The organism is Paracoccus yeei ATCC BAA-599 (assembly GCF_000622145.1).
GTDB classification, from domain to species: Bacteria; Pseudomonadota; Alphaproteobacteria; order Rhodobacterales; family Rhodobacteraceae; genus Paracoccus; species Paracoccus yeei.
The window spans coordinates 1-51,688 of sequence record NZ_KK211403.1; the positions used below are offsets into that span (position 1 = coordinate 1).

At 67.3% G+C, this 51,688-nt stretch carries 48 protein-coding genes, 1 tRNA gene and 1 riboswitch; of the genes, 17 read left to right on the forward strand and 32 right to left on the reverse strand.

Annotated features, from left to right (window positions below; genetic code table 11):
• Positions 1-192: 192 nt before the first annotated feature.
• Positions 193-1,662: an MATE family efflux transporter gene (locus BU28_RS23915; protein WP_036763785.1), complete on the forward strand. Its 1,470-nt coding sequence runs from the start codon at positions 193-195 to the stop codon at positions 1,660-1,662.
• A 56-nt stretch (positions 1,663-1,718) separates the two neighbouring features.
• Entirely contained in the window at positions 1,719-2,966 is a 1,248-nt protein-coding gene (locus BU28_RS0119535; protein ID WP_028720914.1) for an Hsp70 family protein, read from the forward strand.
• Here BU28_RS0119535 and BU28_RS0119540 read toward each other — a convergent pair.
• On the reverse strand, positions 2,948-3,595 hold the full coding sequence (locus BU28_RS0119540; protein ID WP_028720915.1) for a TenA family protein: 648 nt from the start codon (positions 3,593-3,595) through the stop codon (positions 2,948-2,950). The two genes, BU28_RS0119535 and BU28_RS0119540, sit on opposite strands and share 19 nt — an antisense overlap.
• Positions 3,596-3,669: 74 nt before the next feature.
• A riboswitch (TPP riboswitch) is annotated at positions 3,670-3,793 on the reverse strand.
• 116 nt (positions 3,794-3,909) lie between these two features.
• On the opposite strand from BU28_RS0119540, the gene BU28_RS23920 reads away from it, so the two are divergent.
• The 4 genes from BU28_RS23920 (at position 3,910) to BU28_RS23925 (ending at position 11,960) form a co-directional block, all read left to right on the forward strand.
• The gene (locus tag BU28_RS23920; protein WP_080620381.1) at positions 3,910-5,082 is read left to right on the forward strand and encodes an AI-2E family transporter; all 1,173 of its coding nucleotides are present in this window, start codon (positions 3,910-3,912) and stop codon (positions 5,080-5,082) included.
• A 154-nt stretch (positions 5,083-5,236) separates the two neighbouring features.
• Positions 5,237-8,563: a transglutaminase family protein gene (locus BU28_RS0119550; RefSeq protein WP_028720916.1), complete on the forward strand. Its 3,327-nt coding sequence runs from the start codon at positions 5,237-5,239 to the stop codon at positions 8,561-8,563.
• Positions 8,564-8,571: 8 nt separating this feature from the next.
• A complete protein-coding gene (locus tag BU28_RS0119555; protein ID WP_028720917.1) occupies positions 8,572-10,977 on the forward strand; it encodes a circularly permuted type 2 ATP-grasp protein in 2,406 nt (801 codons plus the stop codon).
• On the forward strand, positions 10,974-11,960 hold the full coding sequence (locus tag BU28_RS23925; protein ID WP_233145066.1) for a transglutaminase family protein: 987 nt from the start codon (positions 10,974-10,976) through the stop codon (positions 11,958-11,960). The genes BU28_RS0119555 and BU28_RS23925 overlap by 4 nt, the downstream gene beginning before the upstream one ends.
• A 50-nt stretch (positions 11,961-12,010) precedes the next feature.
• Here the strand turns inward: BU28_RS23925 and hflC are convergent, their stop codons facing one another.
• The 4 genes from hflC to rpiA form a co-directional block, all read right to left on the reverse strand.
• The gene (gene hflC / locus BU28_RS0119565) at positions 12,011-13,108 is read right to left on the reverse strand and encodes a protease modulator HflC (protein ID WP_028720918.1); all 1,098 of its coding nucleotides are present in this window, start codon (positions 13,106-13,108) and stop codon (positions 12,011-12,013) included.
• Positions 13,108-14,313 carry an FtsH protease activity modulator HflK gene (gene hflK, locus BU28_RS0119570; RefSeq protein ID WP_028720919.1) on the reverse strand — a complete coding sequence of 402 codons (1,206 nt, stop codon included), beginning with the start codon at positions 14,311-14,313 and terminating at the stop codon, positions 13,108-13,110. Before hflK ends, hflC begins: the two co-directional genes overlap by 1 nt.
• 68 nt (positions 14,314-14,381) lie before the next feature.
• On the reverse strand, positions 14,382-15,782 hold the full coding sequence (gene gorA, locus BU28_RS0119575) for a glutathione-disulfide reductase (protein WP_028720920.1): 1,401 nt from the start codon (positions 15,780-15,782) through the stop codon (positions 14,382-14,384).
• Entirely contained in the window at positions 15,779-16,501 is a 723-nt protein-coding gene (rpiA, locus tag BU28_RS0119580; protein WP_028720921.1) for a ribose-5-phosphate isomerase RpiA, read from the reverse strand. The genes gorA and rpiA overlap by 4 nt, the downstream gene beginning before the upstream one ends.
• Before the next feature lie 138 nt (positions 16,502-16,639).
• Here rpiA and BU28_RS0119585 point away from each other — a divergent pair, with 138 nt between their 5' ends.
• The 3 genes from BU28_RS0119585 to BU28_RS0119595 are packed head-to-tail and all read left to right on the forward strand — an operon-like array spanning position 16,640 to position 18,748.
• Positions 16,640-17,782: a bifunctional 2-C-methyl-D-erythritol 4-phosphate cytidylyltransferase/2-C-methyl-D-erythritol 2,4-cyclodiphosphate synthase gene (locus tag BU28_RS0119585; protein WP_028720922.1), complete on the forward strand. Its 1,143-nt coding sequence runs from the start codon at positions 16,640-16,642 to the stop codon at positions 17,780-17,782.
• Position 17,783: 1 nt separating this feature from the next.
• A complete protein-coding gene (locus BU28_RS0119590; RefSeq protein ID WP_028720923.1) occupies positions 17,784-18,281 on the forward strand; it encodes a phosphatidylglycerophosphatase A family protein in 498 nt (165 codons plus the stop codon).
• Positions 18,278-18,748 (forward strand): CinA family protein, encoded by a 471-nt coding sequence (locus BU28_RS0119595; RefSeq protein ID WP_028720924.1) that lies wholly within the window; start codon positions 18,278-18,280, stop codon positions 18,746-18,748. The genes BU28_RS0119590 and BU28_RS0119595 overlap by 4 nt, the downstream gene beginning before the upstream one ends.
• Here BU28_RS0119595 and BU28_RS0119600 read toward each other — a convergent pair.
• The 10 genes from BU28_RS0119600 to BU28_RS0119645 all read right to left on the reverse strand — a co-directional run bounded on the left by BU28_RS0119600 (position 18,745) and on the right by BU28_RS0119645 (position 27,029).
• Positions 18,745-19,776, reverse strand: a complete 1,032-nt coding sequence (locus BU28_RS0119600) for a threonine aldolase family protein (protein WP_028720925.1) — start codon at positions 19,774-19,776, stop codon at positions 18,745-18,747. The genes BU28_RS0119595 and BU28_RS0119600 overlap by 4 nt on opposite strands.
• A complete protein-coding gene (locus BU28_RS0119605) occupies positions 19,773-20,213 on the reverse strand; it encodes a YcgN family cysteine cluster protein (RefSeq protein WP_028720926.1) in 441 nt (146 codons plus the stop codon). Before BU28_RS0119605 ends, BU28_RS0119600 begins: the two co-directional genes overlap by 4 nt.
• Positions 20,213-21,142, reverse strand: a complete 930-nt coding sequence (locus BU28_RS0119610; protein ID WP_028720927.1) for a bifunctional riboflavin kinase/FAD synthetase — start codon at positions 21,140-21,142, stop codon at positions 20,213-20,215. Before BU28_RS0119610 ends, BU28_RS0119605 begins: the two co-directional genes overlap by 1 nt.
• A gap of 32 nt (positions 21,143-21,174) precedes the next feature.
• Positions 21,175-21,618: a MaoC family dehydratase gene (locus BU28_RS0119615; RefSeq protein ID WP_028720928.1), complete on the reverse strand. Its 444-nt coding sequence runs from the start codon at positions 21,616-21,618 to the stop codon at positions 21,175-21,177.
• 99 nt (positions 21,619-21,717) lie between these two features.
• Complete coding sequence (locus BU28_RS0119620; RefSeq protein ID WP_028720929.1) at positions 21,718-22,587, reverse strand: TIGR01459 family HAD-type hydrolase; 870 nt, start codon at positions 22,585-22,587, stop codon at positions 21,718-21,720.
• Between the two features lie 16 nt (positions 22,588-22,603).
• Complete coding sequence (locus tag BU28_RS0119625; RefSeq protein ID WP_028720930.1) at positions 22,604-23,524, reverse strand: manganese-dependent inorganic pyrophosphatase; 921 nt, start codon at positions 23,522-23,524, stop codon at positions 22,604-22,606.
• Between the two features lie 64 nt (positions 23,525-23,588).
• The gene (locus tag BU28_RS0119630) at positions 23,589-24,233 is read right to left on the reverse strand and encodes a DUF1345 domain-containing protein (protein ID WP_028720931.1); all 645 of its coding nucleotides are present in this window, start codon (positions 24,231-24,233) and stop codon (positions 23,589-23,591) included.
• Positions 24,234-24,273: 40 nt separating this feature from the next.
• Positions 24,274-24,618: a DUF4440 domain-containing protein gene (locus BU28_RS0119635; RefSeq protein ID WP_028720932.1), complete on the reverse strand. Its 345-nt coding sequence runs from the start codon at positions 24,616-24,618 to the stop codon at positions 24,274-24,276.
• On the reverse strand, positions 24,608-25,663 hold the full coding sequence (locus BU28_RS23930) for a TraB/GumN family protein (RefSeq protein ID WP_051578337.1): 1,056 nt from the start codon (positions 25,661-25,663) through the stop codon (positions 24,608-24,610). The genes BU28_RS0119635 and BU28_RS23930 overlap by 11 nt, the downstream gene beginning before the upstream one ends.
• A gap of 49 nt (positions 25,664-25,712) precedes the next feature.
• Positions 25,713-27,029, reverse strand: a complete 1,317-nt coding sequence (locus BU28_RS0119645; protein WP_028720933.1) for a glycosyltransferase family 4 protein — start codon at positions 27,027-27,029, stop codon at positions 25,713-25,715.
• A gap of 187 nt (positions 27,030-27,216) precedes the next feature.
• Here BU28_RS0119645 and groES point away from each other — a divergent pair, with 187 nt between their 5' ends.
• Together groES and groL are read left to right on the forward strand one after the other, a co-directional pair.
• Positions 27,217-27,504, forward strand: coding sequence for a co-chaperone GroES (gene groES / locus BU28_RS0119650; RefSeq protein ID WP_028720934.1), 288 nt, complete (start codon positions 27,217-27,219; stop codon positions 27,502-27,504).
• A gap of 38 nt (positions 27,505-27,542) precedes the next feature.
• Positions 27,543-29,180, forward strand: coding sequence for a chaperonin GroEL (gene groL / locus BU28_RS0119655; RefSeq protein ID WP_028720935.1), 1,638 nt, complete (start codon positions 27,543-27,545; stop codon positions 29,178-29,180).
• 105 nt (positions 29,181-29,285) lie between these two features.
• Here the strand turns inward: groL and dnaE are convergent, their stop codons facing one another.
• Positions 29,286-32,756 (reverse strand): DNA polymerase III subunit alpha, encoded by a 3,471-nt coding sequence (gene dnaE, locus BU28_RS0119660; RefSeq protein WP_028720936.1) that lies wholly within the window; start codon positions 32,754-32,756, stop codon positions 29,286-29,288.
• A gap of 93 nt (positions 32,757-32,849) precedes the next feature.
• Here dnaE and BU28_RS0119665 point away from each other — a divergent pair, with 93 nt between their 5' ends.
• Genes BU28_RS0119665 through BU28_RS0119680 form a run of 4 tightly spaced genes read left to right on the forward strand, consistent with a single transcriptional unit; the run spans position 32,850 to position 37,390 of the window.
• The gene (locus BU28_RS0119665; protein ID WP_028720937.1) at positions 32,850-34,349 is read left to right on the forward strand and encodes an ABC transporter ATP-binding protein; all 1,500 of its coding nucleotides are present in this window, start codon (positions 32,850-32,852) and stop codon (positions 34,347-34,349) included.
• On the forward strand, positions 34,336-35,409 hold the full coding sequence (locus BU28_RS0119670; protein WP_028720938.1) for an ABC transporter permease: 1,074 nt from the start codon (positions 34,336-34,338) through the stop codon (positions 35,407-35,409). Before BU28_RS0119665 ends, BU28_RS0119670 begins: the two co-directional genes overlap by 14 nt.
• Positions 35,406-36,293, forward strand: a complete 888-nt coding sequence (locus tag BU28_RS0119675) for an ABC transporter permease (RefSeq protein WP_028720939.1) — start codon at positions 35,406-35,408, stop codon at positions 36,291-36,293. Before BU28_RS0119670 ends, BU28_RS0119675 begins: the two co-directional genes overlap by 4 nt.
• A gap of 20 nt (positions 36,294-36,313) precedes the next feature.
• Entirely contained in the window at positions 36,314-37,390 is a 1,077-nt protein-coding gene (locus BU28_RS0119680) for a BMP family ABC transporter substrate-binding protein (RefSeq protein ID WP_028720940.1), read from the forward strand.
• Positions 37,391-37,451: 61 nt separating this feature from the next.
• Here BU28_RS0119680 and dps read toward each other — a convergent pair whose 3' ends face one another.
• From dps to BU28_RS0119705, 5 genes are all read right to left on the reverse strand, one after another.
• On the reverse strand, positions 37,452-37,970 hold the full coding sequence (dps, locus tag BU28_RS0119685; RefSeq protein WP_269845848.1) for a DNA starvation/stationary phase protection protein Dps: 519 nt from the start codon (positions 37,968-37,970) through the stop codon (positions 37,452-37,454).
• Between the two features lie 97 nt (positions 37,971-38,067).
• Positions 38,068-38,301 (reverse strand): acyl carrier protein, encoded by a 234-nt coding sequence (locus BU28_RS0119690; RefSeq protein WP_028720942.1) that lies wholly within the window; start codon positions 38,299-38,301, stop codon positions 38,068-38,070.
• Between the two features lie 137 nt (positions 38,302-38,438).
• Complete coding sequence (fabG, locus tag BU28_RS0119695; protein WP_028720943.1) at positions 38,439-39,176, reverse strand: 3-oxoacyl-[acyl-carrier-protein] reductase; 738 nt, start codon at positions 39,174-39,176, stop codon at positions 38,439-38,441.
• A gap of 63 nt (positions 39,177-39,239) precedes the next feature.
• The gene (gene fabD / locus BU28_RS0119700; RefSeq protein ID WP_028720944.1) at positions 39,240-40,166 is read right to left on the reverse strand and encodes an ACP S-malonyltransferase; all 927 of its coding nucleotides are present in this window, start codon (positions 40,164-40,166) and stop codon (positions 39,240-39,242) included.
• A 72-nt stretch (positions 40,167-40,238) separates the two neighbouring features.
• Complete coding sequence (locus BU28_RS0119705) at positions 40,239-41,582, reverse strand: ATP-binding protein (protein WP_028720945.1); 1,344 nt, start codon at positions 41,580-41,582, stop codon at positions 40,239-40,241.
• Positions 41,583-41,627: 45 nt separating this feature from the next.
• Here BU28_RS0119705 and BU28_RS0119710 point away from each other — a divergent pair, with 45 nt between their 5' ends.
• Both BU28_RS0119710 and BU28_RS0119715 read left to right on the forward strand, forming a co-directional pair.
• Positions 41,628-42,494 carry an MBL fold metallo-hydrolase gene (locus tag BU28_RS0119710; protein WP_028720946.1) on the forward strand — a complete coding sequence of 289 codons (867 nt, stop codon included), beginning with the start codon at positions 41,628-41,630 and terminating at the stop codon, positions 42,492-42,494.
• Between the two features lie 97 nt (positions 42,495-42,591).
• Positions 42,592-42,666: transfer RNA gene (locus BU28_RS0119715), tRNA-Asn, on the forward strand.
• 111 nt (positions 42,667-42,777) lie between these two features.
• Here BU28_RS0119715 and BU28_RS25770 read toward each other — a convergent pair.
• The 11 genes from BU28_RS25770 to BU28_RS0119760 all read right to left on the reverse strand — a co-directional run.
• Positions 42,778-43,170: a TraR/DksA C4-type zinc finger protein gene (locus BU28_RS25770; protein ID WP_143809779.1), complete on the reverse strand. Its 393-nt coding sequence runs from the start codon at positions 43,168-43,170 to the stop codon at positions 42,778-42,780.
• A 92-nt stretch (positions 43,171-43,262) separates the two neighbouring features.
• The gene (locus BU28_RS0119720; RefSeq protein WP_028720947.1) at positions 43,263-43,760 is read right to left on the reverse strand and encodes a hypothetical protein; all 498 of its coding nucleotides are present in this window, start codon (positions 43,758-43,760) and stop codon (positions 43,263-43,265) included.
• A 3-nt stretch (positions 43,761-43,763) separates the two neighbouring features.
• Entirely contained in the window at positions 43,764-44,834 is a 1,071-nt protein-coding gene (locus BU28_RS0119725) for a hypothetical protein (RefSeq protein ID WP_028720948.1), read from the reverse strand.
• Position 44,835: 1 nt separating this feature from the next.
• Positions 44,836-45,384: an HK97 family phage prohead protease gene (locus BU28_RS0119730; protein WP_028720949.1), complete on the reverse strand. Its 549-nt coding sequence runs from the start codon at positions 45,382-45,384 to the stop codon at positions 44,836-44,838.
• Entirely contained in the window at positions 45,384-46,619 is a 1,236-nt protein-coding gene (locus tag BU28_RS0119735; RefSeq protein WP_028720950.1) for a phage major capsid protein, read from the reverse strand. The genes BU28_RS0119730 and BU28_RS0119735 overlap by 1 nt, the downstream gene beginning before the upstream one ends.
• Before the next feature lie 8 nt (positions 46,620-46,627).
• Entirely contained in the window at positions 46,628-46,966 is a 339-nt protein-coding gene (locus BU28_RS0119740; RefSeq protein WP_028720951.1) for an HNH endonuclease, read from the reverse strand.
• Positions 46,957-47,088 (reverse strand): hypothetical protein, encoded by a 132-nt coding sequence (locus BU28_RS26685; RefSeq protein WP_269845850.1) that lies wholly within the window; start codon positions 47,086-47,088, stop codon positions 46,957-46,959. The genes BU28_RS0119740 and BU28_RS26685 overlap by 10 nt, the downstream gene beginning before the upstream one ends.
• A gap of 148 nt (positions 47,089-47,236) precedes the next feature.
• On the reverse strand, positions 47,237-47,962 hold the full coding sequence (istB, locus tag BU28_RS0119750) for an IS21-like element helper ATPase IstB (RefSeq protein WP_028720952.1): 726 nt from the start codon (positions 47,960-47,962) through the stop codon (positions 47,237-47,239).
• Positions 47,962-49,461, reverse strand: a complete 1,500-nt coding sequence (istA, locus tag BU28_RS0119755) for an IS21 family transposase (RefSeq protein WP_028720953.1) — start codon at positions 49,459-49,461, stop codon at positions 47,962-47,964. Before istA ends, istB begins: the two co-directional genes overlap by 1 nt.
• A gap of 384 nt (positions 49,462-49,845) precedes the next feature.
• Positions 49,846-50,775, reverse strand: coding sequence for a hypothetical protein (locus tag BU28_RS25775; RefSeq protein ID WP_143809778.1), 930 nt, complete (start codon positions 50,773-50,775; stop codon positions 49,846-49,848).
• 283 nt (positions 50,776-51,058) lie between these two features.
• Positions 51,059-51,688 (reverse strand): transposase (locus tag BU28_RS0119760; protein ID WP_428829415.1); only part of this gene is annotated, 630 nt, incomplete at its 5' end.

A 51,688-nucleotide genomic window follows, 5' to 3' on the forward strand; every position in this document is an offset into this window, starting at 1 on the left:
CGCTCCGCGCATGATCACTCCCACTGTCTTCCTGCCAGTGATGAATCATGTTCTGCAAACCGCGTCGAGAAACGACTATTTCAGCAGCCTGCTAGGGCCCGGGTTTCGCAAAGCCTTGCGGTTTCGCCCTTGCCCTTGCGCGCTGGCCGCGCATCCTGACGCCCGGGCCGCGGCCGCAGAGAGACGAGGCAGATGAGACAGGGCACCGATCTGACCAGCGGACCGATCTATGCGACGCTGCTTGCCTTCGCGCTGCCCACGCTGGGATCGTCGGTGCTGCAATCGGCCAACGGCTCGATCGACGCGGTCTGGGTCGGGCGCCTTCTGGGCGAGAACGCGCTGGCCGCGACGACGAACGGCAACCTGATCATGTTCCTGCTGACGGCCTTCGTCTTCGGCTTCGGCATGGCCTCGACCATCCTGATCGGGCAGGCCGTGGGCCGGCGCGACATCGCCGCCGCGCGCGAGGTGGTCGGCACCGCCGTGGGCACCTTCGCGCCGCTCGCCATCCTCATCTCGGTCGCGGGCTGGTTTCTGGCGCCGCAGGTGCTGGCGCTGCTGGGCACGGGACCCGAGATCACGCCGCTGGCCCGCGACTTCCTGCGGGTGACCTTCTTCGCCATGCCGGCAATCCTGCTGCAGACCATGCTGATGATGGCGCTGCGCGGCACGGGGGATGCGGTGACGCCCTTGATCTTCATGGGCTTGGCCGTCATTCTTGATGTGGTTTTGAACCCCGTCTTCATCCTTGGGATGGGGCCTGCCCCGCGCATGGGGATCGGAGGTTCGGCCTTTGCGATGGCGGTCGCGAACTATGTCAGCCTGATCGCGATGGTCGGATACCTGTATCTGCGGCGCAATCCGCTGCGGCTGGCCGGGCCGGACCTGCGGCTGCTGATCCCGGCGCCCCCCGTGCTGCGGCTGATGCTGTCCAAGGGCCTGCCCATGGGCTTGCAGATGGTGGTGGTGTCCTCGGCCATGCTGACGATGATCTCGCTGGTCAATCGCGAAGGGGTGGACACGACCGCGGCCTTCGGCGCGACGCAGCAGCTGTGGACCTATGTGCAGATGCCGGCCATGGCCCTGGGCGCGGCGGTCAGCGCGATGGCCGCGCAGAACATCGGCGCCGGCCGCTGGGACCGGGTGTCGCAGATCACCCGGGCGGGCATTGTCTTCAACTTTCTGCTGACCGGCGGGCTGGTCCTTGTCCTGCTGATCGCGGATCGGGCCGCGCTGGGGCTGTTCCTGGGCGCCGAAAGCCCCGCCATCGCCATCGGCCAGCACATCGGCCGGCTGGCGACCTGGGCCTTCGTGGCCTTCGGGGTCAGCATGGTGCTGTTCGGCACCATCCGGGCCAACGGCCAGGTGCTCTGGCCGCTGATCATCCTGACCGTATCGCTGTACCCGGTCCGGCTGGGCGTCGCCCTGGGCCTGCGCGACAGGCTGGGGGTCGATGCGCTGTGGCTCAGCTTTCCCGCGGCGATGGTCGCGACCATGCTGATGGCGACGGTGCTTTACCTGCACGGCGGCTGGCGCAAGCTGCATGTCATGGCGGATCTGGACGGCCACACCGCCGAGGCCGCGTCCGTCACGACCGAGGCGGGCCCGCCCACCAGCCCGCGCAACCCCGCCCTGCCCCCGGCGCGTGACCCGGCGGAATAGCTTGCCCAGCGGCGCGATTGCCGCTATCAGCCCGGGCTTTTCCGAAAGGGGTTGCCATGCAGGACGACATCCTGGCCATCGACTTCGGCACGTCGAACAGCGCCGCCGCCGTGATCGAGAACGGCCGCATCCGCCGCCTTCCCATCGAGGAAGGGGCCGAGACCCTGCCGACCGCCGTGTTCTTCCCGCGCCGGGGCGCCATGCGGATCGGGACCGCCGCCGCCGAGGCGCTGATCGCGGGCGACGAGGGCCGCTACATGCGCGCGCTGAAAAGCGTGCTGGGCACCCCCCTGCTGCACGAATCGCGGCTGATCGGCGGGGAAAGGCGTACGGTTGCCGGCATCATCGCCGATTTCCTGACCGTGCTGAAGGCCCGGGCCGAGGCGGCGACGGGCCGCCGCTTCACCCGTGCCCTGTCGGGCCGGCCGGTGCATTTCCATTCCAACGACCCGGCGCGCGACGCGCAGGCGCAGGCCGATCTGCGGGCCTGCTATCTGGCGGCGGGCTTTGCCGAGGTCGATTTCCTGCCCGAACCCGAGGCCGCGGCTCTGGCCGCCCATGGGCTGGGCCTTGCCGGCGCGCCCGGGCTGGTCGTGGACATCGGCGGCGGCACCTCGGACTTTTCGGTGTTCCGGCATGAGGGCACGGGGCCGCGCATCCTTGCCAGCCATGGCATAAGGCTGGGCGGGACGGATTTCGACCATGCCGTGTCGATGACCCATGCCATGCCCGCGCTGGGCCATGGCGGTTCGCTGCGCCGGCAGATGGGTCCGGGGCTGCTGCCGGTGCCGAACGGGGTCTATTCGGACCTTGCGACCTGGGCGCGCATCCCGTTCCTTTACACGCCCGAGACGCGGCGCATGGCGGCCGACATGGTCCGGGTGGCCCAGGACCGCCCCGCGATGGAGCGGCTTGTCACCGTGCTCGAGGACGAGCTGGGCCATGAGCTGGCCTTTGCGGTCGAGCGCGGCAAGATCGCGGCGAACGGCGGCGGCGACGCCTGGATCGCCATGGGTTTCATCGAGCCCGGCCTGCGCCGCCCGGTCACCCCGGACAGCATGGGCGCCGCCCTTGCCGCCCATGCCGGGGACCTGTCCCGGGCCGCGCGCCAGACCCTGGACCTGGCGGGCATCGCGCCCGCGCAGGTCGGCAGCGTGATCCTGGTCGGCGGCTCCAGCCTGATGGGGCTGGTGGCCGAGGCCATGCGGGCGCTGTGCCCGCAGGCCCGGCTGGACCGTTCGGATGCCTTCACCGCCGTGGTCGACGGGCTCGCGCTGGCGACCGCTCAGGACGCGCTGGTATAGGCCGCGTCGAAGAAGGCGCGCTCCAAGGCGACGGCGCGGGTGAAGAAATCCCGCGCCTGGGCTTCGGCCCCCGGTCCCACGCGGTCCAGCTCGTCCCGCAGAAAGGCCACGAAGTCGCGAAAGAACGGGTTGTCGTGCAGGGTGATCCATTCGGCATGGACGAAGGTCCCGGGCAGGGGCCGGGGGGCGCGCGACGCCCAGTCGAGATACAGCCATTCCGCCACGGTCAGCACCGCCAGGATCGCCGCATAGGACCGCGTCGCCGCCGCCTCGCGCATGATCGCCTGGAACCCGGCCGTCGGCGCGCTGTCGGGGATCGCGGCCCGCGCCGCATCCGAAATGCCCAGCGCCGCGAAGCTGCGCAGGAAATAGTCGTTCTCGTCACCCGAGACCATGCCGGCAAAGCGGCCAAGGCGCAGCCGCGCCTGGAAACCGTCGGCCGAGGCGATGGCGCCCCCCAGCAGCGTCAGGAACGCGTCCAGGAAACGGTGATCCTGCACCAGATAGGCGCCCATCACCGCGTCCGGGATGGTGCCGTCGCACAGCTCGCGCACGAAGCGGTGCTGCACGGCGGCCGACCATTCGGGCTCGCTGGCGCGGCGCAGGGTTTCGGTGAAGCGTTCGGTCATAGGTCGCCCTTTCCCTTGGCGGGCGAGACCTTGGTTCGTCATCGTTCGGCCTCGCAGGTGAGGCCGGCGTCAGGCAGGCGCATCTCTCCCATCCCTTCGCCGGCATGATCCGGATCAGGTTCTAAGGGTCATCGCGCCGCCCGTTTCGGGACGCCAGCGAACTCTCAGCCCCTTGCCGGGACTCCCCTTGGTGGCGAACGGTATAGCGCGGCGTCATCGCCGTGTCACCCTGCCCTGGACTGATAAGCACCGATTCCCCGCTTGCAGCCCGGGGCGATCTGCGTTGATGTAGGCTGCATATCTGGGCGAGGACGATGAAGACCAACGAGGCAGCAGCAGGCCCCGACAATCCCGCCAGGCGGACGGTGCAGGCAACCGGGTTGCGTGCCCACCGCCCACCGCTTCTGACCAATGTCTCGGCGGCGCGCTGGCTGCTGCTGGCGATCGTGCTGGCCTCGGTCTATTTCTTCCACGGCTTCCTGGTGCCGGTGCTGGCGGCCACGGTCATCGCGCTTGCCAGCTGGCCCCTGCGCCGCCGGGGGGTCGAGCGGATGGGGCGCACGATCACCGCCTCGGTGATGGTGCTGGTGCTGGTCTGCTTTCTGGTCGTGCCCATCGCCATGGCGCTGGTCTATGCCTTCCGCGAACTCAGGGACTGGATCAGCTGGGCGTTCCTGGTGAATGCCGCCGGCGCGCCCACGCCCGGCTGGATGGTCGAGCTGCCCCAGATCGGACCCTGGCTGGACGAACAGTGGCGCACCTATATCGGCCACCCGGGCGGCATCAGCGAAATCGTGCAGGCGGTGTCGGGGTCGAACATCGGCACCATCTGGCGCGGCACGCTGACGGCGGGGTCGCTGGCCTTCCACCTGTTCCTGACGCTGCTGTTCCTGCTGATCACGCTGTTCGTCCTGTATCGCGATGGCGACCGGATCGTGGCGCAACTGGACCGCGTCGGCACCCGCATCCTGCCCGAACGCTGGGATCGGCTGTCGCGCGTGGTGCCGGCCACCATCAGTTCGACCGTGACCGGCATGACTCTGATCGCCATCGGAGAGGGCGTGATCCTGGGCACCGCCTACTGGATCGCGGGCGTGCCATCTCCGGTGACGCTGGGGGTCATCACGGGCTTCATGGCGCTGATACCCGGGGGGGCGCCGCTGTGCTTTACGCTGGTGTCGATCTATCTGGCGGCCAGCGGGGCGCCGGTGGCGGGGCTGGCGCTGGTCACCTGGGGCGCGTGCGAACTGTTCGTGGTGGACAAGACGATCCGCCCGATGCTGGTCGGCGGCCCGGTCAAGCTGCCCTTCCTGCCCACGTTCTTCGGCCTGGTGGGCGGGGTCAAGACGATGGGCCTGGTCGGCCTGTTCGTCGGCCCGGTGCTGATGGCGCTGCTGGTGTCGATCTGGCGCGAATGGCAGCGCGAGATCGCCGAAGACGAATTGCGCGCCGCCGGCCTGCCGGTGGTGCAGGACCTGCCGCGCTGATCTGCCCGTCTGCCGGGCAGCAACCGGCGCTTCGGTGCCGCCACGGCAGGCAATCCTTCGCAGCGTTCCGAAGCCGGGCGCAAAACGGCAGGCGACATTTGCTGTCGCGGCAGGCACTGTTACCCAGTGACAAAGGCAACAAGGCAGAGGGGCCATGTCGATCAAAGCCGGTATCTATCACCTGACCCACTACACCTACGACAGGCCCGTGATCCTGGGGCCGCAGGTGATCCGGCTGCGCCCGGCGCCCTGGTCGCGCACGCGGGTGATTTCCCACTCGCTCAAGGTCAGCCCGGGCGGGCATTTCGTGAACCACCAGCTGGACCCGTTCGGCAACTGGCTGGCGCGTTTCGTGTTCCCCGAGCCGGTGCGCGAGCTGAAGATCGAGGTCGACCTGGTCGCCGACATGACCGTTTACAACCCCTTTGACTTCTTCACCGAGGAAAGCGCCGAGCAATGGCCCTTTGACTACCCCGAGGAGCTGCTTGAAGAACTGGTGATCTATCGCCGGCCCGAGCCCGCCGGACCCTTGCTGCAGGGCCTGCTGGACGCCATTCCGCGCGACAGCCGGCGCACGACCGACTTCATCGTCTGGCTGAACAGCCAGATCTCGCAACGGGTGAACTATACCATCCGCATGGAGCCCGGCGTCCAGACGCCCGAGGAAACCCTGGCCGCCGCCAGCGGGTCCTGCCGTGACAGCAGTTGGCTGCTGGTGCAGGCGCTGCGCCATCTGGGCTTTGCCGCGCGCTTCGTCTCGGGCTATCTGATCCAGCTGAAGCCCGACCTGCAGGCGCTGGACGGGCCTTCGGGGACCGACCACGACTTCACCGACCTGCACGCCTGGGCCGAGGTCTATATTCCCGGCGCGGGCTGGATCGGGCTGGACCCGACCTCGGGGCTGCTGACCGGGGAAAGCCATATTCCGCTGGCCGCGACGCCGCATTACCGCAACGCGGCGCCGATCTCGGGCGGGTTCTACGGCACGGCGGAAACCGCCTTCGACTTCGACATGCGCATCCGCCGGGTGGCCGAGCATCCGCGCATCACCAAACCCTTTTCCGACGAGGCGTGGCAGGACCTGAACGCGCTGGGACTCAAGGTCGATCAGGCGCTGGCCGAAGGCGACGTGCGCCTGACCATGGGGGGCGAGCCCACCTTCGTCTCGATCGACGATTTCGAAAGCGCGGAATGGAACACCGACGCGGTGGGCCCGCAGAAGCGCGCCCTGGCCGACCAGCTGATCCGCCGGCTGCGCACGCGCTTTGCGCCGGGCGGCTTCCTGCATTACGGCCAGGGCAAGTGGTATCCCGGCGAAAGCCTGCCGCGCTGGACCTTTTCGCTGTATTGGCGCCGCGACGGCCAGCCGATCTGGCAGAACCCCGACCTGATCGCGGCCGAGGGCGTGGACCAGCAGGCCACGCCCCTGCAATCCCAGGAACTGCTGCGCGAGATCGCGGCCGAGCTGGACGTGCCGCAGGACAATATCCTGCCCGCCTATGAAGACCCCGCCGAATGGCTGCTGCGCGAGGCGAACCTGCCCGAGAACGTCAGCCCCGAGAACAGCAAGCTCAAGGACCCCGAGGAGCGTCACCGCATCGCCCAGGTCTTCAACCGCGGCCTGAACCAGCCGGTGGGCTTCGTCCTGCCGGTCCAGCCCTGGCAGGCGCGGGCCGGCGGGCGAAAGTGGTTTTCGGAACGCTGGCGGTTGCGGCGCGGCAAGGTCTATCTGACACCCGGCGACAGCGCCGCGGGCTATCGCCTGCCGCTGAGCAGTCTGCCGCATCTGACGCCCGCCGAATACCCCTATGTCAACCCGATGGACCCGACCGTTCCCCGGCCGGATCTGCCTCCGCCCACGGCGGCCCACCCCGCGCGCCGGACCCAGCCCATGGCCAGCTTCATCGCCAGCCCGCCCCAGCAGGCCATGCCCGGCCAAACCGCGGCCGAGATCGAGGGCCATGTCCGCACCGCCCTGACGGTCGAGCCGCGCGATGGCCGGCTGTGCGTCTTCATGCCGCCGGTCACCATGCTCGAGGATTACCTGGACCTGCTGCACGCGGCCGAGGCGGCCGCCCTGCGCCTGGGGCTGCGGATCCACATCGAAGGCTATCCGCCGCCGCAGGACCCGCGCCTGAACGTGATCCGCGTCGCCCCCGATCCCGGCGTGATCGAGGTCAACATCCACCCCGCCCACGGCTGGCAGGATTGCGTCGACATCACCACCGCCGTCTATGACGAGGCGCGCCAGTCCCGTCTGGGCGCCGACAAGTTCATGATCGACGGCAAGCATACCGGCACCGGCGGCGGCAACCATGTCGTGGTCGGCGGCCATACGACGATGGACAGCCCCTTCCTGCGACGGCCCGACCTGCTGGCCAGCCTGATCCTGCACTGGAATCGGCACCCGTCGCTCAGCTATCTGTTCTCGGGCCTGTTCATCGGCCCGACCAGCCAGGCCCCGCGCATCGACGAGGCGCGCCACGATGCGCTTTACGAACTGGAGATCGCGCTGGCCCAGATCCCGACGCCCGGCGCGGGGATGCCGCCGCAGCCCTGGCTGGTCGACCGCCTGCTGCGCAACATGCTGACCGACGTGACCGGCAACACGCATCGCGCCGAAATCTGCATCGACAAGCTTTACTCCCCCGACGGCCCCACCGGCCGCCTGGGCCTGGTCGAATTCCGCGGCTTCGAGATGCCGCCCGACCCGCGCATGAGCCTGGCCCAGCAACTGCTGATCCGGGCCCTGATCGCGCGGTTCTGGGCCAGCCCTGCGCAGGGGCCGCTGACCCGCTGGGGCACGGCGCTGCACGACCGCTTCATGCTGCCGCACTATGTCTGGCAGGATTTCCGCGACGTGCTGCGCGACCTGGCCCAGCACGGCTTTCCGCTGCGCGAGGAATGGTTCAAGGCGCAGCTGGAGTTCCGCTTTCCCTTCTGCGGCGAGGTCGAATACGAAGGCACCCACCTTGAAATCCGGCAGGCGCTGGAACCCTGGCACGTGCTGGGCGAAACCGGCGCCATCGGCGGCACGGTGCGCTATACCGACAGTTCGACCGAACGGCTGCAGGCCAGGCTGACCACGGCGGACCCCGGGCGCTATCTGGTGCTGTGCAACGGCCGGCCCATGCCCATGCGCGACGTGGGCGGGGGCGAGTCGGTCGCCGGCGTGCGCTACAAGGCCTGGCAGCCGGCCTCGGCCATCCATCCGGTGCTGCGGGTCGACGCGCCGCTGACATTCGACATCTTCGACAGTTGGTCGAACATGTCGCTGGGCGGCTGCACCTATCACGTCGCCCATCCCGGCGGGCGCAACTACGACACCTTCCCCGTGAACAGCAACGAGGCCGAAGCCCGCAGGCTGGCGCGCTTCCAGCCCTCGGGCCATACGCCGGGCTACGGTTTCCAGCCACAGGCCGAGCGTTTTTCGCCCGAGTTTCCCATGACGCTTGACCTGCGCCGGCCCCAGGGCCTCTAGTCGGGGGCATGGAACCTGCGACATCAGCCAGCGTGGCGCCGCCGCGGCCCGAGGGTCTTGACCTGGGGCTGGCCGACTATCGTCCGCCGCCCGGCGTCCCGGACGAGCTGATGCGCCCGGACGGGCGGTTGCGGCCGCTGTGGGGCCCGCTGTTGCGCCACCTGCGGCGCTTTTCGCCCGAAGGCATGGCCCGCGCCCTGACCCGCGCCGACCAGTATCTGCGCGACTCGGGGGTGTTCTATCGCCAGTACGACACCGGCACCTCGACCGAGCGGCCCTGGCCGCTGAGCCACATCCCGGTTCTGATCGCCGAGCGCGACTGGACCGAGGTCAGCGCCGCCCTGATCCAGCGCGCCGACCTGCTTGAGGCGGTAATGGCCGATCTTTACGGGCAGAACCGGCTGGTCGCCTCGGGCCATCTGCCGCCGCGGCTGGTCGCGGCGAACCCGCAATGGCTGCGCCCGATGGTGGGCGTGCGCCCACGCGGCGGGCATTACCTGCATTTCGTGGCCTTCGACATCGGGCGCGGCCCGGATGGCAAATGGTGGGTCCTGTCGGACCGGACGCAGGCACCGTCGGGCGCAGGCTATGCGCTGGAAAACCGTGTGGCGACCTCGCGCGCGTTCAGCGACGTGTTCGACAATCAGAACGTCCACCGGCTGGCGGGGTTCTTTCGCGACTTTCGCGACGCGCTGATGGACGAACGCAGCGACCGCGACGCCCGCATCGCGATCCTGACCCCGGGACCGCTGAACGAAACCTACTACGAACACGCCTGGATCGCGCGCTACCTGGGCTTTACGATGGTGCAGGGCGACGACCTGGTGGTCGCGCAAGGCCGGCTGATGGTGCGCACCGTGTCGGGACTGCGGCCCATCGACATCCTGTGGCGGCGGATGGACGGCGACTATACCGACCCGCTGGAGCTGAACCCCGCTTCGCGCATCGGCACGCCGGGGATGGTTTCGGCCCTGCGCCACGGCGGCGTGACGATGGTGAACGCGCTGGGCTCGGGCGTGCTTGAAACCCGGGCGATGATGGCGTTCCTGCCCAAGCTCGCGCCGCTTCTGACCGGAGCGCCGCTGGCGATGCCGAACATCGCGACCTGGTGGCTGGGGGGCGCGGCGGAACGCGCCGTGGTCCTGGAGGACCCCAAGCGCCTCGCGCTCAGCCAGGCGCTTGCCACCGCCCTGCCCTTTGAAAGCGGGTCGGCGACGCTTGCCTCAAGCCTGCCGCGCGCGGAACTGGAACGCCTGCTTGCCGCCGAAGGGCCCGAGCTTGTCGCGCAGGAAACCGTCACCCTGTCCACCACGCCCGCCCTGGTCGAGGGGCGGATCGTGCCGCGCCCGCTTGGCCTGCGGGTGTTTCTGGCGCGCACCCGGCAGGGCTGGCAGGTCATGCCCGGCGGCTTTGCCCGCGTCGGCGTCTCGGCCGAGCCCACGGCGCTGGCCATGCAGCGCGGCGGGGCGGCGGCCGATGTCTGGATCGTCAGCCCCACGGATGTGCCCGCCGTCACCATGGCGCCGCCCCGGAAGGGGCCGTTCCGCCGCTCGGCCCCCGGCGCGCTGCCGTCGCGGGCGGCCGACAACCTGTTCTGGATGGGGCGCTATGTCGAACGGACCGAAGGCATCGTCCGGCTTTTGCGCGCGCGCCACATCCGCCTGGCCGAAAGCGGACGCGGCGCCCTGCCCCTGCAAGAGGTGATCGACGCCCTTCTGGCAAGCTATGGCATCGACCCTGCCCGGCCGCTGCCGACGGGGCTGATCGACACGCTGGCCGCCGCCGTCGGAAGCGCCGGGCAGGTCCGCGACCGCTTTTCGCCCGATGGCTGGTCGGCGCTGACCGACCTTGAAAAAAGCGCGCGGCGCATGGCCGGCAAGGTGTCCGCCGGGGACGACGCGGCGCGGGCGCTGTCGGCGCTGCTGCGCAAGCTGGCGGGATTTTCGGGGCTGGTGCACGAAAACATGTACCGCTTTCTGGGCTGGCGCTTCCTGACACTCGGCCGGATGCACGAACGCGCCTCGGGCATGACGGCCGTGGTCGCGGCGCTGGCCGACGACACCGCCCCGCCCGGCGCGCTGGACCTGTGCGTCGAACTGGGCGACAGCGTGCTGACCCACCGCCGCCGTTTCAGCGTCTCGACCTCGCGCGAGACCGTGATCGATCTGCTGATGCTGGACCCGCTGAACCCGCGGTCGCTGCGCCATCAGGTCGACCACATGATGGCGCAGATCGAGCAACTGCCCGGTGCCGCCCGCCACGGCGAATATTCCGAACTGGGCCGCGCCATGCTGCGCCTGCAGACCGATGTCGCGACCCACACGCCCGAAACCCTGACGACCCTGGCGCTGAACGACTTGCGCATCGCCATCGCCGACCTCTCCGACCTTCTGACCGAGGCGTATCTGCGGTGACGATCTATTCCATGCAGGTGGCGTTCCGCTATGAATTCGACCGCCCGGCGGGCGCGGGACGGCAGCTGTTCCGCATCCTGCCGGCCGTCATTCCCGGCATCCAGACGCTGCTGCGCGCCGAGGTCAGCATCGAGCCCGACCCCGACGAGACGGCCGAGTTCCGCGATTTCTACGGCACGCGGGTGATCGAACTGGTCATGCCTCCGGGCCTGAGCGAACTGGAGCTGGTGCTGGATGCCGAGGTCGAGCGCATCGGCCACGACCCCGGCCTGGACATTTCCGCCACCCTGTCCCACCTGCCGGCCGAAATCGCCCATTACAAGACGCTGGATGCGGCCTCGCCGCATCATTTCCTGGCCCCGACCGAGCGGATCCCGCCGATGCCCGCCGTCGCGGCCTTCGCGCGGCAGGCGACCGCCAAGGCCGCTACCGCCCGCGAGGCGCTCGAGATGCTGGGCCTTGCGCTGCATCGGCACATAACCTTCGACGGCAAGGCCACCGACGTGAACACGCCCCCGGCCCAGGCCTTCGAGATGCGGCGCGGGGTCTGCCAGGACTTTGCCCAGATCATGGTCGGGGCGCTGCGCAGCCTGGGCCTGCCGGCGGCCTATGTCGGGGGCTATCTGCGCACCCTGCCGCCGCCCGGCCAGCCGCGGCTTGTGGGGGCGGATGCAACCCATGCCTGGGTGCGCGCCTGGTGCGGAACGGAAACCGGATGGATCGACTATGATCCGACCAACGCCTGCTTCGCGCTGGGCGATCACATCGACATCGGTTTCGGCCGCGACTATGACGAGGTGGCCCCGGTCGCCGGCATGCTGCGGCTGGAGGGGCGGCAGGCCAGCAGCCATTCCGTCGACATCGAGGAATCCCCCGTGCAGGACCCGCGCGCCCTGTGGTCGCCGCTGGGCCCGCCGGGCGTGGGTCCCGAGCTTGGAACTAGGCCCCGCCCCGTCATGCCCCCACCTGCCGGCGAAGGCTGAACGAAAAGGGCGGGACCGCCGCCCCGCCCCCTTTCTTTTGTCACCCCGGCTTAGTTCGCGGGCGTCGTCGGAACCACGCTTTGTTCCTGCGGTGGGCTCGACAGCACTTCGGGCATCGGGGTCAGGGTGACGCCCGCCGCCTCGCCCAGGGGCTCGCCCTCGCGGTTCGTCTCCGACGGCGGCACGTCGGCCTCGGTCGCCGCCGGCACCACGGCGGGTGCGGGCGCGACGACCGACAGCGCGGCCGCAGCCGCCGCCGGCACCGGGTTGGCGCGCTCGGCCCCGTCGCTTTTCAGATAATCGAAGAACTCGCCCTCGGGCTGGATCACCAGCGAGCTGTTTTCCCCGCGCAGCGCCCGTTCATAGGACGTCATCGACCGGGTGAAGGCAAAGAACTCGGGGTCGCGGCCGAACGCTGCGGCATAGATCGCGTTGCGGCGGGCATCGGCCTCACCGCGCACGATCTCGGCCTTCTTGCGGGCTTCCGAGGTCAGTTCCACCACGGTCCGGTCGGCTGCGGCGCGCACGCGCTGCGCCGCTTCGCCGCCGCGGGCGATCTCGTCGGCGGCCTCGCGCTCGCGTTCGGCGCGCATCCGGGCATAGGTGGCGTTCAGGTTCTGCTCGGGCAGGTCGGTCCGGGTCAGGCGCACGTCGATGACGCGCACACCCAAATCCTCGGCGTTCTGCCGGGCCAGGTCGCGGATCTGGTTCATCAGCGGCGTGCGGTCGTCCGACAGCACCGTCGTCGAGGGCACCGAGCCCAGCACCTGCCGGATCGCGTTCGTCACGATGTCGGCCAGCCGCTGCTGGGCGAACTGCACGCCCCCTGCGGCGGTGGCGCGGCGGAACTGCACCACGTCCGTGATCTGCCAGCGGGCGAAGGCATCGACCACCAGGCGACGGTCGTCCAGCGGCGTCACCTCCATCGGCGGGGTCGGGATGCCAAGGATGCGCGCGTCATAGCGCACCACCTGGTCGATGAAGGGCACCTTCAGGCCCAGGCCGGGGTTTTCGCGCACGTCCACCACTTCACCGAAGCGCAGGACCAGCGCCTTCTGGCGCACGTCGACGATATAGACCGAGGCCATGACCAGCACCGCCACCACGATCAGGAAGGGCAGCAGCAGCATCGAGATCGCACGGTTCATCACTGGTTCCCCCCGTTCGGCGTATTGGTTGCGGCGGGTTGGCCGGGACGCAGGCGGTCAAGCGGCAGATAGGGCACGACGCCCTGCCCGGCCTGACCGTCGATTAGCACCTTGTTCGCCTGCCCCAGGACTTTCTCCATCGTTTCCAGATACATGCGGCGGCGTGTCACATCGGGGGCCTTGATATATTCGTCATGGACCGAGATGAAGCGCGCGGCCTCGCCCTCGGCGGTGTTCACGGCGTCGGCGCGATAGGCCTCGGCGCGTTCGATCAGGGCGGCGGCCTCGCCTCGGGCATTGGCCAGGACGCGGTTGGCATAGGCGTCGGCCTCTTTTTCCAGCCGGTCGCGTTCCTGCTGGGCGGCCTGCACCTCGCGGAAGCTGTCGATCACCTCGCGCGGGGGGTCGGCGCGGTCCAGGTTCACCCGCACCACGTTGATCCCCGACTCATAGGCGTCCAGCGTCGATTGCGCGGCCAGCTTCAGGTCCTCGGCGATGGTGCCGCGGTCGCGGTTCAGGATCGGCGCCAGCTCCGAGCGCGCCACGATGTCGCGCATGGCGGATTCGGCCACTGCGCGGATCGTGTCCTCGGGGTCGGCCAGGTTGAACAGGTATTTCTCGGGGTCCGAGATGTTCCAGACGACCTGATAGGCCATGTCCACGATGTTCTGGTCGCGGGTCAGCATCAGGCCCGAATCCATCGGACCGGCGCGGCCGGTGCCGATTTCCGTCGTGCGTTCCCCCGAAACCGAGACGACCTCGGCCCGGACGACCGGCCAGGGGGCAAAGTTCAGGCCCTCGTCCGCGGTGGCGAAGGGGCGGCCGAACAGCAGTTCGACGGCGCGTTCCTCGGGGTTGACGGTATAGAAGGACATGAAGGCCCAGACCGCGACGGCGCCAAGGCCCACCAGCCCCCAGGACCCCCGGCTCATCTGGAAGCCCGAGGGACGGCGCGGGCCGCCCGGACCGCCGCGCGGGCCGCCCGGTCCCTTGCCGCCCATCAGCACGCGCAGCTTGTCCTGGCCCTTGCGCACCAGATCCTCGATCTCGGGCCGCTGGTCGCCCCGGCGCGGGCCCTGCGGCCCCGGGTTGCGATCCCCCTGATTGCCGCCGGCACTGCCCCAGGGCCGCTGGCCCCCCTGCGGCGGCTCCTTGCCGCCCTTGCCGTCATCTCCTCCGCCGCCCCAGGGGCCTTGTCCCGCCATGCGTGTCTCTCGCCTCGTCTGCAGTTTATGGTTCGCTCAGGGTGTAACTGGTGCGAAAGCACCGAAAATCAAGCCGCGCCAACGGTTTTGTCAGAACCGCCCATGCCGATGTGACGCGCGGGCCGGCGCATCGTCACCAATTCCTCGGCCAGGGTCGGATGCACCGCGATGGCCGCGTCGAATTGCGCCTTGGTCGCGCCCATGCCCAGGGGAATGGCGACCAGCTGGATCATCTCGCCCGCCTCGGGGCCGAAGATGTGGCAGCCGACGACCCTGCCGCCCCCGGCCTCGACGATCAGCTTCATCACGGCGCGCGCGTCCGAGCCGGCAAACAGCGACCGCATGGGCCGGAAGCTTGCGACATAGACGTCGTGCGGACCGCGCTGGCCGGCCTCTTCCTCGGTCAGGCCGATGCTGGCGACCTCGTGCGGGCGGGTATAGACGGCAGCGCCGAAAAGGCTGTGATCCACCTTGCGCGGCCGTGCGCCAAAGACGGTGTCGGCAAAGCAATGTCCCTCGCGGATGGCGACCGGCGTCAGGTTCACCCGGTCCGTCACGTCGCCCACCGCAAAGATCGACGGGACCGAGCTTTGCGACCATTCGTCGACCAGCACCTGTCCCCGAGGGCCAAGCGCCACGCCCAGTTCATCAAGCCCGAGCCCTGCCGTGTTCGGCACGCGGCCGGTGGCGAACATGACGTGATCGAAATCATCCGTGTCGCCGCCGCGAAAGGTCACGCGCACGGCCCCGTCCCGCCGGTCGAGGCGCGCGGGATCGGTCTCGAGCCGCAGATCGACGCCGATCATGCGCAGTTGCTCGGTCGCAAAGCGGCGCATCTCGGCGTCGAAGCCGCGCAGCATCGCATCGCCGCGATAGGCGACGGTCACCCGCGACCCCAGGCCCGCCAGGATGGTCGCATATTCGCAGGCGATGAAGCCGCCGCCGACGACCAGCACCCGGCCCGGCAGGTCCTCCATCAGGAACAGATCGTCCGAGATCAGGCCCAGTTCCTCGCCCGGAATGCCGGGGCGCTGCGGCCGCCCGCCGACCGCGATCAGGATGTGCTTGGCCGTCAGGCGCTGGCCGTTCGACAATTCGACCGTATGGGCGTCGGCCAGCCGGGCCCGCGCCTTGTGGATGTCCACATTGGCCGCGACCAGCCCGCCAGTATAGGCCCCTTCCAGCCGGGTCAGTTCGCCGTCCAGCTTGTGGCGGAAGGCCTGCCAGTCGAACAGCCCCGCCGTCGCCTGGGTCCAGCCAAAGCCGCGCGCCTCGGCCGCCAGCGCCTCGGCCTGGCTGGCAAAGATCATCAGCTTTTTCGGCACGCAGCCGCGGATGACGCAGGTGCCGCCCATGCGGCTTTCCTCGGCCAGGGCGACGCGGGCGCCGTATTCGCCCGCCGCGATCCGGGCCGCGCGCACCCCGCCCGAGCCGCCGCCGATGACGAACAGGTCATAGTCGAAGGTCATTCCAGGTCCTCGCGCAGCAGTTCCGTGGCCGTCCCGTCGGGGCAGCCGATGATCGCCAGGCTGCAGATGTTCAGGAACAGCCCGTGTTCGACGACGCCCGCGATGCCCGAAAGCGTGCGCGCCAGGCGCTGCGCGTCGGCGATCTGGCCAAGCGCCAGGTCCAGGATCAGGTTGCCCTCGTCCGTGATTAGGGGACGGCCCTCGCGTTCGCGCAGGATGATGGGGCAGTCCTCGATCTCAAGCTCGGCCAGGGCGCGGACGATGCGGGTGCGGGTCGTCGTCCAGCCAAAGGGAATCACCTCGACCGGCAGCTTGAAGGCCCCCAGCCGGTCCACGACCTTGCCCGGATCGGCCACCACCACCATGCGGTCGGACGCGGTCGCGACGATCTTTTCACGCAGATGCGCCGCGCCGCCGCCCTTGATCAGGTTCAGGTCGGGGTCAACCTCGTCCGCGCCGTCGACGGTCAGGTCCAGCCAGCCCAGGTCGTCCAGCTCCAGCACGACCAGCCCCAGGCCGCGCGCCTGTTCGGCCGTCGCCTTCGAGGTGGCGGCGCAGCGCAGGTCCAGCCCCTCGGCATGGACGCGCTCGGCCAGGCGGTCGACAAAGACCTTCGCCGTCGAGCCGGTTCCCAGCCCCAGCTTCATACCGCTTTCCACCAGCGCCACGGCAGCGCGGGCGGCGGCATCCTTGGCGGGATCGACGGCGGGATGGGACATGGGAAACCTCTGTTTCGGGATTGTGCCAGCACCTTATAAGCAGAACCGAGAGCGGATCCAACGCCCCGCGTGGGAAAAGCGCCGCGCCCCGCCCGCCGCGATTGCCAGCCGCGCCCGGCTCGCCTAAAGCATGGCGCCATGACGATACCCCGCACCTATGCCGCAATCATCACCGCCGCCGGACGCGGCACCCGGGCGGGCGGCGACCTGCCCAAGCAGTGGCGCAAGCTGGGCCGCGACAGCGCGCTGGCCCGCAGCATCCGCGCCTTCGCGGGGTTTTCGCGCATCATCGTGACCGTAGCCCCGCAGGACATGGACCGGGCGCTGGCCGAAATCGCGGGCCCCGTGGTGCTGGTCGCCGGAGGCGAGACGCGCAGCGCCTCGATCCGGGCGGCGCTGGAAACGCTTGAGGGCAGCGACATCACCCATGTGCTGATCCACGACGGCGCCCGGCCGCTGGTGTCGGACGCTGTGATCCGGGGCGTGGTCGATGCGCTGCAGGCGGGCGCCCAGGCCGCCGCGCCTGCGCTGCCCGTGTCGGACGCGCTGTGGCGGGCCGAGGGTGGGCAGGTCACCGCCACCGCCAGCCGCGAGGGGCTGTTTCGCGCCCAGACCCCGCAGGGCTTTGCACTGGCCCCGATCCTGGTCGCGCATCGCGCCTTCCCGGAGGGCGCGGCGGACGATGTGGAACTGGCCCTGCGCGCCGGGCTTGCCGTCAGCGTGACGCCGGGCGACGAAGACAACCTGAAACTGACATGGCCCGGCGATTTCGCCCGGGCCGAACGGATACTGGGGAACGCGATGGACATCCGCCTTGGCAATGGTTTCGACGTTCACGCCTTCACGGCGGGCGATCACGTCTGGCTGTGCGGGGTGCGCGTCCCGCACGACCGCGCGTTGCTGGGCCATTCGGACGCGGATGTCGGCATGCACGCGCTGACCGACGCGATCTATGGCGCGCTGGCGCAGGGCGACATCGGGCGGCACTTTCCGCCGTCGGACCCGCAATGGAAGGGGGCGGAAAGTCACATCTTCCTGCGCCACGCCGCCGATCTGGCGCGCTCGATGGGCTATCGGCTGTCGAATGCCGACGTGACGCTAATCTGCGAGCGCCCCAAGGTCGGGCCCCATGCCGCCGCCATGCAGGCCCGGCTGGCCGAGATCACGGGCACCGACCCTGACCGGATCAGCGTCAAGGCCACCACCAGCGAACGGCTGGGTTTTACCGGGCGCGAGGAGGGCATCGCCGCCATCGCCACCGCCACCCTGATCGGAGGCTGACATGGACCGGATGATCGCGACCCTGTTCGGCATCGGCTGGCTGAAACCCGCGCCGGGCACCTGGGGTTCGGCCGCCGCCGTCCTGCTGGGCGTGCTGGCCTGCGTGTTCCTGCACCCCTTGCTGGTCCCCGCGGGCTTTCTGCTGGCCACCGTCCTCGGCTTCTGGGCGGTGCCGCGCGTGCTGGCGGGCAGCGCCGACAAGGACCCGTCCTGGATCGTCATCGACGAGGTGGCCGGCCAGTGGCTGGCGATGAGCTTTACCGTCGTCCCCCTGTGGCGGCACGGGGTCTCGATCCTTGACGCCTGGCCGGGCTATGTCGCGCCCTTCCTGCTGTTTCGGCTGTTCGACATCTGGAAGCCCTGGCTTGTGGGGCGCGCGGACCGGCGGGGCGACGCGACCGGGCTGATGCTGGACGATCTGTGGGCGGGCTTGTTCGCGGGCATCGTCTCGGTCATTCTGGCGGGGCTGTACCATGGCCTGCTGGAGCCCATGCTGTGACCAACCCCGCCGATGTCCTGCACCTGGCCCGCCGACGCGGCGTCATGATCGCCACCACCGAAAGCTGCACCGGAGGCCTGGTCGCGGGCCGGCTGACCGACGTGCCGGGGTCGTCCGACGCGTTCGAGCGCGGCTTCGTCACCTACTCCAACGCCGCCAAGATCGAGATGCTGGGCGTCCGCCCCGACACGCTGGAAGCGCATGGCGCGGTCAGCGAACAGGTGGCGGCCGAGATGGCGCGCGGCGCGCTGGCGCGGTCACACGCCGGCATCGCGGTCTCGGTCACCGGCATCGCCGGCCCAGGCGGGTCCGAGCACAAGCCCGAGGGCCGGGTCTGCTTTGGCGTCGCGGACGCCTGGGGCGTCAGGACCGAAACCGTGGAATTCGGCGCCATCGGCCGGTCCGCCGTGCGCGCAGCCACCGTGGATCATGCGCTGGAACTGCTGGCGCAGGCGCTGCAGCCCTAGCCGATCGCGGCCAGCAGGCGCTCGACATCCTCGGGGCGCGTGGCCCAGCTTGTCACCAGCCGGATCGCGACCGGCTCGCCCGGACCGGGCGGCACGTCCTGCCACAGGTGATAGACCGCACCCTGCGCGCGCGCCGCTGCATGGGCCTCGGGGGCGATGCGGGCAAAGACCTCGTTCGCCTGCACCGGGGCCAGCAATTCCGCCCCCGACCGTGCCAGCCCCTGCCCCAGCCGCGCCGCCATCGCGTTGGCGTGGCGCGCCAGATCAAGCCACAGCCCACCCGTCATCAACGCCAGCATCTGCGCGGCCAGATAGCGCTGCTTGGAAAACACATGGCCCGACTGCTTGCGCCGGTAATCGAACCCCTGGGCCAGCGCGGGGTCGAAGAACACCACCGCCTCGGCCGCAAGCGCGCCGTTCTTGGTCCCGCCCAGGCACAGCGCATCGACGCCCCGCACCAGATCGGCGGGCGCGCAGTCTAGACCCGCGACTGCATTGGCGAACCGCGCCCCGTCCATATGCAGCCGCAGGCCCGCATCCCGCGCCACCCCGGCCAGCGCCGCGACATCGGCCGGCGCATAGACCGTGCCCCATTCGGTCGCATTGGTGATCGACATCAGCGCGCCTGCGCCGTCGTTCAGGCTGCCCGTGGCCCCTGCACGGATTGCCTGGCCCAAGGCATCCGGCCCAATCCGGCCGTGGTCGCCCGGGATCGGCACAAGCTTCGCGCCATGCGAAAAGAACTCGGGCGCGGCGCATTCGTCGCGGTGGATATGGGCGCTGTCGTGGCAATAGACCCGGCCCCAGGGCGGCGACAGCTGCGCGCAGACCAGCGCATTGGCCGCCGTGCCGGTGGCGACAAAGCGCACCACCGCCTGAGGCGCGTCCAGCAGATCGCGGATCGCCGCCTCGGCCCGGGCGGTGACGGGATCGGCGCCATAGGACCCGACCGCGCCCTCGTTGCAATCGGACAGGGCCTTCAGCACCGCCGGATGCGCGCCCCAGGCGTTGTCAGAGGCAAAGTTCATGACTGGTCCTCGATGATGTAGTCGTCCCAATCGTCCTCGGTGACGGTCAGCTCGCTGACCGTCCAGCCGCGAACGCTGGCCCCGGCGCGATGCACCGACTCGCGGTCGCCCGAGATCAGGTAGTGCCAGGGCAGCAGCGGCTTGCCCTCGGCCCGCAGGCGATAGGCGCAGGTCGCCGGCAGCCACCAGGCGATTTCCTTCAGCTTCTTCGGCGTCAGCACGATGCAGTCGGGAACGAAGTCATGCCGGTTCCGATAGCTGGAGCATTGGCAGGTCTGCCCGTCCAGCAGCTTGCAGGCGACGCGGGTAAAGGCCAGTTCGCCCGTATCCTCGTATTCGATCTTGTTCAGGCAGCACTTGCCGCAGCCGTCGCACAGCGCCTCCCATTCGTCGGGCTTCAGGCTTTTCAGCGGCAGTTCCCAGAACCGTTCGCGCATCACCGGGCCGACAGGATCTCGCGCGCCTGGGCGCTGTCCTTGTCCATCTGGGCGATCAGCGCCGGCAGGCCGTCGAACTTCAGCTCCGGGCGCAGGTATTCGACCAGCGCGACGGACAGGTGCTGGCCGTAAAGATCCGCGCGGAAATCAAAGATATGCACCTCGAAGTTCGGAACATTCTCGCCAAACATTGGGCGCACGCCCAGGTTCGCCACGCCCTTGTAGCCGCCGCGCTCGGGTCCGGTCAGCACATCGACCATGACCGCATAGACCCCCATGCGCGGCAGGTGCAGCCCTTGGACGGCCATGTTCGCCGTGGGATAGCCAAAGGCCCGGCCCCGCTTGTCGCCGTGCAGCACCTCGCCGTCGATGCGGTGCCAGTGACCCAGCATCGCCTCGGCGTCGCGCATCCGCCCCTCGCTCAGCGCCGCGCGAATCGCGGTCGAGCTGTATTCCCGTTCGCCGTCGCCCAGAAGCGGCGCTACGGTCACGCCGAACCCCAGAGTGGCGCCAAGCTCGGTCAATGTCTGGGCATCGCCCGCCCGCTTGTGGCCGAACCGGAAATCCGCCCCCACGGTGACGTGGCGCACGCCCAGGCCCTGGGCCAGCACGTCGCGGGCGAAATCCTCGGGCGAAAGCCCGGCCAGCACAGCGTCAAAGGGCAATTCGTAAAGGTGCTGGACCTGCAGCCGCGCCAGCCTGTTCGCGCGCGCCTCGGCGTTCATCAGGCGGAACGGCGGCGCGTCGGGCTGAAAGAACTGGCGCGGATGCGGCTCGAAGGTGACGACGCCCAGGGGCGCGTCGCAGGCCGCGCGCGCCAGGTCGATCACCGAGCGATGTCCCAGATGCACGCCGTCGAAATTGCCCATGGCGACGCTGGCCCCGCGGGCGTCAGGCGGCAAGGCTTTCCAGTCGTGATGGATGCGCAATCAGGCCCCCGGTGGGCCACGTTCCGGCCCGATCAGTCGAATTTCCGGCTTGGGGCCAAAACGACCGCCTCGCCCTTCAGGACGACCGTATCACCGACAAGGCACCGGGTTGCAAGGGTCACGCGCCGTTTCGCATGGTCGATGGCCTCGACCGCGACCTCGGCCCGGACCAGATCGCCAGGCCGCACCGGCGCCATGAATTTCAGCGTCTGGCCCAGATAGACCGTGCCATGACCCGGCAACTGTTCCCCGATCACGGCCGAGATCAGGCTGGCGGTCAGCATCCCATGCGCGATCCGCCCCTCGAAGATCGTGTCCTGGGCATAGGCGTCGTCCAGGTGCACCGGATTGCGGTCGGTCGAGACCCGGGAAAACAGTTCGATGTCCTCATCGGTAACGACCTTTTGCAGATGGCGCATCATGCCCACCTCAAGATCCTCGATGACGATCGTGCCGCGTGGAAGATTGTCCAGCATCATTCAATGCCCCCGGGTTGCCCTGATGCTGCATAGCAGCAAAAGAACCCGTCAGCAACAAAATATCGCAGACCCTATACCAAACGACTATTTGTTACCCTAGCGCAGGCGGCCGATGCTGTAGCGGGGCGCGTGACCGCGCATGGCCAGCCATTCGTCCAGCTTCTCCTGAAGCGGGTTTTCCACATCGTCACCGAACTGGTCGAAGGCCAGGCCGCCGGTCACGAACAGCGCGTCGATCCCCTCGCCCGCCGCGCCCGGGATGTCGGTCGCGATGCCGTCGCCCACGGCCAGGATGCGGGCATCGTCGCCCAGACCCAGGCGGCGGCGGGCCAGGTCATAGATCGGCGGATGGGGCTTTCCGAAGTACAGCGAGGTGCCGCCCAGGCTTTCATAGAATTCGGCCAGAGCGCCCGCGCAGTAAAGCCGCGTCTCGCCCAGGTCCACCACCACGTCGGGGTTCGCGCACAGAAGCTTCAGCCCGCGTTCGCGCGCCAGCATCAGGGGGGCGCGGTAATCCTCGGGCGTCTCGTTCACCTCGTCGAAAAGGCCGGTGCAGACGATGCCCTCGGCCTCGTCCAGGGCCACGCGCTGGATCGGCTCGGCATCTTGCCATTCCGGAGGGATGTCGGAGAAGAAGCCCTCGTCCTTGGCCATCATCACGGCCCAGACCTTGCGGCCCACCGCGCCCGCGAACATCGCGTCCTGCGCCGCGTCGCCCGAGCTGACCACCACGTCCCAGGCGTCGCGCGGCACCGCCATGCGGTCCAGTTGATCGACGACATAGCGCCAGGGGCGCGGCGCGTTCGTCAGCAGGACGACCCGGCCCCCGCCCGCGCGGAAATCGCGCAGGGCGGCAACGGCGGCCGGATAGGCCTCTACGCCATTGTGCAGGCATCCCCACAGATCGCAGAACAGCACGTCGTAATTCAGGGCGACCTCGGCCAGCGAGGAAATGATCTGCGTCATCAGGGTGCCTTTCGGATCAGACGGCCAGCGCCGGGATGATCTGTTTCTTGCGCGACATGATGCCGGGCAGCACGACCGTGTCGCCGGTGACGGTCGCGTTGAAGCTTTTCTCGGCGACCTGCCTGACGAAGTCGTTCGGGACCAGCAGCGTCGCTTCCTCGTTCAGGATATCGACGACGAACAGCAGCACCTCGTCGGCGCCATCGGCGGCGGCGACGGCGGGCATGGCGGCCATCAGCGCGCCCTTGCGGTCCAGCAGCACCTGCGGCGCGGTGGTTTCCAGGACCGAGACGCGCAGCTGCTTGCCGCCCAGCTCGTATTCCTTGCTGTCCATGCGCAGCAGGGCTTCCTCGGTAAAGGCCGACACGTCGGACTTGGCGGCAAACATCTCGGCCGCATAGGCCGGGATCGACACGCCCAGGTCGGCGGCGATCTTTTCGGCCACCCAGCGGTCATGCGCGGTGGTGGTCGGGCTGCGGAACTCCAGCGTGTCGGACAGAATGCAGGTCAGCATCGCGCCCCTGACCGCTTTCGGCGCGCGGGCATAGGCCTCTTCGCCCATCAGGTCGAACATGATGGTCGCGGTGCAGGCCAGCGGACGGATGGTGATGTTGATCGGCAGCCGCGTCTTGACGCCGCCCGCCAGCAGGTGGTGGTCGATGATCTCGATCACGTCGGCCTCGTTGATCGAGGCGGGCAGTTCGGCCGGGTTGTTGGTGTCCACGATCACGCATTTGTCGCCCGCCGCAACGTCCGCGATGATCTCGGGCTTGGGCAGGTTCCATTTCGACAGCATCCAGGCGGCCTCGGTGTTCGGCTCGCCCTGCAGGACGGCGACCGCCGGCTCCTTGCGCACTTCCGAAAGATACCAGGCCCAGATGATGGGCGAGCCGGTGGAATCGGTGTCGGGGGCCTTGTGGCCGAAAACCTTGATCATGGAGATACCTTCGCGAAGGAAACGGAAATTTCGCCGGACTTATAGGCCGGGGGCCCGCGCTTGTCTATTGACCCAAGCTGACGGCGGCGTTGACCGTCAGCGCCACCAGCACCGCGTTGTAGAAGAAGGACAGGCCCGAATGCACGATGGTCACCCGCCGCAACGCGGTCGAGGTCACCGCCACGTCCGAGGTCTGCGCCGTCATCCCCAGGGTGAAGCTGTAATAGATGAAATCCCAGATCCCGGCCAGTTCGCCCTTGCCCTGGCCGGGAAAGTCCAGGCCCCGCGCCAGCCCGCCGCCGGGCGCTGGCGCGTGCCAGAGGCTGGCATAGTGAAAGGCCATGACCGTGTGGATCATCGCCCAGCCCAGCGGCACCGACAGGATCGCCAGCGCGGGGCGCAGCGAAAACCCGCCCGAAGGATCGCGCAGCGTCATGTGGATGGCGAACAGGCTCAGCACCACGACGCCCACGGCCAGGGGCACGATCAGGCGCATCCCCTCGTCGTCGTCGTCGGCGTGGCGGTGCAGGTCGCGCACCGTCATGCGCCGCATCATCAAGGCAGCCAGCACCAGATAGGCCAGGCAGAACACGTCGGCAAAGATCAACAGGCGGTCGAGCCATGCCATGCGGAACGCCAGCATCCCCGCCACCAGCCCAAGGCCAAAGGCCATCAGGAAGCGCAGGTGCCGCCGCAGGTCGCCGATCATCGCGGCAGGGTCACCCGGACGGCCGGGCCGTTCGCCGGCGTCACGCCGGCACCGGGGTCTGCTGGTGCTGGACGATGCGCCAGTCGCCGCCCTCGCGCCGGACCCAGGTGGTGGTGCACAATGCACGGTAGGTCTCGGCCCCGGCCCGCCGGGCGGTGGCCCGATAGGCCAGCACCCGGATCTCGTCCGTCTCGATCGAGGCGCGGTCGGCGAAACTGACCTCCTGCCAGCGCGGGCCGTTCGCGAGCGTTTCGACCACCTTGCGCCGGGTCAGGATGCCCGTCGCCGCAAAGGCCATCAGGCAGCCCTCGTCCAGCTTGCGCGCCGCCTCGGCGCTGCCGGCCAGCCAGAAATCGCGCTCCTCCTGCCAAAGCTCATCTGCCATCCGTGCCTCTCCCTGTGGTTCCCAGCCGCGGCTCTATCGGCTCGATGGTCCAGCCCGACCGCTGCAACAGCGACAGAACGCCCATCTCGCCCGGAAGATGCAAGGCGCCGAAACCGACCACGATTCCCTTGCCCTGACGCGCGGCATCCGCCGCCGCCTGCCCGATGGGGGCGATCCAGGCGCGGTTGCGGCGGTCCATCAGCTTGTCCTGCGCCAGCTGCATCTGGCGGTCCACCTGGGCGCGCGGCAGGCCCGAGTTGTCATAGGCGTCCATCTTGCCGAATTCCCAGATCAGCCAGCTTTCGCCGCTGAAATAGGCGTCGGTCAGGGTCGTCGTGTAATCGTCGGCATATTCCGCGGCGGGCATGGTCGCGCGGATCATGTCGATTTCCTCTTGCGGCGTCATGCCCTGGAACAGGGTAAAGACGGTGTCCCAGGGCTCCAGCGCGCGCACCGGCACGCCCGCCGCGCGGGCCCGCGCGACCAGCCGATGGTCCAGCCCCCCGGTATCGCCCCGGGCCTGGACCTGCTCGATCATGCAGGGAGAGATGCCCAGCATCATCGCGACATACCAGGGCCGCAGGCGGCTTGCGACGACGGCAGGCAGGCCACGCGCCTCGAGGGCGCGGGCCAGGGCCTGCCATTCGTCCCGCGCCAGCCGCTCGGGCAGGGTCGGGCCGGTCGCATCGACGATCAGCGTGGGGTCCTGGGTCATCGCCTCGGACAGGCGGCGCTCTTCCTCGGGGCCGGCCTCGACCAGCAGGACGGCGGCGCGGTCGAGGTCCGGGCCGAACTGCGACAGGATCGCGTCATGGCGCGGGTCGTCGAAATGATAGGTCCCGATCAGGGTGATGCGTTGGTCGCCCTTGGTCGCGCGCCAGAACAGCCCGTGATGAAAGGGCACGGCGGCGGTCGCCGCCCGCAGTTCGGCTGCGCGTTCGACCGGCAAGGCGTCGATCAGGTTGCGGCCGACGCATTCCGCCGCAAGCGCCGGAAGCGACGGCAGGCACAGCGCCAGCGCAAGGATCAGGGATTTCAGGCGCATCGAACCTCCGGGACTGCCGCGCCAGCATGGCACGGGGGACGGGTCGGTTTCAACGCCGGGCAATATCCCCGCGGCGCGGCAGTTCCTGCGGCAGCGGATGCCCCTCGACCACGGCGCGCCAGATGCGCTCCACCTGCCCCGCCTTGGCGGCCCATGTGAAATCACGCATGACCCGCGCCCGCCCAGCCTTGGCCATCCCCGGCAGGACCGCCGGATCGTCGGCCAGCGCCAGCAGCCGTTCGCGCAACGCCGCCACGATCTCGGGGCGGCGACCCAGCGGAATACGGAACCCCGTCGCGTCGTCCACCAGTTCGCCCGGGCCGGCATAGTCCACCACCACCGGCACCACACCAAGCGCCATCGCCTCCAGCACCACGCCGCCGCCGAATTCGCGGACCGAGGGAAAGACCATCACCTGAGCCCGCGCGGCGACCGACTGCACCGCGCCATGGTCCATCCAGCCGTGCATGGTCACGGCACTGCCGACGGCCTCGCGCTCGATCAGCGCGCTCAAGTCCTCGGCCTGTGGCCCATCGCCGATGATGTCCAACGTCAGCCGCCCGTCGCGCAGCAGCGGCAGCGCCGCCTCGATCGCCATGTCCGCGCCCTTGTAGGGCACCAGTCGCCCGATAAAGCAGCCCCGCAGCGGCAGCACGCCCGGCTGCGGCGCGACCAGGCTGAAGCGCGCGGGGTCGATGGCGTTCTCGGGCAGCCAGACCGTCTTGCCGTGATGGCGCGCCGGAATCTCGGACAGGGTATGCTCGGAGCCGCAGATGATCGCGCTTGCCGCAGCCAGCGTCGCGCCGCGTCCCGGAATCGCCTTGTAGGCGCCCCGGACATAGGACAGCCATTCCTTCTCGCGCCGCCGCTCGCTGTCGAAACCGCGCGGCCAGGGTACGCCGCCGTTCAGAGGCCCCATGACAAAGGGTACTCCCGCCCGCTTGCAGCGCCCCGCGATCAGGCTGTTGGCGGTCGGCGTCAGCGGCGTCACCCGGTGCACGATGTCATAGTCGCCTTTCCGAATGCCCGCGCCAAAGCGCCGCCAGACCAGCCGCTCGAAATAGCCGTAGCCCAGCGAGGTGACGGCGGTCTTCATCGTCCAGCCGACGCCCTTGCCGAAGGACAGCCGCTCGGCCAGCGTCCACAAGGGCGCGGCCAGCTTCTCGCTGTCGATGGCGGTAAAATCGCGCCCTTCGACCAGCCCGGCGCGCAGAAAGGCGTCGCGGTTCCTGATCTGCGTCACGATGTGGACATCGGCCACGTCGCGCAGCGCATTCGACAGCGACCAGCCGATCAGCGGCACCGACACCCATTCGGGGTTCGCCGCCTCAGCGATGACCAGGGCCTTCAAACGCCGTTCCACCATATTCAGCACCCCGCGACCTGCCTCCGCTTGCCGTCCCCCCGAAATCCCGTCAAGCGGAAATCGGCGCAAAATTTTCCGCAGCCGTCCCGTTGACAGAAATCGCGCACCGGCCTAGATCAACGCCACTGGCACTCACCAAGACCGAGTGCCAACACCATACAGCAACCTGTAACACCGGAGTGTTCACATGGCTTTCAAACCGCTGCACGACCGCGTTCTGGTCCGTCGCGTCCAGTCGGACGAGAAAACCAAGGGTGGCCTGATAATCCCCGACAGCGCCAAGGAAAAGCCCGCCGAGGGCGAGATCATCGCCGTGGGCGAAGGCGCGCGCAAGGACTCGGGCGAACTGATCGCACCGTCGGTCAAGGCCGGTGATCGCGTTCTCTTCGGCAAATGGTCGGGCACCGAGGTCACGATCGACGGCGAAGAACTGCTGATCATGAAGGAAAGCGACATCCTGGGCATCATCGCCTGATCGTCCCCTTCGCTTAACTCATTCAAGGAGAAGAACAGATGGCTGCGAAAGAAGTCAAGTTCAACACCGACGCCCGCGACCGCATGCTGCGCGGCGTGAACATCCTGGCCGATGCGGTGAAAGTCACCCTGGGTCCCAAGGGCCGCAACGTCGTGATCGACAAGTCCTTCGGCGCCCCGCGCATCACCAAGGACGGCGTCTCGGTCGCCAAGGAAATCGAACTTTCGGACAAGTTCGAGAACATGGGCGCCCAGATGGTCCGCGAAGTGGCCTCGCGCACCAATGACGAGGCTGGCGACGGCACCACCACCGCCACCGTGCTGGCCCAGGCCATCATCAAGGAAGGGCTGAAGTCGGTTGCCGCCGGCCTGAACCCGATGGACCTCAAGCGCGGCATCGACCTGGCGACCACCAAGGTCGTCGAAGCGATCAAGGCCGCCGCGCGCCCGGTCAACGACAGCGACGAAGTCGCTCAGGTCGGCACCATCTCGGCCAATGGCGAAGCCCAGATCGGCCGCTTCATCGCTGACGCGATGCAGAAGGTCGGCAACGAGGGTGTCATCACCGTCGAAGAAAACAAGGGCATGGAGACCGAGGTCGAAGTCGTCGAAGGCATGCAGTTCGACCGTGGCTACCTGTCGCCCTACTTCGTGACCAACGCCGACAAGATGGTCGCCGAGCTGGAAGACGCCTACATCCTGCTGCACGAAAAGAAACTGTCGTCGCTGCAGCCGATGGTCCCCCTGCTGGAAGCCGTGATCCAGTCGCAGCGCCCGCTGCTGATCGTGGCCGAGGACGTGGAAGGCGAAGCGCTGGCGACGCTGGTCGTCAACAAGCTGCGCGGCGGCCTGAAGATCGCTGCCGTCAAGGCGCCCGGCTTCGGCGACCGCCGCAAGGCCATGCTGCAGGACATCGCGATCCTGACCGGCGGCCAGGTGATCTCGGAAGACCTCGGCATGAAGCTTGAAAATGTCACCATCGACATGCTCGGCCGCGCCAAGAAGATCTCGATCAACAAGGACAACACCACCATCGTCGATGGCGCCGGTGAAAAGGCCGAGATCGAGGCCCGCGTTTCGCAGATCCGCCAGCAGATCGAGGAAACCACCTCGGACTACGACCGCGAGAAGCTGCAGGAGCGTGTCGCGAAACTGGCCGGTGGCGTCGCCGTCATCCGTGTCGGCGGCATGACCGAAGTCGAAGTGAAAGAGCGCAAGGACCGTGTGGACGACGCGCTGAACGCGACCCGTGCGGCCGTTCAGGAAGGCGTGGTCGTCGGTGGCGGCGTGGCCCTGGTCCAGGCCGGCAAGGTTCTGGAAGGCCTGTCGGGCGAGAACTCGGACCAGGAAGCCGGCGTCGCCATCGTGCGCCGCGCGCTTGAGGCTCCGATGCGCCAGATCGCCGAAAACGCCGGCGTCGACGGCGCCGTGGTGGCCGGTAAGGTCCGCGAGTCGACCGACAAGTCCTTCGGCTTCAACGCCCAGACCGAAGAATATGGCGACATGTTCAAGTTCGGCGTGATCGACCCGGCCAAAGTCGTGCGCACCGCGCTGGAAGACGCGGCCTCGGTCGCCGGCCTGCTGATCACCACCGAAGCGATGATCGCCGAGAAGCCCGAGCCCAAGGCTCCGGCCGGCGGCATGCCCGACATGGGCGGCATGGGCGGCATGATGTAATCAGCCCGCCTCTGGCGAAACACAGAGCCGTCCCGCAAGGGGCGGCCTTTTCCGTTGGCGTTCGGGGAACAGTCGTGACGCGCCGGCCCGCTGGGCCCCGGCGCCCTATTCCTCCAGCACCTCCAGCACCCCCGGGATGACGCGCAGCGCCTGGCGCGCCGGCGTCGTCAGGGGCGCATCCTCGGTGATCTCGATGTCGACCAGGTCCTCGCCGTCTTTCAGCCGCAGGGTAATGGGGCCGCGCGCGCGCGAGGGGGCGTTGACCTCGGCCTGGATGCGGGCCAGCGCCTCGGCGATCATCGGCACGGCGTCAAGGCCGGCGATTTCCACCGCCAGCCGGTTCGCGCCCGCGTCGGCCACCGCCTGATCCAGCGGCGTGACCGAGCGCGCGAGCAGCTTGACCTGCTCGCCCGAAGGCTCGACCTGCACCTGAAGCACCACGTTCGCGCCGGGTTCCAGATGCTGGCGATGGGCGTCCAGCGTGTCGGAAAACACCGTCACCTCGTACATGCCGGTGGGGTCGGACAGGCCGACGAAGGCAAAGCGCGTGCCGCGCGCGGACTTCTTTTCCGCCCGGAAGGCCACCGTGCCGGCCAGCGAGGCGACCAGCGCCCCATCAAGCGCGGCCTGCGTCACCTCGGCCAAGGTCTGGACGTTCTTGCGACGCAGCGCCGGCAGGTAATCGTCCAGCGGATGGCCCGACAGGTAGAACCCGATCGCGGCGTGCTCCTCGGCCAGCTTTTCGGTCGGCAGCCAGACGGGCGCGGTCACCGGACGGGGCGGCGGCAGATCCTCGCCCCCACCGAACAGCGAGGACTGGGACGAGGCCGCGGCCTCTTGCACCGCCGCCGACCAGGCGACCAGACCGTCAAGCGATTTCAGGACCTTGCAGCGGTTTTCCTCGAGGCAGTCGAAGGCCCCTGCCCGCGCCAGCATCTCCAGCGGGCGCTTGCCCACGCGCTTCATGTCCACGCGCCGGGCAAAATCCAGCATGTCGCGGAAGGGCCGGTCGCCCCGTGCCTCGGTGATCAGCTTCATCGCCTCGGCCCCCACGCCCTTGAGCGCGCCCAAGGCATAGTGGATGCGCCCGTCCCGCACGCTGAAGGTGGCAAGCGAGCGGTTGACGCAGGGCGGCACCGTCTCGATCCCCATGCGGTCGGCCTCGCGCTTGTAGACGGCCAGCTTGTCGGTCAGGTGGATATCGCAGTTCATCACCGCGGCCATGAACTCGACCGGATGGTTGGCCTTCAGCCAGGCGGTCTGATAGCTGACGACCGCATAGGCCGCGGCATGCGACTTGTTGAAGCCGTAGTTCGCGAATTTCTCAAGAAGGTCAAAGACCTCTCCGGCTTTCTTCGCGTCGATTCCCTGCTTCTTGCAGCCTTCGACGAACTTCGGCCGCTCCTTGGCCATCTCTTCGGCGATCTTCTTGCCCATGGCGCGGCGCAAGAGGTCCGCGCCGCCCAGAGAATAGCCCGCCATGACCTGGGCGATCTGCATCACCTGTTCCTGATAGACGATGATGCCCTGCGTCTCGGCCAGGATCGGATCGATGGTCGGGTGCAGCGATTCCAGCGGCCGCAACCCGTTCTTGACCTCGCAATAGGTCGGGATGTTCTCCATCGGGCCCGGACGATAAAGCGCGACCAGAGCGACGATGTCCTCGATGCAGGTCGGCTTCATGCGGCGCAGCGCGTCCATCATGCCCGAGCTTTCCACCTGGAACACGGCGACGGTGCGAGCGCTGGCGAACAGATCATAGCTGGCCTTGTCGTCCAGCGGGATCAGGTTGATCTGGTTTTCGGCCCCCTTGGCGGGTTCGTACAGCACGCGCCCGTCGGCAGCGACATGCAGCGGCCGGCCGCCGCCGTTGATCAGATCGACGGCGTTCTGGATGACCGTCAGAGTCTTCAGGCCCAGGAAGTCGAACTTGACCAACCCGGCCTGTTCGACCCATTTCATGTTGAACTGCGTCGCCGGCATGTCGGACGCCGGGTCGCGGTAAAGCGGCACCAGGCGGTGCAGCGGCCGGTCCCCGATCACCACCCCCGCCGCATGGGTCGAGGCGTTCCTGAGCAGCCCTTCCAGCTTGGCCGCATAGTCCAGCAGCCGGCCCACGACCTCTTCCTTCGCGGCCTCGCGCAGCCGGGGTTCGTCCGCAAGGGCCTTGGTCACGCTGACGGGCTTGACCCCTTCGACCGGGATCATCTTGGACAGGCGGTCGACCTGGCCGAACGGCAGTTGCAACACGCGTCCCACGTCGCGCACCGCGGCCTTGGACAACAGCGCGCCGAAGGTGATGATCTGGCCCACCTTGTCGCGGCCGTATTTCTCCTGGACATACTGGATCACCTCCTCGCGGCGATCCATGCAGAAGTCGATGTCGAAGTCCGGCATCGACACCCGCTCCGGGTTCAGGAAGCGTTCGAACAGCAGGCTGTAGCGCAAGGGATCGAGGTCGGTGATGGTCAGCGCATAGGCCACCAGCGAACCCGCGCCCGAGCCCCGCCCCGGCCCGACCGGGATGCCGTGGTCCTTGGCCCATTTGATGAAATCGGCCACGATCAGGAAATATCCGGGAAAGCCCATCTGCTCGATGATGCCAAGCTCGAACCGCAGGCGTTCCTCGTATTCCTCGACCGGGACCGCGTGGGGGATGATGGCCAGACGCGCGCGCAGGCCCTCCCAGGCCTGGCGGCGCAATTCCTCGACCTCGTCATCGGCAAAGCGCGGCAGGATCGGCTTGCGCTTGCTGACGGCAAAGGCACAGCGGCGGGCGATTTCGACGGTGTTCTCGATCGCCTCGGGCAGGTCGGCGAACAGCGTCGCCATTTCCGCCTGCGACTTGAAGTAATGCTGCGGCGTCAGCCGGCGGCGCGGCGCGGTCTGGTCGACATAGGCCCGTTCGGAAATGCAGATCAGCGCGTCATGGGCGGCGTAAAGGTCCGATTTCGGGAAATAGACGTCGTTCGTCGCAACCAGCGGCAGGCCCAGGTCATAGGCAATGTCGATCATGCCGCCCTCGGCCGCCTGCTCTTCGGGAAGCGGGCGGCCCTCGGCGTCGTGGTGGCGCTGCAGTTCGACGTAAAGCCGGGTCGGAAAGGCGGCGGCGAGCCGTTCGACCAGCGCGCGGGCCTCGGGCTGGCGGCCCTGGGCGACAAGCAGGCCGACCGGACCCAGGGGGCCGCCGGTCAGGCAGATCAGCCCCTCGGCATGGGCCTCGAGTTCGTCGACCGTGACATGGGGCAGCGCGCCGCCGTCGCGCAGGTAAAGGCATGTCGAAAGTGCCATGAGATTGAGCCAGCCTGCCTCGTTCTGCGCCAGCAGGACGATGGGTGCCGTAACGTCAGCGGCCAGCGTCACCTGGCAGCCGACGATGGGCTGGATGCCGTAATCCTGCGCCTTGACGGAAAACTCCAGCGCCGCGAACAGCGCGTTGGTGTCGGTCAGGGCGACGGCCGGCATGCCGTTCTGCGCAGCCAGATCGGGCAGTTTCTTCACGGGCACCGCGCCCTCCAGCAGGGAATGCTCGGAATGGGTGCGCAGGTGGATGAATCGGGGGGTGTTCTCGGCCATGGGGGTTATCTAGGCCCTGCCTGTCCAACTGTGCAATTGCCCCCCGGCGGAAAACCGCTAAGACTTGGGCCAAAACCAGGCAGGGACGTGACAGTGAACGAGATTTTCCGGGCCGAGGGCCTGGGCAAGACCTATCCCGGCGTGCGCGCGAACGACGATATCGGCTTTTCCGTCGGCGCGGGCGAGATCCACGCCCTGCTGGGCGAGAACGGCGCCGGAAAGTCCACCCTGGTCAAGATGATCTACGGGCTGGTGCGGCCCGACGAAGGGGCGATGACCCTGCTGGGCGCGCCCCATGCCCCGGCCGATCCCCGCGCGGCCCGGGCTGCTGGCGTCGCCATGGTGTTTCAGCATTTCAGCCTGTTCGACGCGCTGACGGTGGCCGAAAACGTCGCCCTGGGGATGGAGAACCCGCCGCCGCGCGCCGCGCTGTCGCGCCGCATCGCCGAGGTCTCGGCCGCCTACGGCCTGCCGCTGGACCCAGGCCGCCGCATCGCCAGCCTGTCGGCGGGCGAACGCCAGCGGGTCGAGATCGTGCGCTGCCTGCTGCAGGACCCACGCCTGCTGATCATGGACGAACCGACCAGCGTCCTGACCCCTCAGGAGGCCGAGATCCTGTTCGCCACGCTGCGCCAACTGGCCGCGCAGGGCACGGCGATCCTTTATATCAGCCACAAGCTCGATGAGATCCGCACCCATTGCGACCGCGCCACCATCCTGCGTCACGGCAAGGTCGTGGGCACCGTCGATCCCCGCGCCCATTCGGCGCGCGCATTGGCCGCGATGATGGTCGGGGCCGAAATGCGGGTGATCGACCGATCCGGCCGCAAGCCGGGGGCCGAGGTGCTGCGGGTCTCGGGCCTGTCGGCGGGCGCGCTGAAGGGCGTCGGCCTGACCCTGCGCGGGGGCGAGATCCTGGGCATCGGCGGCGTCGCCGGCAACGGGCAAGAGGATCTGCTGGCTGCGCTGTCGGGCGAGGCCCCGACCCCGCCCGGCACCGTCGCGCTGGATGGCGCGGACCTGTCCGCCCAGGGACCCGAGGCGCGCCGCAAGGCCGGATTGCTGTCGGCCCCCGAGGATCGGCTGGGCCATGCCGCCGTGCCCGAATTCTCGCTGACCGAGAACACTTTGCTGACCGCAGGGATGCGGCAGGGCATCGTGCGTCATGGCTTGGTCGATCATGCCGGCGCGCGCCGTTTCGCGGAACGGGTGATCGCCGCCTTCGACGTGCGCACCCCCGGTCCGGGAACGGCGGCCGGGGCGCTGTCGGGCGGAAACCTGCAGAAATTCGTCATCGGACGCGAGGTCCTGGGTCAGCCCCGGGTGCTGGTGGTGAACCAGCCGACCTGGGGCGTCGATGCCGGGGCCGCCGCCGCGATCCGCCAGGCGCTGCTGGATCTGGCGGCGCAGGGCGCGGGCATCATCGTCATCAGCCAGGACTTGGACGAGCTGCTGGAACTGTCCGACCGCTTCTGCGCGCTGAACGAGGGGCGCCTTTCGGCCCCGCGCCCGACCGAAGGGCTGACCATCGAGGAGATCGGCCTGATGCTGGGCGGCGCCCATGGCATGGAGGTGGCCCATGTTCCGGCTTGAGCCGCGCGCAAGCGCGCCATTGGGCTGGCAGATCGCCACGCCCGTCCTGGCCGTCCTGGCCACCATGCTGGTCGGCGGCGCGCTGTTCGCCGCCATGGGCTTTGATCCGGTCGCCTCGATTCGCACCATCTTCTGGGATCCGCTGTTCGGCCCCGCGGCCGGCTATTCGCGCCCGCAACTGCTGGTCAAGGCCGGACCGCTGATCCTGATCGCCTGCGGTCTTGCCCTGGGCTTTCGCGCCGGCATCTGGAACATCGGCGCCGAGGGCCAGTATATCATCGGCGGCATCTGCGGCGCGGCGGTCGCGCTGGCGGCCTATCCGCTGGACGCCTTCTGGATCTTTCCGGCCATGATCCTGGGCGGGGCGCTTGGCGGCTGGGCCTGGGGCATGATCCCGGCGATGCTGCGCAACTGGTTCGGCGCCTCGGAAATCCTGGTGTCGCTGATGCTGGTCTATGTCGCGCAGAAGGTCGCGGCCTGGATGGCCTTCGGCCCGATGAAGAACCCCGAGGGCTTCAACTTCCCCGGCTCGCGCAATCTGCAGCAATACCCCGCCGCCTCGAACCCGGAGCTGATCGCGGGCACCGGCCTGCACTGGGGCGGCATCGCCGCGATCCTGGCGCTGGCGCTGACCTGGTTCGTCATGTCGCGCCACATCCTGGGCTTTCACATCCGCACGGCCGGCGCGGCACCCCGCGCCGCGCGCTTTGCCGGCGTCCGGCCGCAGCGGCTGGTCGCGCTGTGTCTGGGCGTCTCGGGTGCGCTCGCAGGGCTTGCGGGCCTGTTCGAGGTCGCGGGCCCGGCGGGCCAGATCACGGAAAGCTTCGGCTCGGGCTATGGCTTCACCGCGATCATCGTGGCCTTTCTGGGCCGGCTGCACCCCTTGGGCATCCTGCTGGCCGGCCTTCTGATGGCGCTGACCTATATCGGGGGCGAGCTGGCGCAGATGATGCTGAATCTGCCGGCCGCCACGGTGCAGGTGTTCCAGGGGATGCTGCTGTTCTTCCTGCTGGGCTTCGACCTGCTGACCCGGTACCGCATTCGCCGGAGGCGCGCATGATCGACCCGCTGTCCGTATTCCTGCTGTTGCTGGGGGCCGCCACCCCGATCCTGTTCGCGGCCCTGGGCGAGCTGGTCGTCGAACGCGCCGGCGTGCTGAACCTGGGGGTCGAGGGCATGATGATCGGCGGCGCGCTGGCGGGCTTTGCCGCCGCCGATGCCACCGGCAGCCCGGCGGCGGGCTTTGTCGCGGCGGCGGGCGCCGGCGCCGCGCTGGCCATGCTGTTCGCGGTGATGACGCAATACCTGCTGTCGAACCAGGTGGCGACCGGCCTTGCGCTGGTGCTGTTCGGCCTGGGACTGACCGCGATGTTCGGCAAGCCCTATGAAGGCGTCAAGGCCCCCGCCATGATGGCCGGTCCCCTGGGCCTGAACTGGATGATCTGGCTGGGCCTTGCGCTGGTGCCGGCGATCTGGTGGTTCCTGATGCGCTCGCGCCCGGGCCTGATCCTGCGTGCGGTGGGTGAAAACCACGATGCCGCGCATGGGCTGGGCTATCCGGTGCGCCGCGTCCGCATCCTGGCGCTGGCCTTTGGCGGCGCGCTGGCGGGCATGGGCGGGGCCTATGTCTCGATCGCGACGGTGCTGCAATGGACCGAGGGCATGACCGCCGGCGCCGGCTGGATCGCGCTGGCCATCGTGGTCTTTGCGCAATGGAACCCCTGGGGTGTCCTGATGGGCGCCTGGCTGTTCGGCGGCGTCACCGTGCTGCAGCTGCGCCTGCAGGCGGCGGGCGTCGCCGTGCCGGTCCAGCTTCTCAGCATGGCGCCCTATCTGGCGACGATCCTGGTGCTGGTGCTGATCTCGGCCCGCCAGAAATTCGGCCGTTCGGGCGGGACGGCGGCCCCCGGCTCGCTGGGCAAACCCTTTCACGCGCTCCGCTAGCGCCCTATCAGGAGACCCCTATGAAACGCAGAACCCTTCTTGGCAGCGCGGCGGCGCTTGTGGCGGCATCCACCCTGCCGAGCCTTGCGCAGGAAGAGAAGCTGAAGGTCGGCTTCATCTATGTCGGCCCCGTGGGCGACGGCGGCTGGACCTTCCAGCACGACCTGGCCCGCAAGGCCGTGGTCGAGAAATACGGCGACCGGGTCGAGACCACCTTCATCGAAAGTGTACCCGAAGGCGCCGACGCCGAACGCGCCATCACCCAGCTGGCCCTGTCCGGCCACAAGCTGATCTTCACCACCAGCTTCGGCTTCATGGATGCCACCATCAACGTCGCCAAGAAATTCCCCGACGTGAAGTTCGAGCACGCCACCGGCTACAAGACGGCCGAGAACGTCGCGACCTATGACGCCCGCTTCTACGAAGGCCGCGCGGTCATGGGCACCATCGCAGGCCGCATGACCAAGTCGAACAAGATCGGCTATATCGGCAGCTTCCCGATCCCCGAGGTGATCCAGGGCATCAACTCGTCCTTCATCCACGCCCGCATGGTGAACCCGGACGTCGAGATGAAGGTGGTCTGGGCCTATACCTGGTTCGACCCCGCGAAAGAGGCCGATGCCGCCGCCGCCCTGATCGCCGAGGGCGTGGACGTGATCCTGCAGCACACCGACTCGACCGCGCCGCTTGCCAAGGCGCAAGAGGCCGGTGCCATCGGCTTTGGCCAAGCCAGCGACATGGCGGCCTTCAAGCCGACGCCGCGGGTGTCCGCGATCATCGACAACTGGGCGCCCTATTACATCAAGCGCGTGGGCGAGGTGCTGGACGGCACCTGGAAGTCGCATTCGGTCTGGCTGGGCATCGCTGACGGCGAGGTCGAGATCGGCGAGATCACCGATGCCGTGCCGCCCGAGGTGAAGGCCGAGGCCGAGGCGCTGAAGGCCAAGATCGCTTCGGGCGAACACCACCCCTTCACTGGCCCGCTGAAAAAGCAGGATGGCAGCGAATGGCTGGCCGAGGGGCAGAAGGCCAGCGACAAGGACCTGTCCTCGATGAACTTCTATGTCGAAGGGATCACGGCGCCGATGCCGAAATAGCCCCCGACACATGGAAAAACCGGGGCGCCTGCCCCGGTTTCTTTCACTTCCGCCTGCGCGCTTATTCCAGGTGGCTTTCCAGGAACCACAGGTCGCGGTCCGCCGTCCGTGACGCGGCGGTCAGAAGGTCGGCGGTATCGGCATCCCCCGCCTCGTCGGTCGTGTCAATGCCTTCGCGCACCTTGGCGCCGTAATCGCGCATCCGTTCGCAGATCGCCTGGATATGGTCCTCGGCCTTGGTCAGGTCGGTCGGATATTCCTTGAGGCTGCTGGCCTTGGCCACCTTCTCGACCGTGCCGACGGCCACCCCGTCCAGCTGCTGAACCCGCTCGGCCATCTCATCCACATGAACCTGAAGGTTCTTGAAGACCTGGTCGAACAGTTCGTGCACGGCGATGAAGTTGCGACCCTTGACGTTCCAATGCGCCTGCTTGATCGCTGCGGACAAGGCCACCGCATCCGCCAGCCGGGCGTTCAACTCGGCAATCGCGGTCTTGCGGGCGTTGTCGGTTAGTCCTTGCAGGTTCACGGCCATGATCGTCTCCTTTGCGTCAGTCGCCCAGGAAACGGCTATCCCCACCCGGCGGTTCCCGCGACAAACCGCCGCAAGGCCATGAAAAAGGGCGGTGTCTTCGCCTGGAAGACACCGCCCGATCGCGCCAGCGCAGGGATTCGGATCAGACCGCGCCTTGGATGAACTTCACCGCATCGCCGAAGGTCTGGATGGTTTCGGCCGCGTCATCGGGGATTTCGATGCCGAATTCTTCCTCGAAGGCCATGACCAGCTCGACCGTGTCGAGCGAGTCGGCGCCGAGGTCGTCGATGAACGAGGCGCTTTCCGTCACCTTGTCCTCGTCAACGCCCAGGTGCTCGACGACGATTTTCTTCACGCGATCAGCGATATCGCTCATGTCTCTTCCTCATGTTCGCGGGCATCCGCCCAAAAGATTGCCGGCCGCAGCCGGCAGTCAGCCCAGGGCGGTTCCCCTGCAGCCTTGTTCGCGGGATATAGCACGGGGACGTGATCTTGCAACCGCATAAACCACGATCAGATCATCGCCATGCCGCCATTCACATGCAGGGTCGCGCCAGTGACATAGCCCGCCTCGGCGCTGGACAGATAAAGCACCGCGGCGGCGATTTCGCCTGCCGCGCCCATGCGCCCGGCGGGGATCTGGGCCAGGATCCGGCCCTTCTGGTCGTCGTTCAGCTTGTCGGTCATCGCGGTCTCGATGAAGCCGGGGGCGACGCAGTTGACCGTGATCCCGCGCGACGCGACCTCATAGGCCAGGCTCTTCGACATGCCGACCAGCCCGGCCTTGGCGGCGGCGTAATTGCCCTGGCCCGGATTGCCGGTCGCGCCGACCACCGAGGTGATGTTGACGATGCGGCCCCAGCGCGCCTTCATCATGCCGCGCAAGACCGCGCGGCACAGGCGAAAGCCCGAGGTCAGGTTCACCTCGAGCACCTGGGCCCATTCCTCGTCCGACATCCGCATGAACAGGTTGTCGCGGGTGATGCCGGCGTTGTTGACCAGGATGTCGACCGAACCCATCGCCTCGGCGGCGGCCTTGGGCAGCGCCTCGACCGCGGCGGCATCGCCCAGGTTCGCCGTCACGACATGGGCGCGGCTGCCCAGACGGTCGGCCAGTTCGCGCAGCGGCGCCTCACGCGTGCCCGACAGGGTGACGGTCGCACCCGCCGCGTGCAGCGCCTCGGCAACCGCACCGCCGATCCCGCCCGAAGCCCCGGTCACCAGCGCATTCCTGCCCGTCAGATCAAACATCAAGCTCTTCTCCGTTTTCCAAATACCCCGGGGGAATCCCGCAGGGATGGGGGCGGAGCCCCCTTATGCCTTCAGCGCCGCGATATCGCCCGGCACGCCGATGTTGCGCACCACGGCATCCTTCGCGATGCGCCTGATCATGCCCGACAGGGCCTTGCCGGCACCGATCTCCCAGAACTCGGTGACACCGGCCTCGGCCAGATAGGCCACCGACTCGCGCCAGCGGACGGATCCCGTCACCTGCTCGACCAGCAGCCGGCGAATCTCGCCCGGCTCGGTCACGGGCGCGGCGCGGACATTGGCGACCAGCGGCACGGCGGGCGGCGCGATTTCGACGCCCGCCAGGGCCTCGGCCATCACCGCCGCCGCCGGCTGCATCAGCGCCGAATGGAACGGGGCCGAGACCGGCAGCATCAGCGCCCGCTTGGCGCCGCGCTCCTTGGCCAGCCCGGCCGCCCGCTCGACCGCTGCCCTGTGCCCCGAGATCACCACCTGCGCCGGGTCGTTGTCGTTCGCCGCCTGGCAGACCTCGCCTTGGGCGGCGTCGCGGGCGATCTCCTCGACCGCGGCAAGGTCCAGCCCCAGGATCGCGGCCATCGCACCCTGACCGACCGGCACGGCCTCTTGCATGGCCTGGCCGCGCAGGCGCAGCAGCCGGGCGGTGTCCGGCAGGCTCAGCGCGCCCGCGGCGCAGAGCGCCGAGTATTCCCCCAGGGAATGGCCGGCGACGAAAGCGGCATCCGCGATGCCGAAGCCTTCGGCCTCCAGCGCGCGAAACGCCGCCATCGAGGTCGCCATCAGAGCCGGCTGGGCGTTCTGGGTCAGGGTCAGCGTCTCGATGTCGCCCTGCCAGATCAGGTCGGACAGCTTTTCTCCAAGCGCCTCGTCCACCTCGGCAAAGACCGCCGCGGCCGCCGGATAGGCCTCGGCCAGATCCTTGCCCATGCCGACCACCTGGGCGCCCTGCCCCGGAAACACGAAAGCCCGCATCCTGATGTCCCTTTTTTGCTTCTTGCTTGTCCCAGCCTTAGCGGCTGGCGCGCGTCACGGCAACCGCGCCGCTCAGCGGGGAATGACGATCTCGGCGCGCAGGCCGCCCAGGCGCTCGCCCTCGACCAGGCGCAGCTGGCCGCCATGGGCGCGGGCGATGTCGGCGGCGATGGACAGGCCCAGGCCCACCCCTTCCTGTCCCTGGTTCTGGTTGCGCGCGGCGTCCAGGCGGGTAAAGGGCTTCAGCGCCTCGCTGCGGCTTTCGGGGGGGATGCCGGGCCCGTCGTCCTCGACCGAGATGCGGAAATAGCTGGGTCCAAGCGCGGCCTCGACCTCGGCGTGCTCGCCATAGCGCACGGCATTGCCGATCAGGTTCTCGACCGCGCGGCGCAGGCTGTCCTGGCGAAAGGTCGCGCGCCCCGCCAGATCGCCCTGCAGGTTCCCCAGCTTGACCGCCTGCCCCCCGCGCTGCGCATCCGCCACGATGCCGCGCACGAAGCTCAGGGCGGGCACCGCCTCGGGCGGCGCGTCCTGGGCGGCGTCGCGGGCATGGTCCAGAAAGGCGTCGACCATCCGCCCCAGCGCGGCCACGTCGCTTTCCAGGGCCGCAATCTCGTCGGGTTCGGGGGCCACGTCCGGCGACAGCATCGACAGGCCCAGCCGCAGCCGCGTCAGGGGGGTGCGCAGGTCGTGGCTGACGCCCGACAGCATCTGCTTGCGCTGTTCGTTCTGCCGCTCGATCCGGGCCCGCATCTCGAGGAACGCGGTGCCGGCGCTGCGGATCTCGCTGGCGCCCCCGGGGCGATAGGGGATGATCCGGCCCTTACCGTATTCCTCGGCCGCCCGCGCCAGCCGCTTGATCGGGCGCAGCTGGTTGCGCAGAAAGATCGTGGCGATGGCCGTCATCAGAAGCGAGGTGCCGATCATCAGCACCAGCAGCTGGTGCGGGTTCGAGGCGCTGACCCGCGCCCGCGGAAAAACCATCTCATAGGGGCCGAAACGGCTTTGCAGCGCGACCCGCACCTCGCGCCGCTGGTCCAGGTCCACGCCCTGGACATGGGGGACGCGCTGGTGCAGTTCCTCGATCACCACGCGGCCGGACAGGTCGAGGAAATCGTGCCGGTCGATGGCGGGACGCTCGGCCGGCAGCGTCACCTCGAGCCCCAGCGGCAGCGCCTCGCGCAGCGCGGCCTCGCGGGCGGCAGCCAGGTCCGGCGCCGCGTCGATCCGCTGGGCGACCAGGGCGATTTCGCGCGTCATGCCGAATGTCATCTGGCGCGTCACGTCCTCGAAATGGCGCTGCAGGAACATGACCGTGACGACGATGGTGACGACGACGATCGGCAGGAACAGGATCAGCGCCGCACGTCCGTAAAGGCCGCGGGGCATGATCCGCTTGAGCCATTCCCAATCCATCCAAAGCCCTTGCCTTGCCGCGCCTGACCGGGCCAAGTTAGCGCCATGTCCCACGCCCCGGAAGCCCTGCGCGTCATCACCGCCGACAACCCTTCGCCCCTGACCGGGCCGGGCACGAACACCTTCCTGCTGGGTCGCGCCAGCATCGCGGTGATCGACCCCGGCCCTGACCTGCCCGCCCATCGCGCCGCGATCCTGGCGGCGGCCGGCCCGGGTCGGATCAGCCATATCCTGGTCACCCATGCCCATCTGGATCACTCCGGCGGCGCGCGGGCGCTGGCGCAGGCCACCGGCGCGCCGATCCTGGGCTTCGGCCCGCCCGAGGCCGGCCGCTCCGCCCTGATGCAGCGCCTGGCCCGCGACGGTGGGCTTGAGGGCGGCGAGGGGCTGGACCATGGATTTAATCCCGACATCCGGCTGACCGACGGGCAAAGCGTCGAAACCGACGAATGGGTGCTGACCGCGCTGCACACGCCCGGCCATTTCGCCGGCCACCTCAGCTTTCAGTGGGGCGACCAGATCCTGTGCGGCGATGTCGTCATGGGTTGGGCGACGACGGTGATCTCGCCCCCCGACGGGGATCTGGGCGATTATTTCCGCAGCCTTTCCCGACTGGAAAACGCCGCGTCCCGCCGCCTGCTGCCGGCCCACGGCGCCCCGGTCGAGGCCCCGGCCCCGCGTCTGGCCGAGCTTGCCGCCCATCGGCGCGAGCGGACCGCCCAGATTCTGGCCGCCTTGGACCGCGGACCCGGCACGGCCGAGTCGCTTGCCGCCGGCATCTACGACATTCCCCGTGCGCTGATGCCCGCCGCGCGACGCAATGTCCTGGCCCACCTGCTGGCCCTGTCCGAGATCGGCGCCATCATCCCCGAGGGTCCCCTTGGCGCTGCCACCGTCTTTCGGACTTCCTGATGCTGCGCCTTGATTTCCTTGCGGATAATTTTTTCCAAAAAATATGCGACAGGCCTCTGGACGCGGCCGCAAGCCACCGCTATACACCGCCCCGTGTTCCGGCGTAGCTCAGCGGTAGAGCAGTTGACTGTTAATCAATTGGTCGTAGGTTCGATCCCTACCGCCGGAGCCAAAAATCCCTGATAATACAGAGATTTATGAGCAAGCCCCGCAAGGGGGCTTTTCTCGTTTCCGTTCTGGGGAACGCCGGGGGAACAAGGAACGGCTGGGGGAAACGTGTGACTTATTCACCCCGCTTCGCCGCCTCTCGGGCATAGGCCGCGCAGGTGCTGCAACAGTATTTCGCCGCTGCCCGCCTCGGGTTCTCGATCATCTTTCCGCACCATTGGCAGGGGCGCGGCTGATGCTTGCGGAAGGTCGTTTGTGCATTGCACCATACAGAGCAGAACCGCTGATCGTCGTGATGTGCGCAGAAGGGTTTGCCGCAATGTTCGCAGAGCCGGGGGAATTGCAGCCGGTAGCGCGCCTTTACGCGAACCCGCTGGCACGTCAGGCTGCAATACCTGGCCGTGCTGATCTTTTCCGGGGGAATGGGTTTGCCGCAGACTTGGCAGGGTGGACGGTCGCGCTTGGCATCCAGCCGTGCCTGCTTGTCCAGATCGTGATAAGCGCGCATGTAGCATTCTTTGCCACACCACTCGCGCACCTCGGCCCTCGGCCCATCGGGTAGGACCGCCCCACAGCCCTTGCAGTAATTCCGCAGGTCCATCAGAGCCGCCGAACGGCCATGTCCAGCGCCGCATTCTCGCTTGCGTCCCGCAGCCGCCCAAGATGCGCCGAATGAGATTGAGCGCAGATCCGGCTGCAAAACTTGTGATGGCCCTCGGGCAAGCCCTTGTGGCACCGAACGCAGCACGCGCGGCCAATCAGGGTTCCAGCCTCAGTGGTCCAATCCGGTTGTCCTTGGTTCCATGTCGGACGGATCGCCCGCACCACGCGGAAAGCGTCGTCCAGCATGTCCCGCGCCGCCAGATCGGCAGAGTTCCAGCCCCAGCCCTGCCTGCACAGGTCCGACCGGATGCCTGCCCTAAGCGGACCTTCCAACCCGAACAAACTGCCGGTGTCGCCCGCCTCGAAAGCCAGTCGGATCACGCGGGCCAGTTCTTGCACCAGCATGTTATAGCGGGCCTCGCCCAGACGCCCGCGACGGGCATCATGCGCCCGCCTTGCCCGCCGGTTGATGAGATGGAGCGGCATCTGGAGCATGGCTTATTCCGCCCAATCAATGAAAGCCAACGCATCCTTGATGGTCGCAGGGTCCAGCCCGGCCTCTTTTGCCGCCGCCATGGCTTGCAGCATCGTGGACAGCGCCCGCGCCTTGCCGCCAGCGTCGAAAGCCTGCATGGGTCTGACGCAATCAATCGCCACGGGCGTGCCTAGCTTTTCGGTTGCTTCCTCGGCCATCAGGTTGGCGATGGGTTGCAGCACCAACTGCGCCAGGTGCCGCTGCGCCTCGCGGACCATTGGCCCGGTCGTGGCGGGGTTGTGCAGGCCGGGCAGGATCCCGAACGCGCCGAAGATCGCGCCCTTGGCATCGGTCAGCAGCCGGTCGGCCAGGGTCTTGGACAGGTCCGGGCTAAGCTGATCCGGTGACTTGCCGATGTTCGGAGCCATGCCCGCCGCGACAGCCTGCGCCGTGCCTTCGATCACCAGAGCCGCGCCGCGCCGCCCTCGGAAGCTGCGCCGCATCAGCGCCATGTCCTCGACCGATCCCTCGGGAACGGGCACGATCAAGGATCCTATAGGCGAGTCCTGGTAAACGTCGCGCAAGGCGGTTTCGATGGCTTCCAGAAGCTGCGCCGACAGCTTGGCCCGGCCAAGGGGTGCAGAGCCTGCCCAGGGGGTGACAGCATCGCAGCCGATGCGGAAGTGCAAAACCTCGCCTGCCAGCACGGTCTCATTCCGCCCGCCGCCGATTTCAGGCAGTCCCACGCGATAGGCGCGGGGTTGGCCGTAGCGGGTCGAGATGTCCCAATCGGTCGCCGGGATCAGGCGGTCACGAATCAGGAAAAGGCATTCGCCCCGCAAGGCCAGAGCGCGGGCGGTGATTGCCATGTCCCGCCGGGTCAACAGATCGGTGCCGGTCACATCGGCCAGCGACAGGCCGCTTTCCCAGAGGCTCACAGAGGTCTGCACGGCTGCGGTCAGTTCGCCCAGGCCAGATGCGCCAGAAATCCATGCCTCACGGGCTGCCAGCAGCGCGCTTGTGAAGCCCGGCTGGATGGCGGCGCGGGTTTCGACAGGATCAGTTTTCCGCGTGAAAAATGACAGCAGGCCCATGTCACAGCCTCCAACGGTTGAGGGGGTGAACCTGGTGTGGCTGCCCATACCCGGTTGCTTGCCACGCCCGCGCCTCGATCTGCGCTGCCGGATAGGCCGGGCGGGTGACGGCGCTAATCTCGAACAGCGCCGCGCGGGTGATGGTGCGCAGGATGCCCGCCCCGCGCCGCTCGATCCGTTCGCCGCCCTGATCCACGCGGAAGCCAGGGCTAAGGCCACGGATCAGGCCCTGGCCATGAGCCGCCAGAAAGTCCCGCGCCCATGTCGTGCCGCCGTCAATCTCGGCCTCGATGGTCAGCGCGTCGTCAGCGTCCCGCAGGGACAGGTTGCCCGCCGCCGTGGAGGCGAGAGGCTTTGCATAGTCGTGCTGCGAAAGCAGGTGGATTTCGCCGCCTGCCTCGAGCCGGTCAGCGAAAGCGCGCGGGGCGATAACCTCACGCCGCCCCCGTGCCAGTTCGGTTTCGGCCCCGTAGGGGAACCGCGCCGAAAGACGGGTTGCCCCGCCCTCGGCCCGGATTTCCAGCGTTCCGAGATTACCGCCCCACAGCATCAGGGTTCACCAATGCCGGTCAGGATGCGGGTCTGCATCCCGCGCGGGACGGTAAAGTCAGCGGTGACAAGCCCGGTCAGCACCAGCTGGCCCGAGTGGGCTTTGGTGTAAGGATCGCGGATCAGGTCAACGCCGCCCCAGATGCCCAGATAGCCCGGTGCCACGCCCTGCACGGTCGCGGTCAGGATCGCGGTTTCGTCGGGGATCACGTTCGAGATTGCCGGGGTGCCGACATGCTTGGTCAGGCGGTCCCATTCCGAAACAGCCGTGCCGGTGATGAGCGCATCGTCCAGTTCGGCCCAGATCGCCGGGTCAAAGCCCAGGTTCACCTGGTTGGCTGCCGTGATGGCGTTGGCTTCCATGAACGCCACGATCTGCGCCCGGAACGCGGCCCAGGTCGCGGTTGCACCAACTGCCGTCACAGGGATGCCATAGGTCGCCGCGCCGGGGACGATGCCCAGAGGTTCGCCAGCCGCGCCGCTGCCGTTCACGACAACCCGGTCCAGTTCCGCGCCGATGGCTGCGTTCATGTCGCGCCGGATGGCCTGTTCCAGCCCTTCGCCCGCCTGTTTCAGCGCCTTGCGGCTGATGACCATTTGAGCGCCCCCGGTATGATCCGGGTTCAGGCTGCGTTCGGTCGTGTCGAAGGGGGAAGGCCCGCCCACGTTGCCAAGTTCGGTCGTCTGCCAGCCAAAGACAGCGCCAGCGGTCGCCACGGGAAAGGCCAGTTCGCCCGCCGTGATGTTGATACGCTGGATCCCGAGACGCTCGGCAACCGAGTTCGGGAAAATGCGGTCGATGATCGGGCGGATCGTCTTGGGGTTCGGCACATCAGCCGCGACGGTTTCGCCCGCACGGGTTTCCAGAGCCGCCAAGGGGATCGGGATGCCCTGATAACCGCCCTTGCTGCGCAGTTCCTGCACAACCTCGGCAGTCGCGCCCGAGAGCGCCCGGCCTTCGTCCAGCGACAAGGCCACTTGCCGCAGTTCAAAGCGCCCGATCAGTTCCGCAAATTCACGATCCGAACGGGTTTCCAGATCGGCCCCGGCTTCGCGCCGTTCCTGATCCTCGGCCACCAGAGCGGCACGATAGCGGGTTTCGTTGGTGCGATATTCCTGATCCATGGTTTCCATGGAGCGGGTTTCGTCCTCGGTAGGGTTTTCCTTACCCACCAGACCCGCCAATGCCTGCCGGATTTCCGACTGGCGACGGGCGATCTTCACAGAGTCCAGCATTTGATACCTCATGTTGCCGGGTTGGGATTTGTCGCCAGATCGGCAACGAGTTGCCCCCAGGCTTGCCGCTCGGGGGTGATGATCGGCGCGGGATGCCCGCACTCGACCCTGGTTTTCTTTGTGTGGCAGGAGCTGCACCGAACGGCGCAATTCGCCGGGTCGAACGCCAGTTCGGGATGCGTCCGCACGGGCAGGATATGGTCGATTTCCAGCCGCCCGCGCCGGGTGCCGCAGTCCACGCAAGCCCATCCGTCCCGTTCCAGCACGATATGGCGCAGCACCTGCCAGCGTTTGGTTTTCAGGACGGGCCGGGAGTAGCGCCGCCATTCGTCGCGCGTCACGCCCATTGCAGCCTCGCTTTCCGGGCCGGTGCCGCCTTCATGCGCTGCCCCTGCGCCACCGCCAGCACGGTCGCCGCCGCAGCGTCGATGCGCCCAAGGCTGCGGCCCTTCGCCAGCTTGGCGTTCATGGCCGGGTCCAAGAGTGTCAATCGGCATCCAAACGTGCCCCCCGATCGGCGCCCAAAAGTGACCCCTCTGGCGATGTAGGAAGCAGGCCCGTGGCGGCGTAGCTTTCCAGCTGGCGCAGCCGACGCGGGCCTGCGTTTTGTGGGGCGGTCAGACTCGGGTTTTGATGCGCCAGCTGTCGTTGCCGGTCTCAACGATGTCGCAGTGGTTCAAACGATCGAGCAGCGCGGTGGTCATCTTCGCGTCTCCGAAGACGGTCGGCCACTCCCCGAATGCGAGGTTGGTGGTGACGATGACGGAAGTCTGCTCGTAGAGCTTGCTGACCAGATGGAACAACAACTGGCCGCCGGATTGGGCAAATGGCAGGTAGCCGAGTTCATCAAGGATGACGAAGTCGAGCCGCATCAGATGATCCGCAAGCCGGCCCGCCCTCCCTGCGCGGGCTTCGGCCTCCAGCCTGTTCACCAGATCGACGACGTTGAAGAATCTGCCCCTTGCACCGTTGCGGATGACGGCTCGCGCGATGGCCACGGAGATATGGGTCTTGCCGGTCCCAGTGCCGCCGACCAGCACGATATTGCGCTGCTGATTGAGGAATTCCCCGCTGGCCAGATCCCGCACCAACGTCTCGTTGATAGGCGTATCATCGAAGGTGAACTCTTCAATCTCCCGGGCATAGGGTAGCTTGGCTGTGGTAATCTGGTATTTGACCGACCGCGCCTTCTTCTCGTTGATCTCGGCGGCCAGAAGATCACCAACGATTTGGCGGGGTTCATGCTGGCGGCGCACAGCCACCGCCATGAGTTCGTCGTAAGCAGCGCGCATCCCGTAGAGCTTCAAATCGCCCATTGCGGCCATGATGTCGGCACGCTCCATCAGCTGGCCCTCCGCAGCAGATCATAGCGGGCGCAGTCCGCCACAGGTTCATGGGTCAACTTCAAGGCCGGAGAGGTCAGCAGAAGCGGTGGTGGCTCCGGATCGCGCCTGCGGGACAGAATATTTAGGATCACATCGGCAGAATGGACGCCTTGCGAGAGGGCTTCGGCACATGCTTTTTGCACCGTAGGCATGCCTTCCGTTAGCACAGCGCCGAGGATCTTTACCATCTGGCGGTCTCCATCCGAGGAACCCTGCAGCTTGCGGCGGATCTGTTCGAGAGCTCCGGGAAGAACCCAGTCTTTGAACGGGGCACCGTTACGCAGAGCCCCGGGTTTGCGAAGAAGAACAGGCACATAGTGCCAAGGATTGTAAACTGTTCGGTCTCGGCCGAAGTGGCGCGGGTGGTCTCCGACCAATCGACCCTCCTGCCGGATCTCGATCCGTTCCGCATAGGCCCTGATCTCGACCGGCCGCCCGACAGCCGTTGCCGCGACAGAGTATTTGTTGTTATCGAACCGCACGAGGCAGGTCTTCGATACCGCCGCAGGCAGCGAATGGAAGCCGTCGAAGCGCCCGGCATAGGGGACAAGGTGCGGGCGCTCTTTCTGAAAGACCTCCCAGACAGTCTTGTCCGTCAGCTCGGGATGTTTGCTGCTTCTGGCCGAGGCGATGCACTTATCCAGAAGCCAAGCGTTCAGTTCCTCGTAGCTCTTGACCCTGACCCGGGGCGAGAAGAACCGTTGGCGGACCGTGCCGACCTGGCTCTCCACCTGACCTTTCTCCCAACCCGAAGCCGGGGTGCAGGCGATGGGATCGACCAGATAATGGCTGGCCATCTGCAGGAATCGACGATTGTAGAGGCGCTCCTTGCCAACGAAGATGGTCTCCACCGCTGTCTTCATGTTGTCGTAAATCCCGCGAGTGCAGGTGCCCTTGAAGAAGGCGAAAGCCCGATCATGGGCGTCGAACACCATCTCCTGCGTCTCGCGTGGATAGGCCCGCACGAAGAACATCCGGCTGTGGCACAGGCGAACATGGGCCACCTTGATCGTGGTGGTCGCCCCATCAATGAGGACAACCTCGTGGCTCCAGTCGAACTGGTAGGCTTCACCGGGGGCAAAACTCAGCGGCACGAAGGCGGACGAGGCACCGGAGCTTTGAGTGCGCGCCCGGACCGAGGCATAGCGGCGGACCGCATCATATCCGCCTTCATAACCGAGGCCGCGCAGTTCCTCGTAGATCTGGATCAGCGTCAGGCGTTCCCGGCTGGCCCGCGCGGCATTGATCTCAAGCAACCGGTTAAGTTCCTCCAGCCAGGCACCCAGCTTCGGGCGTGGCTGCACGGTCCGGGTATAGGTGAACTCCGTAATCCCGGTGCGGATCACCTTCCGCACCACCTTCTTCGACAGCTTCAGATCGCGGCAGATCGTCTTGATCCCCTTGCCCTCGGTAAAATGTAGCCGCCTGATTTTTGCGATTGTCTCCACGATCAGCATCCTGCGCTCGGCCTCCGATAATCATCGAAGGCACATTGGACCCAACCCCCGGTCAGTGGGGTCCCTTTTGGACGCCGATCACCCCAGAAGCGGGGTCCTTATTCCACGCCGTTCAACAAGATGCAAAATAGGTTATAAATAGCATCACGATCAGAGTAATGAAAGTTTTGCTTACCTTCCGACCGGCAGGGGCAGCGGAAATGGTGATATTCTTTACCACAATTCCCACATATACGCCAAATACCGGGACGAACATTGAAATCGTGGATATGTATGTTTCAAGCTTGGTTACTCTTGGATAGAGGAAGATTGCGCAAAAAACGATGAGTGTGATGTGAGCTAACACAACAGCTATCGAAAGTATTGCCCTTAGCTTTCCTGCACTCAATTCCAGTCCTCAACCTGCCCATCCACGCGTTCTGAAATGCGTTTAGCTATGTGATTTCTGAGGATCTCGAAACCGTCATCATAATCGAGAGAGGTGAATCCCGTGGTTGGCTTTGTAGAGTTCACAGGCCATCGACGGATGCTCGTGACCGGAAGGTCTATCGTTATGCTGAAAGTGTCGCTAAACATTTGGTTGGGGTATACTTCCCAGTGAGACTTCTCCCAGACGCCAGCGCGTCCAGAAACTCCTGTCGCGGGTGCGAGAACATCCGCAACTATTCGTCCATTTCCCAGAGAAACTGAACACGTTATGTTCTGATCTGTTTTGCAGGGGCGGCCGATGATTTCCTCTAACGCATCCTCTACAACAGACATTAGCCTCCCAATCCCCTCTCCCCGCAACTCATAGAATGTTCTGCCGCTTACCGTAACAAATGCTGGCGGTGACCCGGCACCCTCGCCAAATCTTCGAGCCCAGTATGCGACCACCGATTTTTCCCGGAGCCACAGCACAACGTCATTCTCGAATCCAGAGATAGCAAGCCCGCAGTACCTTTCCAGATTGGACGGCATTAGCATTCTACGCTTAGGCACGCTCCAAGAACCATTCGCAGCAGGTCCGACAACTTCATCATCGGAGCACTTGCTAAATCTGCTTACGGGTAACTTCGATATCTCGTTGAATAGTTGGCGCTCATGGGTTCTATCTGCTAAAACTGCAAACCACTGTGGTATACATCCGCCGTCTGAGCAGTAGTAGACACCCTGGCAGGTTTCCAATTCTCGCATGGAAGTATTTTCGTTTGAAATTTCGGCCTCGCAGTAAATTGAATCCTGCAAGATTCGATGTAGTGGGAGCAAAGCCGACTGAGCTTCTGCTTCGAAACAAGCCAAGGCAAACGTGATCGCAATAAAAATATTGCGCATACTATTGAACCTCTTATTAAGCCTATTACAAACGTGTGCTTATTTTAGCATAACGAGAATCGCGACGAAAAACAATCGACTTCTTCAGTAAAGGGAAAGGTCCCCGTCCAGTTCGATACGAACGTCCTACACGGAACTCCTCCAAGCCAACCCAGCGGGCCGGTTTAGCAGGCCGCTGAAATAGTCGCCGAGCCGGAACTGTTTTCCGTCGTTGCAGACTTGGCAGCCCGACCTCTGGCTTTTGGGTCCGGAAGGCGCGTGTGCCCCACGAGGTTTTTCATCGTCACGCGGCCAGCAGTCGTGGCAACCGGGCGAGGTTGTTGGCGGCCATGGTCAAGATGAAGCGTGAACGGACCCTTTCGAGGCCGCGATAGACGGTCTGGGCCATGCCGCCGACGGTCTTGGCCCAGCCGAAAGCCTCTTCGATCCGTTTGCGGTGCTTGATCGACAGGGCGTATCCCTCGTGCCGTGTGGTTCTGGCGTCGATTGCTGAATATCTCGATTTCTGTGCGACATGCGGGGTAACACAGGCCTGCCTGAGATCAGCAACGAACTCGGCCGCGTCGAAGCCCTTGTCCGCGCCCAGCGTCAGCCGTCGGGTCGACCCCGGGGAATGGCGATGGATCATGTCGAGGGCGGCGCGCCGTTCCGCATGACCGTCGGCCTGCGTCAGGTCGCCCTGCACGATGAGCCCGTTCCGGTTCTCCATCAGGGCATGGCCCATGAAGCAGAGCATGGCGCCGGTTCCAGGAGATTTCTTGTAGAGCCGGGCATCCGGGTCCGTGGTGGAAGCATGGGTGGCGTTGGACCGCTTCTCGCCCTTGAAGTCGACCTCGGCATTGCGGCTCTGGCGCGTGGGTCGGGGCATCTGGGCGGTTTCAACTTCGGTTGTTTCGGTTTGATCTTGAGCAGT

Excerpts from the sequence above, each read along its gene's own strand:
- BU28_RS0119555 (WP_028720917.1), top strand. The coding sequence starts at position 8,572 with ATGGAACCTGCGACATCAGCCAGCGTGGCGCCGCCGCGGCCCGAGGGT.
- BU28_RS0119680 (WP_028720940.1), top strand. The coding sequence starts at position 36,314 with ATGAAACGCAGAACCCTTCTTGGCAGCGCGGCGGCGCTTGTGGCGGCA.
- BU28_RS0119605 (WP_028720926.1), bottom strand. The coding sequence starts at position 20,213 with ATGCGCGAACGGTTCTGGGAACTGCCGCTGAAAAGCCTGAAGCCCGAC.
- BU28_RS0119600 (WP_028720925.1), bottom strand. The coding sequence starts at position 19,776 with ATGAACTTTGCCTCTGACAACGCCTGGGGCGCGCATCCGGCGGTGCTG.
- BU28_RS0119705 (WP_028720945.1), bottom strand. The coding sequence starts at position 41,582 with ATGGATTGGGAATGGCTCAAGCGGATCATGCCCCGCGGCCTTTACGGA.
- BU28_RS0119615 (WP_028720928.1), bottom strand. The coding sequence starts at position 21,618 with ATGCTGGACAATCTTCCACGCGGCACGATCGTCATCGAGGATCTTGAG.
- gorA (WP_028720920.1), bottom strand. The coding sequence starts at position 15,782 with ATGACCTTCGACTATGACCTGTTCGTCATCGGCGGCGGCTCGGGCGGG.
- BU28_RS23915 (WP_036763785.1), top strand. The coding sequence starts at position 193 with ATGAGACAGGGCACCGATCTGACCAGCGGACCGATCTATGCGACGCTG.
- BU28_RS0119535 (WP_028720914.1), top strand. The coding sequence starts at position 1,719 with ATGCAGGACGACATCCTGGCCATCGACTTCGGCACGTCGAACAGCGCC.
- BU28_RS0119630 (WP_028720931.1), bottom strand. The coding sequence starts at position 24,233 with ATGATCGGCGACCTGCGGCGGCACCTGCGCTTCCTGATGGCCTTTGGC.
- BU28_RS0119645 (WP_028720933.1), bottom strand. The coding sequence starts at position 27,029 with ATGGTGGAACGGCGTTTGAAGGCCCTGGTCATCGCTGAGGCGGCGAAC.
- BU28_RS26685 (WP_269845850.1), bottom strand. The coding sequence starts at position 47,088 with ATGAACGCCAAGCTGGCGAAGGGCCGCAGCCTTGGGCGCATCGACGCT.
- BU28_RS0119710 (WP_028720946.1), top strand. The coding sequence starts at position 41,628 with ATGTCCCACGCCCCGGAAGCCCTGCGCGTCATCACCGCCGACAACCCT.
- BU28_RS0119620 (WP_028720929.1), bottom strand. The coding sequence starts at position 22,587 with ATGACGCAGATCATTTCCTCGCTGGCCGAGGTCGCCCTGAATTACGAC.
- BU28_RS0119585 (WP_028720922.1), top strand. The coding sequence starts at position 16,640 with ATGACGATACCCCGCACCTATGCCGCAATCATCACCGCCGCCGGACGC.
- BU28_RS0119590 (WP_028720923.1), top strand. The coding sequence starts at position 17,784 with ATGGACCGGATGATCGCGACCCTGTTCGGCATCGGCTGGCTGAAACCC.
- BU28_RS0119625 (WP_028720930.1), bottom strand. The coding sequence starts at position 23,524 with ATGATCAAGGTTTTCGGCCACAAGGCCCCCGACACCGATTCCACCGGC.
- BU28_RS0119735 (WP_028720950.1), bottom strand. The coding sequence starts at position 46,619 with ATGCTGGACTCTGTGAAGATCGCCCGTCGCCAGTCGGAAATCCGGCAG.
- BU28_RS0119725 (WP_028720948.1), bottom strand. The coding sequence starts at position 44,834 with ATGGGCCTGCTGTCATTTTTCACGCGGAAAACTGATCCTGTCGAAACC.
- BU28_RS23930 (WP_051578337.1), bottom strand. The coding sequence starts at position 25,663 with ATGCGCCTGAAATCCCTGATCCTTGCGCTGGCGCTGTGCCTGCCGTCG.
- fabG (WP_028720943.1), bottom strand. The coding sequence starts at position 39,176 with ATGTTTGATCTGACGGGCAGGAATGCGCTGGTGACCGGGGCTTCGGGC.
- dnaE (WP_028720936.1), bottom strand. The coding sequence starts at position 32,756 with ATGGCCGAGAACACCCCCCGATTCATCCACCTGCGCACCCATTCCGAG.
- BU28_RS0119730 (WP_028720949.1), bottom strand. The coding sequence starts at position 45,384 with ATGCTGTGGGGCGGTAATCTCGGAACGCTGGAAATCCGGGCCGAGGGC.
- BU28_RS0119675 (WP_028720939.1), top strand. The coding sequence starts at position 35,406 with ATGATCGACCCGCTGTCCGTATTCCTGCTGTTGCTGGGGGCCGCCACC.
- BU28_RS0119740 (WP_028720951.1), bottom strand. The coding sequence starts at position 46,966 with ATGGGCGTGACGCGCGACGAATGGCGGCGCTACTCCCGGCCCGTCCTG.
- groL (WP_028720935.1), top strand. The coding sequence starts at position 27,543 with ATGGCTGCGAAAGAAGTCAAGTTCAACACCGACGCCCGCGACCGCATG.
- rpiA (WP_028720921.1), bottom strand. The coding sequence starts at position 16,501 with ATGTCCCATCCCGCCGTCGATCCCGCCAAGGATGCCGCCGCCCGCGCT.
- BU28_RS25775 (WP_143809778.1), bottom strand. The coding sequence starts at position 50,775 with ATGCGCAATATTTTTATTGCGATCACGTTTGCCTTGGCTTGTTTCGAA.
- BU28_RS0119540 (WP_028720915.1), bottom strand. The coding sequence starts at position 3,595 with ATGACCGAACGCTTCACCGAAACCCTGCGCCGCGCCAGCGAGCCCGAA.
- fabD (WP_028720944.1), bottom strand. The coding sequence starts at position 40,166 with ATGCGGGCTTTCGTGTTTCCGGGGCAGGGCGCCCAGGTGGTCGGCATG.
- hflC (WP_028720918.1), bottom strand. The coding sequence starts at position 13,108 with ATGAACCGTGCGATCTCGATGCTGCTGCTGCCCTTCCTGATCGTGGTG.
- istA (WP_028720953.1), bottom strand. The coding sequence starts at position 49,461 with ATGCTGATCGTGGAGACAATCGCAAAAATCAGGCGGCTACATTTTACC.
- BU28_RS0119670 (WP_028720938.1), top strand. The coding sequence starts at position 34,336 with ATGTTCCGGCTTGAGCCGCGCGCAAGCGCGCCATTGGGCTGGCAGATC.
- BU28_RS23920 (WP_080620381.1), top strand. The coding sequence starts at position 3,910 with ATGAAGACCAACGAGGCAGCAGCAGGCCCCGACAATCCCGCCAGGCGG.
- BU28_RS0119635 (WP_028720932.1), bottom strand. The coding sequence starts at position 24,618 with ATGGCAGATGAGCTTTGGCAGGAGGAGCGCGATTTCTGGCTGGCCGGC.
- istB (WP_028720952.1), bottom strand. The coding sequence starts at position 47,962 with ATGGAGCGTGCCGACATCATGGCCGCAATGGGCGATTTGAAGCTCTAC.
- BU28_RS0119550 (WP_028720916.1), top strand. The coding sequence starts at position 5,237 with ATGTCGATCAAAGCCGGTATCTATCACCTGACCCACTACACCTACGAC.
- BU28_RS0119690 (WP_028720942.1), bottom strand. The coding sequence starts at position 38,301 with ATGAGCGATATCGCTGATCGCGTGAAGAAAATCGTCGTCGAGCACCTG.
- groES (WP_028720934.1), top strand. The coding sequence starts at position 27,217 with ATGGCTTTCAAACCGCTGCACGACCGCGTTCTGGTCCGTCGCGTCCAG.
- hflK (WP_028720919.1), bottom strand. The coding sequence starts at position 14,313 with ATGGCGGGACAAGGCCCCTGGGGCGGCGGAGGAGATGACGGCAAGGGC.
- BU28_RS0119720 (WP_028720947.1), bottom strand. The coding sequence starts at position 43,760 with ATGCTCCAGATGCCGCTCCATCTCATCAACCGGCGGGCAAGGCGGGCG.
- BU28_RS25770 (WP_143809779.1), bottom strand. The coding sequence starts at position 43,170 with ATGCGCGCTTATCACGATCTGGACAAGCAGGCACGGCTGGATGCCAAG.